Raw genomic sequence first — 50,806 nt, 5'->3', positions numbered from 1 at the left:
AGGGGCAGATCTTCGTGAAGGGCGAGGTCATCAAGACGGTGCCCGAGTCGCAGATCGTCGAGACGCTGATCGAGGAAGCCATGAAGATCGCCGAGCAGATGGAGAAGGACGGCATCGGCTCGGGCGAGCCCCAGGTCTCCATCAGCTGAACCACCACCCGCACCACCCGCGCCCCGCCGGACGGACACCGCCCGCCGGGGCGCGGTCGTGAGCGACCTCACGATGTCCCGCCGAGGCCGATCCCGGGCAGGGGCGGCGCCACTCAGGCTCTTTGGGTACAGTGCGGAAATCAGTAGACCGCATGGTGAGGCCCCCTCGTGTTGACGCACACCACCACCCGGGTCCTCGAACCCAGCGACCTCGGCGCCGCTCTCGCCATCCTGGAGAGCGACCCCGTCGCCAACGCCTTCGTGACGGCCCGGGTCCGGATCGCGGGTCTCGATCCCTGGCGCCTGGGCGGCGAGATGTGGGGCTGGTACGCCGACGGACGGCTGCGCTCACTGTGTTACTCGGGCGCCAATCTCGTACCGATCTGCGCCACCCCCGAGGCCGTCAGGGCCTTCGCCGAACGGGCCCGCCGGGCCGGCCGCCGCTGCTCCTCGATCGTCGGCCCCGCGGAACCCACCGCCCGGTTGTGGCAGCTCCTGGAACCGGGCTGGGGCCCGGCCCGCGAGGTCCGGCCCCATCAGCCGCTCATGGTCACCGAGAGGCCGTCCGCCGACATCACCCCCGACCCCCTGGTCCGCCGGATCCGCAAGGACGAGATGGACGTCGTGATGCCGGCCTGCGTCGCGATGTTCACCGAGGAGGTCGGCATCTCCCCGCTCGCCGGCGACGGCGGACTCCTGTACCAGGCACGCGTCGCCGAACTCGTCGGCTCCGGACGTTCCTTCGCCCGGATCGAGGACGGCCGGGTCGTCTTCAAGGCGGAGATCGGCGCCGCCACCCCGCAGGCCTGCCAGATCCAGGGCGTCTGGGTCGCCCCCGAGCACCGCGGCCGAGGACTCTCCGAAACCGGCATGGCGGCGGTCCTGCGCTACGCACTCGCCGATGTCGCCCCCGTCGTCAGCCTGTACGTGAACGACTACAACACCCCTGCGCGCAGGGCCTACGCCAGGGTCGGCTTCCGCGAGACCGGCGCGTTCATGAGCGTGCTGTTCTGACCGCCGGCCGGCCGGCGGCACCGACCCGTACCACCCACCCCACCCGGGCCAGTAGGGTCGGCCCATGGCAGCAGATTCCGGGGACGGCCCGCACACACCCAGCGTCCGGATCGGACCGGTCGATCTCTCCGCACGCGTGGACGAGGCCCTTGCCGTGCAGGCCGTCGCCTTCGGCCTGAGCCCGGAAGAGATCGAGGTGAGGCGTCACATCGTGCTCAGACACCTCGACCACCCCAGTGCCCGTGCGCTGGGCGCCACCACCCCGGGAGGCCGGCTGGTCGGCTTCGTCTACGGCATGCCGAACGACCGCGCGCAGTGGTGGTCCACCGTCGTCGAGCCCTACCTCCGCGCCACCGGCTCCGCGCACTGGCTCGACGACTCGTTCGTCATCACCGAGCTCCACGTCCTGCCGACGTTCCAGAACCGAGGCATCGGCCGCACCCTGATCACCACCGTCACCGACGCCGTCGACGAGCCGCGGTCCATCCTCTCCGCGATCGACACGGACAGCCCGGCACGCGGTCTGTACCGCAGCCTCGGCTATCAGGACCTGGCCCGGCAGGTGATCTTTCCCAGCGCACCCAAGCCGTACGCCGTGATGGGAGCCCCGCTTCCGCTGCGCCGCCCGGGCTGAGGTCCTCTGCCGGAACCGGGCCGGGCCGGGACCGCGCGCCCCGGCACCCCTGCCCCGCCGCGCCGGCGGCGGTCGTCGGCGCTCCGCGCGGGCCTCTTGCCCCGCCCCTGCTCCGCGCCGCGAAGCCGGGCACCGGAACCCGCCCACCGGCCCGGCCCGAGCCGGACGGAAGACCCCGGGCACAGAACAACGGATTTCCGCCCACCCCTACCACCCGGCTAACCTCCTGCACATCACCCTTCCGAGCAGGAGTTCATCATGGTCCAGGTCCAGCGCATGTCCCGATTGATGATCAAGACACTGCGTGACGACCCGGCGGACGCCGAGACGCTCAACCACAAGCTGCTCGTCCGGGCCGGATACGTACGTCGCACGGCGGCCGGCATCTGGACCTGGCTGCCGCTCGGCAAGAAGGTCCTGGAGAACATCACCCGCGTCGTGCGGGAGGAGATGGACGCCATCGGCGGCCAGGAAGTACTGCTGCCGGCCCTGCTCCCCAAGGAGTCGTACGCGGCCAGCGGGCGCTACGACGAGTACGGCGATCTGCTCTTCAAGCTCAAGGACCGCAAGGGTGCCGAATACCTCCTCGGCCCCACCCACGAAGAGATCTTCACCCAGGTCGTCAAGGATCAGATCACGTCCTACAAGGACCTGCCCGTGATCCTGTACCAGATCCAGACCAAGTACCGGGACGAGGCCCGCCCCCGCGCCGGTGTGCTGCGCGGACGCGAGTTCCAGATGAAGGACTCGTACTCCTTCGACACCACGGACGAGGGACTGGCCGAGGCGTACGCGCTGCACCGCGCCGCCTACATCCGGATCTTCGAGCGGCTCGGCCTCGACTACCGCATCGTCTTCGCGGTCTCCGGCGCCATGGGCGGCTCCGCGTCCGAGGAGTTCCTGGCCCCCGCCGCGGCCGGTGAGGACACCTTCGCCGACTGCCCCCACTGCGACTACGCCGCCAACACCGAGGCCGTGACCTACCGGGCCGCCCCCGCGGACGGCTCGGCGCACGGCCCCGTCGAGGAGCTGGACACCCCCGACACCCCGACCATCGAGACGCTCGCCGCGCACCTGGGCGTCCCGGCCTCCGCGACCCTGAAGAACCTGCTGGTCAAGATCGACGGCGAGATCGTCGCCGTGGGCGTGCCCGGCGACCGCGAGGTCGACCTCGGCAAGCTCGGCGAGCACCTGGCCCCCGCCGTCGTCGAACTGGTCACCGCGGAGGACTTCGAGGGCCGCGCCGATCTGGTACGCGGCTACGTGGGCCCGCAGGGCCTGGAGAAGGTCCGCTACATCGCCGACCCGCGCGTTGCCCCCGGCACCGCCTGGATCACCGGCGCGAACAAGCCCGGTACCCACGCGAAGAACGTCGTCGCCGGCCGTGACTTCGAGGTCGACGACTACCTCGACGTCGCCGTCGTCGAGGACGGCGACCCCTGCCCCGCCTGCGGCACCGGCCTCAAGCTGGACCGCGCCATCGAGATCGGCCACATCTTCCAGCTGGGCCGCAAGTACGCGGACACCTTCCAGCTCGATGTGCTCGGCCAGAACGGCAAGCCGGTCCGGGTCACCATGGGCTCCTACGGCATCGGCGTCTCCCGCGCCGTCGCCGCGCTCGCCGAGCAGACCGCCGACGAGCACGGGCTGTGCTGGCCCGCCGAGATCGCCCCGGCCGACGTCCACGTCGTCGCGGCGGGCAAGGCGCTCCAGACGGAGCTGGCCCTCGACGTCGCCGAGAAGCTCGCCGCCGTCGGCGTGCGGGTCATGGTCGACGACCGCGCGGGCGTCTCGCCCGGTGTGAAGTTCACCGACGCCGAGCTGATCGGCGTTCCGAAGATCCTGGTGGCGGGCCGCCGCTCGGCCGAAGGCGTCCTGGAACTCAAGGACCGCCGTACGGGCGAGCGCGAGGAGCTCACCGTCGACGAGGCGATCGCCCGCCTGACCGTTCAGGGCTGACACCCACCGCACAGCTGTGGGCCCCGCACCGCGCGGGGCCCACAGTCGCGCGATTTCTCACAGCCAGCTCGCGAACTCCAGCGTCAGCTCGCCCTCCTGGCGGCGGCCGACCGCCAGCGCCCGGGTGCCCGACTCCACCGCGCGGAACAGCGTCCAGCCGTGCAGCCGCTCCCGGTCCACATCCAGCGAATCCGCGAGCTTCTTGATCCGTCGGCGGGCCGTCACCGGACCGCCGGAGGAGGCGATCAGGTCCTCGACGCGGTCCCGCACCAGGCGCGCCAGGTCGTAGGCCCGCTCTCCGACCAGCGGCTCCGGTCCCACCGTCAGCCAGGGCACGCGCTCACCGGCGAGCACCTTGCTCTGGCGGAAGTTGCCGTGCAGCAGCAGGAGTTCGGGGGAGTGGGCGACAAGCTCCTCGCGCGCCGCGAGCGCCGAGGACACCAGCGGCTCCAGGCCCGGGTCGGCCGCCGCGCTCGCGCGCATCGGCTCCGTACGGCGCCCGGTCCGCTCGGCGACCGTCTCGAACCCGTGGCCGGCCGGCGGTTCGACCCAGAGGCGGCGCACCGTCCCCGCGGCCTCCAGCAGCGCCTTCGCCTCCGGCAGCGAGCGCAGCGACACCTCGGGGTGCAGCCGTTCCAGCAGCAGCGCGCCCGGGCCGTCGCCGAGGAGCCGTACCGCACCCCAGCCGTTCCAGTGCGCCAGCGCCGCCCGCTCCCGTTCCGGCATGGCCGCGGACGGAGCGATCTTCAGCGCGGCCGGGGTACCGTCCGCGCACGTCACCAGCAGGACCAGACTGCTGCGGCCCCCAGGGGCGGCAACCCGTTCCACGGTCACCGTCCGCCCGGTCGAGGACAGTGCTTCCTCGGTCAGTGCGGGCAGCCGCGCCAGCCAGTCGGCGGCGGCGTCCCCGGACGACTCGCCGAGCGCTCGCACCAGACGCTGCGGCGGTTCGAAACCCATACGTGCTGTGTTCCCTTTCAGAGCTCGTTCAGTGCGTCGCGCCGGTCCCGTTCCCCCTGCCGGTCCCGTGGATCGCGCCGGATCCGGCCTTCGCCCCGGACCTCGCCGCCGTGCCGGTAGCGTCGGCGGCCCGCTCGGCGAGCCCGGGAAAGGCTACGCCGCTGCCCCGCCAGCGGGCCGCGCGCACCGCGGCCTCGCGCAGCGCATCCGCGGCCTCCCGCCTGAGCGGACCTGCGGCGGCCCGTACGAGATCGGAGTACACGTCCGCGACCCGGTCCTCCAGCAGGGCGGCCAGCCGCACCGCCGCGGCAGGGTCCGGCACCGCGAACGGCAGAGCGTACGCGGCCTGAGCGGCCACCGGTTCACCGCCCAGGTCACGCACCGTCCGTGCCAGCGCGTCGCGCCGGGCCCGGTGCGCGTGGTAGGCGGCCGTGGCGTCGGCCCGGCGGTCGTCGGCGACCCGGCCGCCGACCACTCCGTATCCGTAGACCGCCGCGTGCTCGGCGGCGAGGGCCGCCTGCGCCGCCTTCCGTGTCCCGGCACTCATGACGAGGTCTCCTTGGCCAGTTCGGTCAGCAGATAGGCCTGGGCCGCACCCGCCGCCGCGATCGACGCCAGCAGCCGGGCCAGCTCCGGCGGGGCCTTCAGCAGCGCCGCCGTGTGGGCGTCCGTGGTGCGGCGCGCCACCTCGGCCAGTTCCTTGACGGCGCCCGCGGCGTCGGTCGCACGTGTCCGTGAGAACACGAGGGTCCTGCGGTCGTCGGGTGCCAGTGCCTCGACGTGGGCCCGTACGGCGTCCCGCAGTGGCGAGAGCCCGGCGGCGGTCGCGGGGTACGTCCTGACCACGTGTTCGTATCGGGCGAGCAGATCCCTGCTGGTACGGGCGGCACTTGCCCGGAGCGTCCGCTCCGTCCGCGCGGCCGACGCCTGCTCGGCCGCTGTCGCAGTGCCGGTACGGGCGGAGTCCTCGCCCCCTCCGGAACCGTCACCGCAGCCGGCCAGCACCGCCCCGATGGCGAGCGCCCCCGTCGCGGTGAACGCACTTCTGCGCGTCGTCCCCGTGCGCCGCACTTGTTCTCCTTCGGGCTTGGACCTGTCTTGACTGGATCTGTCCTGAAGTGATCACCGCAGGCGAGCGTACCCGCGCCTGCGGGGCAGGCGGACGGCAACACCCCTCGGGACCGGATACCCTTTGACCTGACACGCGAGATCCCCATAACAGCACACGCGGCCGAGGAGTCACCCGGATGAGCACCACCCAGAGCGAGAGGCTGCGCGGACTGCTCGAACCGCTCGTCAGCGCCGAGCAGCTGGATCTCGAAGAGATCGAGGTGTCCCGGGCGGGCCGCCGCCGGGTGTTGCGGATCATCGTCGACTCCGACGAGGGCGTGGAGCTGGACGCCTGCGCCGAGCTGAGCCGCGCGATCTCGCAGAAGCTCGACGAGACCGACGCGATGGGCGAGGACGAGTACGTCCTCGAAGTCAGTTCCCCCGGTGCCGACCGTCCGCTGACGGAGCACCGCCACTACGTACGTGCCACGGGCCGCCTGGCCAAGCTGCACCTGCGCGAGGGCGGCGAGCTGGTGGCGCGCATCCTCGCCGTGGACGAAGAGGGTCTCGACCTCGAAGTGCCGGGCGTCAAGGGCCGCAGGCCCACGTCCCGCCGGGTCGCCTTCGACGAGATCGCCAAGGCGCGCGTGGAGATCGAATTCAGCCGCAAGGACAAGAAGGAAGAGGAGGCGTAGCCGTGGACATCGATGTGAAGCTCTTGAAGGGCTTGGCACAGGACAAGGAGATCCCCTTCGACGTGCTCGTCGAGGCGATCGAGTCGGCCCTCCTCATCGCCTACCACCGCACGGACGGAAGCCACCGCCGCGCGCGCGTGCAGCTCGACGAGCGCGGCCATGTGACGGTGTGGGCGAAGGAGGACCCGGCCGACCTCGAACCCGGGCAGGAGCCCAAGGAGTTCGACGACACCCCGTCCGGTTTCGGCCGGATCGCCGCGACCACCGCCAAGCAGGTCATCCTCCAGCGACTGCGCGACGCGGAGGACGACAGGACGTTCGGTGAGTACGCGGGCCACGAGGGCGATGTCGTCACCGGCGTCGTCCAGCAGGGCAAGGACCCGAAGAACGTCCTGGTCGACATCGGCAAGCTGGAAGCGATCCTGCCGGTGCAGGAGCAGGTGCCGGGCGAGGAGTACACCCACGGCCTGCGTCTGCGTACGTATGTCGTGCGGGTCGCCAAGGGCGTGCGCGGTCCGTCCGTGACGCTCTCACGGACCCACCCCAACCTGGTGAAGAAGCTCTTCGCGCTGGAGGTCCCGGAGATCGCGGACGGTTCCGTCGAGATCTGCGCGATCGCCCGCGAGGCCGGTCACCGCACCAAGATCGCGGTCCGTTCGACCCGCTCCGGGCTGAACGCCAAGGGCGCCTGCATCGGCCCGATGGGCGGCCGGGTGCGCAATGTCATGGCCGAGCTGCACGGCGAGAAGATCGACATCGTCGACTGGTCGGACGACCCGGCCGAGATGGTCGCCAACGCCCTGTCGCCCGCGCGGGTGAGCGAGGTCGAGGTCGTCGACCTCGGCGCACGGTCCGCCCGGGTCACCGTTCCGGACTACCAGCTGTCGCTCGCGATCGGCAAGGAGGGGCAGAACGCCCGCCTCGCCGCCCGCCTCACCGGCTGGCGCATCGACATCCGTCCGGACACCGAGACCGACGCGGAGCGCGATGCCGCCGACCGCGAGCGGGCCGAGCGTGCCCGCGAGCGATCCCAGCGCGGCTGACCGGACGACCCCCAGTGCGGCCGATCCGGTCCCGTCCCGGGCGCTGCCCGGGGAACGGACCCGGACTCGGCCGCGCGGGCAGCAGGGAATACATCGCAGCGGCAGGCCGCTGAAAAATGACGACGTCCGTTCGATTTTTGCCCCAAAGGGGTGAGGTCGGTGCGGGGAGGTAGACTTAGACGTGTCTGGCCGGACGCACGCCCGCGCTTGCCCTGAGCGAACCTGTGTGGGATGCCGGGAGCGGGCGGCCAAGAACGAGCTGCTGCGCATCGTCGCGGAAGGGGACGCCTGCGTCCCTGATCCTCGGGGTACGCTGCCCGGCCGGGGTGCGTACGTACACCCCGTCTCTGTCTGTCTGGACCTGGCGGTTCGCCGCCGGGCATTCCCCCGGGCCTTCAAGGCCAAGGGGCCGTTCGACTCCGCAGCTGTGCAGCGGTTCGTCGAGCGGGTGACACCGTAAGAAGTGAACGGCACGGAATCCCGTGCGGTCAGGTACCTCGCGAGTCGGAAGTAGGTCGAGATTGCGATGAGCACTCGATGAGTACGCGATGAGTACGCCCATGAAGTAGCGACGGTCCGGCGGTAACCCGGACCTAAAAGGAGCGAAGTGGCTAAGGTCCGGGTATACGAACTCGCCAAGGAGTTCGGCGTCGAGAGCAAGGTCGTCATGGCCAAGCTCCAAGAACTCGGTGAATTCGTCCGTTCGGCGTCCTCGACGATCGAGGCGCCGGTTGTACGCAAGTTGACTGACGCACTGCAGGGGCCCGGCGGCAACGCCGGCAAGTCCGCTGCGAAGCCTGGCGCGCCCCGCAAGGCGACGCCCGCCAAGCCCGCAGCGCCGTCCCCGGCCGCTGCGGCACGTCCCGCTGCCCCGAAGCCCGGCGCCCCGGCCCCCAAGCCGGCCCCCGCCGCACCGGTGAGCAGCTCCCCCGCGGCGCCTACCGAGCCGTCCCAGGGTCCGCGTCCGGGCCCGAAGCCCGCGCCGCGGCCCGCTCCGGTGACTCCGGTCCCCGCTGCCGAGTTCTCGGCTCCGGCTCCGGCTCAGCCGGCTGCCCCGCAGCAGGCCCCGCGTCCCGCGGGCGCCACCCCCGGCCCGCGTCCGAGCCGTCCGGCCCCGGCCGGTGGCCAGCGCGACGGAGGTCGGGACGGAGGCCGCGGCGGCGACCGTCCGGCTCGTCCCGCAGGCCAGGGCGCCCCGCGCCCCGGCGCACGTCCGGCGGGCCCCCGCCCGGGCAACAACCCCTTCACCTCCGGTGGCTCGACGGGCATGGCCCGTCCGCAGGCACCCCGTCCCGGCGGCGCCCCGCGTCCCGGCGGCGGCCAGGACCGTCAGGGCGCCCCGCGTCCGCAGGGCGGCCCCGGTGGCGCTCCGCGTCCCCAGGGACAGGGCGGTGCCCGTCCCACTCCGGGCGGCATGCCCCGTCCGCAGGCTCCCCGTCCGGGCGGTGCCCCGGGTGGTAACCGTCCGAACCCGGGCATGATGCCGCAGCGTCCCGCTGCCGGCCCGCGTCCCGGTGGTGGCCCCGGCGGCCGTGGTCCCGGCGGCGGCGGCGGTCGTCCCGGTGGCGGTGGCGGTGCCGGTCGTCCCGGTGGCGGCGGCTTCGCCGGCCGTCCGGCCGGTCCCGGCGGCGGTGGCGGCGGTTTCGCCGGCCGTCCCGGTGGCGGTGGCGGCGGTGGCGGTGCGGGTCGTCCCGGTGGCGGTGGCGGCGGCTTCGGCGGTCGTCCCGGCTTCGGTGGCCGTCCCGGCGGCCCCGGTGGCCGTGGTGGCACGCAGGGTGCGTTCGGCCGTCCCGGCGGTCCCGCGCGTCGTGGCCGCAAGTCGAAGCGGCAGAGGCGCCAGGAGTACGAGGCCATGCAGGCCCCGTCGGTGGGCGGCGTCATGCTGCCTCGCGGCAACGGACAGTCCGTCCGTCTGTCGCGCGGTGCCTCCCTCACCGACTTCGCGGAGAAGATCAACGCCAACCCGGCGTCGCTCGTCGCCGTGATGATGAACCTCGGCGAGATGGTCACGGCCACGCAGTCGGTCTCCGACGACACGCTGAAGCTGCTCGCGGACGAGATGAACTACGTCCTGGAGATCGTCAGCCCGGAGGAGGAGGACCGCGAGCTGCTCGAGTCCTTCGACATCGAGTTCGGCGAGGACGAGGGCGGCGAAGAGGCGCTCATCCCGCGTCCGCCGGTCGTGACCGTCATGGGTCACGTCGACCACGGCAAGACCCGACTGCTGGACGCGATCCGCAAGACGAACGTCGTCGCGGGCGAGGCCGGCGGCATCACGCAGCACATCGGTGCGTACCAGGTCTCCTCCGAGGTCAACGGCGAGGACCGCAGGATCACCTTCATCGACACCCCGGGTCACGAGGCGTTCACCGCCATGCGTGCCCGTGGTGCGAAGTCCACCGACATCGCGATCCTCGTGGTGGCGGCGAACGACGGTGTGATGCCCCAGACGATCGAGGCGCTGAACCACGCCAAGGCGGCCGACGTGCCGATCGTGGTCGCGGTCAACAAGATCGACGTCGAGGGTGCGGACCCGACCAAGGTGCGCGGTCAGCTCACCGAGTTCGGTCTGGTGGCCGAGGAGTACGGCGGCGACACGATGTTCGTCGACATCTCCGCCAAGCAGGGCCTCAACATCGAGGCTCTTCTGGAGGCCGTCGTCCTCACCGCCGACGCCTCGCTCGACCTGCGGGCCAACCCCGAGCAGGACGCGCAGGGCATCGCGATCGAGTCCCACCTCGACCGCGGCCGCGGTGCCGTCGCGACCGTCCTGGTCCAGCGAGGCACCCTGCGGGTCGGCGACACCATGGTGGTCGGCGACGCGTACGGCCGTGTCCGCGCGATGCTCGACGACAAGGGCGAGAACGTCGAGGAAGCGGGTCCGTCGACCCCCGTCCTCGTCCTCGGTCTCACCAACGTCCCGGGTGCCGGTGACAACTTCCTGGTGGTCGACGAGGACCGTACGGCCCGTCAGATCGCCGAGAAGCGTGCCGCTCGTGAGCGCAACGCCAACTTCGCCCGCAAGGGTGTCCGGTTCTCCCTGGAGAACCTGGACGAGGCGCTCAAGGCCGGTCTGGTCCAGGAACTCAACCTCATCATCAAGGGCGACGCGTCCGGTTCGGTGGAGGCTCTTGAGTCCTCGCTGCTCCAGCTCGACGTCGGCGACGAGGTCGACATCCGGGTCCTGCACCGCGGTGTGGGTGCGGTCACCGAGTCGGACATCGACCTGGCGACCGGCTCCGACGCCATCGTGATCGGCTTCAACGTGCGCGCCGCAGGGCGTGCGCAGCAGATGGCCGAGCGCGAAGGCGTGGACGTCCGGTACTACTCGGTCATCTACCAGGCGATCGAGGAGATCGAGGCGGCCCTCAAGGGCATGCTCAAGCCGGAGTACGAAGAGGTCGAGCTCGGTACGGCGGAGATCCGCGAGATCTTCCGCTCGTCCAAGCTGGGCAACATCGCCGGTGTGCTGGTCCGGTCCGGCGAGGTCAAGCGCAACACCAAGGCGCGCCTGCTGCGCGATGGCAAGGTCATCGCGGAGAACCTCAACATCTCCGGTCTGCGCCGCTTCAAGGACGATGTCACCGAGATCCGCGAAGGCTTCGAGGGCGGTATCAACCTCGGAAACTTCAACGACATCAAGATCGACGACGTCATCGCGACGTACGAGATGCGCGAGAAGCCGCGAGGCTGATCCGTACCTCAGCAGTCGGGGCCGGTCGACGGGTCGAATATCCGTCGATCGGCCCCGGCCGTTCCGTGTACGGTTCTTGTGTCCCTGCCAAAAGCGCAGGGCGCGAACCCGAACCGGCGGGACATCCGGACACACATGTATGTGGGGACACTGTCCTTCGACCTGCTTCTCGGCGACGTACGGTCGTTGAAGGAGAAGCGCTCCGTCGTCCGCCCCATCGTCGCCGAACTCCAGCGCAAGTACGCGGTGAGCGTGGCGGAGGTGGGCGGTCAGGATCTCCATCGCAGGGCCGAGATCGGCCTCGCCGTGGTCTCCGGGGACACCGGACACCTCACAGACGTACTCGACCGGTGCGAGCGGCTGATCGCCGGCCGGCCCGAGGTGGAGCTGTTGTCCGTACGACGACGGCTGCACAGCGACGAAGACGATTGAGCAAGGCAAAGAAGGAGACGGACCAGTGGCCGACAACGCGCGGGCGAAGAAGCTGGCGGACCTCATCCAGGAGGTGGTCGCCGAGAAACTGCAGCGCGGAATCAAGGACCCGCGTCTGGGTACGCACGTGACCATCACGGACACCCGGGTCACCGGTGACCTGCGGGAGGCCACGGTCTTCTACACGGTCTACGGCGACGAGGAGGAGCGCGCGAGCGCGGCGGCCGGCCTGGAGAGCGCCAAGGGCATCCTGCGTTCGGCGGTCGGAGCGGCGGCGGGGACGAAGTTCACCCCCACCCTGGCCTTCGTGGCCGACGCCCTTCCGGAGAACGCCAAGGCGATCGAGGACCTTCTCGACCGGGCGCGGGCCTCGGACGCGCGGGTGCGCGAGGCGTCCTCGGGCGCCACGTACGCCGGTGGCGCGGACCCGTACCGCAAGGCGGATGACGAGAACGACGAGGACACCGCCTCCGAATGACATCGCAGAACTCGACACGCGGTCAGCGGCGCGGAAGCGCGGCGGCCTCGGACAAGGGGGGCGGCGCGGGGCCGGAGAGCGGTCTTGTCATCGTCGACAAGCCGTCCGGCTTCACCTCGCACGACGTCGTCGCCAAGATGCGCGGCATCGCCCGGACCCGCCGCGTCGGCCATGCCGGCACGCTGGATCCGATGGCGACGGGCGTCCTCGTGCTCGGTGTCGAGAAGGCCACCAAGCTGCTCGGCCATCTCGCACTGACCGAGAAGGAGTATCTCGGCACGATCAGGCTCGGCCAGAACACGATCACGGACGACGCGGAGGGTGAGATCACCTCCTCCACCGACGCGTCCGGTGTGACCCGTGAGGGCATCGACGCCGGGGTCGCGGCCCTGACCGGACCGATCATGCAGGTGCCGTCGAAGGTCAGCGCCATCAAGATCGACGGCAAGCGGTCCTACGCGCGGGTGCGCGGCGGCGAGGAGTTCGAGATCCCGGCCCGGCCGGTCACGATCTCGTCCTTCCGCGTCTACGACGTCCGCGAGGCGGTCGCCGAGGACGGGACGCCGGTCGTCGACCTGGTCGTCTCCGTCGTCTGCTCCTCGGGGACGTACATCCGCGCGATCGCCCGCGACCTCGGTGCCGGGCTCGGCGTCGGGGGGCATCTGACCGCGCTGCGGCGCACCAGGGTCGGGCCGTACGGTCTCGACGTGGCGCGGACGCTCGACCAGCACCAGCAGGAGCTGACCGTCATGCCGGTGGCCGAGGCCGCGGCGTCGGCCTTCCCCCGCTGGGACGTGGACGAGAAGCGCGCCAGGCTGCTGCTGAACGGGGTACGGCTGGACATGCCGGCCCTGCCGCCCGGGCCGGTCGGGGTCTTCGGACCCGACGGGCGGTTCCTGGCCCTGGTCGAGGAGCAGAAGGGCCGGGCCAAGAGCCTCGCCGTCTTCGCCTGACCGGGTGTCCCGCTACCTCGTCACCTCGTCGTGGAGCGGGCGGAGCCCCCTTCGCCCGCTCCACGGTCCCCCTCCGGGTTCTGTCCATCGGACGTCATGAATTCACCCCAATGAGCAGGCGCTTGGAGTGAACCAGGGGTGCATTCGGGGGCGCGTTTACTCCGAGTGGTGTTCGTGCCGATCACTGCGGACCTAACGTCGGATCATGGGAAGCGGGCACCGGGCAGCGCTGGTACGTATCTGCGATCCGGCCGGTCGGCCACGGGGAACCGGGTTCGTCGCCGACGACCAGGGCACTGTGGTGACCAGCCACGAAGCGGTCGGCGGACTCACCCGGCTCGTCCTGCACGGCACGGACGGCCGCAGATGCTCCGTCGAGGCCGCCGATGTCATCGAGCTGCCCGAACTGGACCTCGCCCTGCTCTGTACGGGAGGGCTCCGCGCGCTCGATGTGGAGCCGGCGCCGATCACGTCGCGGTGCATCGACGCCGGTACGTATGTGACGATCGCCGCCCACGGCTGGCGCGAGGCGCGGGTGCTCGGCGCCGCCCCGGTGACGTACACCGTGAACGGCCGCTCGCACCGGATCGGCGCGGCGATGGAACTGGCACTCGGCACCGACGGCGCGGACGCGCTGCGGACCGGCGGCGCGGCCACCGGCGGGCCCGTCCTCGATCCGGAGAGCGGCGCGGTCATCGCCGTGCTGGGTACCGCGTTGCGTGCGGGGCATCCCGCCGCCGGGTTCGCGGTGCCGCTCGGGAGCGTGGGCACCGGCGGTCCGCTGGAGGCGCTGCGGCGGCGCAACGGCACGAGCGTCCCCGGATACGGACGTGACCTGAATCTCGCGGGCGCCCTGCACCTCACCGCGACCTCGCTCGGCTCGGCGGGCGGGCCGGCCGACTGTCCGGACCCGGTCGAACGACCGGACGTCATCGCGGAGTTCGCCGCCTTCACGGAGCCCGGCCGCACCACCTCGGGACCGCACGCCTCCGCCGTGGTCCTCGGCCTCGTCGGAGCGCCGGGCACCGGCCGCACCACCGAACTGGCCGCACTCGCCGCCCGTCGCGCCCGCGGCTCCGTACCCGCCCCCACCCTCTGGCTGCGCGGCGCCGACCTGCTGGCCGACGACGGCTCCGTCGCCGACGCGATCGCCCGCACGCTCCGGCGGGCCGGACGGATCGTCACCGCCGCCGGTGCGAAGGGCGACATGGCGAGCGCCGTCCCGGAGCGGGTGGCCGGGCTGGCCGACGCGTCGGGGAGTCCGCTGCTCGTCCTGCTGGACGGACCGGAGGAAATGCCTCCGCTGCTCGCCCACGAGCTGGCCGACTGGACCGCGGGCACGGTCGACTGGCTGCGGCGGCACGGGGCGCGCCTCGTGGTCGCGTGCACGCCGGAGCACTGGGAGACGGCCGGTGCGCTCTGCCCGCCCGGCACTCTGCACCGCCCCGCCCGACCGGCCGGACGGCTGCCCTCCGCAGTCCCTCTCGGCGACCTCACCGCGAGCCAGGCCGCACAGGCCCGGGAACGGTACGCGATCGGTCCCGGCGCACTCGCCGCCGGCCACGACCGGCACCCGCTCACCCTGCGCCTTCTCGCGGAGGTACGCGAGGCATTGCCCGAGGACGTCGCCGGGCAGCCGGACGCGGAGGACGTCTTCGGCGCCCACCTGGACCTGATGTGCCTGCGCGTCGCGGTCCGCATCGCGGCCGTCGCGGGCCCGCTGCCCCGCGGCACCGCGGTCCGCCGGCTGGCAGCGCGGGTGGCGGGCCAGGTCCACGAGGCCGCCCGGCGCTGTCTGGGCCCGGGGCAGGGGGAGCTGGACCGGACGGCTTTCGAGGAGGTGTTCCCCTGGCGCACCGGCTGGGCGTCGGCGGTCCTCACCGAAGGGCTCCTCGTACCGGCGGGAGCGGGCTACCGCTTCGCCCACGAGGAACTGGCGGACTGGGTGCAGGGCGCCCACCTGGACCTGGACGCCGCGCTGCACGCTCTGGTCCACCGGTGGCCCGCGCAGGACGGGTCCGCGGTGGCGGCGCAGCCCCGGGTACCGCAGCCGAGGAGGCCGCGCGGCGGAAGCGGGCCGGTGCCGGAGGGCGGGGCGACGGACCCGGGACCGGGCCTCCGGAACGCGCCCGCACGGGAGGCCGGGGGCATGGCCGGGCCGCGCACCCTGCCCGTACCGCGCCATCGGATCGGCCCGGTGATCCAGGCCCTGCTGCTCCTCGGCCGCCGTCAGGGTCCTGCCGCGCTGGCGCACCGGCTGGCCGATCTGATCGAGGCCCTGGACCGGCTGCCCGCGGGGGAGAGGGCGGCGTTGGGTCCTGCCGGGACGGGGGAGGGGACGGTGCCGGGTCCTGGCGGGACGGGGGAGAGGGCGGCGCGGGGTCCTGCCGGGACGGGGGAGAGGGCGGCGCCGGGTCCTGCCGGGACGGGGGAGAGAGCGGCGCGGGGTCCTGCCGGGACGGGGGAGGGGACGGTGCCGGGTCCTGGCGGGACGGGCGCCGTAGTGGTCCGGGCCGTACCCGGACGCGAGCCGACGCACGACGCTCCCCGCCATGACGCCCGCTGGTGGGCGGTCCATCTGCTCACCGAGACACTGCTCCGAGTGCCCGACGCCCGGCCCCACCTCGGGGTGCTGCGGCTGCTCGCGAGCCGCGTCGTCCGGCGGGCCGCCGCGGGCGGGCCCGGGAGCACCGGGGGGCACGCCGAGTTCGGGCCGTGGTTCTGGCGGCGGCTGAAACTGCCCGAGGCGGACCGGATCGATCTGCTCCGGCGGCTCGTGCCCGCCGACGCCCCGCGCCATGGCGGTCCCCGTGCGGACGGCGACCGCGACCGCGCCCCGTACCCCGGCGGTGACGACAACGGCGAGCGGTTCCTGGACGCCGTCGCGCGGCGGCTCGTCGCACGGCCCAGGACCGTGCAGCCGCTGCTCTGCGACTGGTTCACCGACGAGCGCCCGCTCGCGGCCGAGGAGGGCGTCGCGATGCGGCCGACCGTGGCCGCCGCCGCTCAGGCGCTCCTCTACGCCCGCCGGGACCTGGCCGTCGACGATCTGACCGACGCACTCGTCCGGGCCGCCCACCCCCGAGCCGAGGAACTGCTCGCCGCGCTCGCCGAGGACGAGCCCTCCGCGCTCTGCCGGGCCGTGGACCGCTGGGCGCGTGACGAGGAGCGGCGGGGCCGCCGGACCGCCGCCGCCTCGTACGCCCTGGTCACCGCGGAGCACGTCACCCTCGACAGCGACCGCGAGTTGCTGCGTGGGGCCGCCCTCGCCCTGCTGGCCCACCCGTCCGACGCCTCCCTGCACGGGGCCGCGCTCACCCTCCTCGTGCAGGATCCGCAGACCAGGGACCGCTACCTGCCGCAGGCTCTGCGGGGCTTCGTCGCGGGGAAGCCGGAGCTGTCCGCCGCGGCGCTGGCCGTTGCCCTGCCCTCGCACACGGACCAGGTGCTCGGCGCGTACCGGGAGCGGGTCGTGCGGCCCGACACGGGAGCGGGAGAGGCGCTGTGCGCGCTCGCCGGGAGCGACGCCCCCGCGCTGGCGCTGCACGCCGCCGGGCTCGTGCGGGCGTACATCGACAGCCATCCGGACGACACCGTGCACGCCGCCGCGTACATCGACCGGAGGCTGGAGCACGGGCCCGCGGCCCGTGCCCTGCTGCTGCCCCTGGTGACCGGACTGCTACGGGACCGTCCCGTGCCGGCGGCGGTGCGCGGCGCGCTCGCGGGGGTGTTCGCCGCGCCCGGCAGCTCCGACTCGGGGCAGTTGAGGGGCGAGCTGCTGGAGGTCCTGCTGGACTTCGAGCAGGAAGCCCACCGCGATCCCGTCGTGCTCGACGCCCTGCTGCGGGCTGCCGCGACCGGCTCCGCCCGGCGCCCGCAGGCCCGTACCCGCGCCCTGGTCCACCGCACCGGGATGCTGCTGGTCCGTACCCCCGAGGGCGCCGTCCGCTTCGACCGCCAACTCGTCGGGCTCGCACGTGATGTGCCCGGATTCGCGGCGCTGGTGACCGGGTGGCTGGCCGACGCCCCGCAGGAGTGGGCGGTGCTCGTCGGCCCGAGCGCGCGGCGGACGGTGGAGGCGCTGGGAAGCGCGAAGACGATGCCGATGCAGGCCGCGGGGTGTGAGCATGGCAGTCTTAGACCTGCGTAGTAGTGCGTAGTACCAGCAATTTCACGTACACAGGTTCGGGCGAGGAGCGGTCACAGTGCAGCGCTGGCGTGGCTTGGAGGACATCCCCCAGGACTGGGGACGCAGCGTCGTCACCATCGGCTCCTACGACGGGGTGCACCGCGGACACCAGCTGATCATCGGGCGGGCCGTGGAGCGGGCACACGAGCTGGGCGTGCCGTCGGTCGTGGTGACCTTCGATCCGCATCCCAGCGAGGTCGTACGGCCCGGCAGCCATCCGCCGCTGCTCGCTCCGCACCACCGGCGGGCCGAGCTGATGGCGGAGCTGGGCGTGGACGCGGTGCTGATCCTGCCGTTCACCACCGAGTTCTCCAGGCTGGCGCCCGCCGACTTCATCGTGAAGGTGCTCGTCGACAAGCTGCACGCGCAACTGGTCATCGAGGGCCCGAACTTCCGCTTCGGCCACAAGGCCGCCGGGAACGTGCAGTTGCTCACCGAATGCGGCGAGACCTACGACTACGGTGTCGAGGTCGTCGACCTGTATGTGAGCGGTGAGGCCGGCGGCGGCGAGCCGTTCTCCTCCACCCTGACCCGGCGGCTGGTCGCCGAGGGGGACGTGGCGGGCGCCGCCGAGATCCTGGGCCGGCCGCACCGGGTGGAGGGCATCGTGGTCCGCGGCGCACGGCGCGGCCGTGAGCTCGGCTTTCCCACGGCCAATGTGGAGACGCTGCCGCACACCGCGATCCCGGCCGACGGCGTCTACGCGGGCTGGCTCGACGTGAACGGCGAGGCGATGCCCGCCGCGATCTCGGTCGGCACGAACCCGCAGTTCGACGGCACGGAGCGGACGGTGGAGGCGTACGCGATCGACCGCGTCGGCCTCGACCTGTACGGGCTCCACGTCGCGGTGGACTTCCTCGCGTACGTACGCGGGATGCTGAAGTTCGACTCGATCGACGACCTGCTCGTGGCGATGGCCGCCGATGTGAAGCGGTGCCGCGAGCTGATCTCCGGGTACGAGCGCGGCTGACTCCGCCCTGCGCGGCCTGGCCCGTCCCGCGCCGGGGCCCGTCCGGCGGTGACATCCGCCGGACGGGCCCCGGACGGCTCGCTACGCCCGTGCCTTCGCGGCGGCGGTCGCCCAGTGGCACGCCACCTGGGTGCGTCCGCCTCCCGAGAGCACCGGCAGGTCCTCCGTGCGGCAGGCGTCCGCGACACCCGCCCGCTCCGCCTCGCCCGAGGACAGCACCTGGCAGCGGGCGTGGAACCGGCACCCGGACGGCACCTTGGACGGATCCGGCGGCTCACCGGTGAGGATCACCGGATCGGTCTCGGCCTCCGGCAGCACCGACAGCAGCGCCTGGGTGTACGGGTGCTGCGGAGCCGTCAGGATCTGCTCCACGTCGCCCGTCTCCACGATCCGGCCGAGGTACATCACCGCCACCCGGTCGGCGATGTTCCACGCCAGGCCGAGGTCGTGCGTGACCACCAGTGCGGACAGGCCCAGTTCGTCCCGCAGCCTCAGCAGCAGGGCCAGGATCTCGCCGCGCACCGAAGCGTCCAGCGAGGCCACCGGTTCGTCGGCGACGATGAGTTCCGGTTCCAGCACCAGCGCACCCGCGATCACGACGCGCTGGCGCTGACCGCCCGACAGCTCGTGCGGATAGCGCAGGAAGAACCGCTCCGGGGGCCGCAGCCCCGCCCGGGACAGCGCCTGGGCCACCGCCTCCCGCTCGTCCCCCGCGTACCCGTGGATCCGCAGGCCCTCGGCGACGGCGTCGTACACCGTGTGCCGCGGGTTGAGTGAACCGCTGGGGTCCTGGAGCACCAGCTGGACCCGCTTGCGGTACGCCTTCAGCGCCCGGCTCCCGTAGTCGAGCGGCTGCCCGCCGAAGGTGACCCGGCCGGACGTCGGCGGGACCAGGCCCAGCAGCGAACGCGCCAGCGTCGTCTTGCCGCAGCCCGACTCGCCGACCAGCGCGACGATCTCGCCGGGCCGGATGTCCAGGTCGACGCTGTCCACGGCACGCGCCGGGGCAGCTCCGCGCCGGCCCGGGAAGGTGACCTTCAGCCCCTCCGCGCTGAGCAGGGGAGTGGTGGTGGTCATGGTGTGCTCCTTGCTTCCTCGGCACCCGGCAGGACCGGGACCGCGACCGCCCCCGGCTCCACCAGCACACAGGCGGCCCGCCGCCCCGCCCCCGCGTCCCGCAGCTCCTGGTCCTGCGTCGTGCAGGACTCCAGGGCCACCGCGCAGCGCGGATGGAAGGTGCAGCCTCCGGGCAGCGCCGACGGGTCCGGCGGATCGCCGGGCAGCCCGCGGGGCGCGAACCGGGAGGCCGGGTCGCCGATGCGCGGAAAGGCGCCGGACAGGGCCTTGCCGTACGGGTGGTGCGCGTTCTCGTAGACCTCGGACGCCGGGCCCTCCTCCACGACGCGGCCCGCGTACATCACCGCGAGCCGGTCGCAGGTGTCCGAGAGCACCGCGAGGTCATGGCTGATCATGATCAGGCCGAGGTCCTGTTCGGAGACCAACTGCTCGATCAGCCGCAGGATCTGGGCCTGGATCATCACATCGAGGGCCGTGGTCGGCTCGTCGGCGATGATCAGCCCCGGATCGCAGGCGAGCGCCATCGCGATCATCACGCGCTGCCGCTGCCCGCCCGAGAGCTCGTGGGGATAGGCGCTCGCGCGGGCGGCCGGCAGCCCCACCTGCTCCAGGAGTTCGCCGGCCTTCTTCGCCGCCCCCGCCTGCGTCGCCTTTCCGTGCAGCAGGATCGGCTCGGCGATCTGGTCCCCGATGCGGTGCACCGCGTTGAGCGAGTGCATCGCGCCCTGGAACACGATCGAGGCCCCGGCCCAGCGCACCGCCCTGACCTGGCCCCACTTCATGGTGAGGACGTCCTCACCGTTCAGCAGGATCTCACCGGAGACCTTCGTGCCGACGGGCAGCAGCCGCAGCAGCGCGAGCGCCAGCGTCGACTTCCCGCAGCCCGACTCACCGGCGATACCGAGCTTCTGCCCCGCGTCGACGGTGAGGTTCACCCCGCGGACGGCCTGCGCTCCGCCGGCGTACGTCACCGTGAGGTCCCGTACGTCGAGAAGCGGCGTCTTGCGGATGTTCGCCGTACTCAACGGGCCACCCCCAGCTTCGGATTGAGGACGGACTCGATGGCACGGCCGCACAGCGTGAACGCCAGGGCCACCAGGGCGATGGCGATTCCGGGCGGTGCCAGGTACCACCAGTCGCCCGCGCTCACCGCGCCGGCCTCGCGGGCGTCCTGGAGCATGCCGCCCCAGGAGGTGGTGGTCGGATCGCTCAGGCCGAGGAAGGCCAGTGTGGCCTCGGTGAGGATCGCACTGGAGATCACCAGCGTGGTCTGTGCGAGCACCAGCGGCATCACGTTCGGCAGGACGTGCCGGGCCATGATGTGCCCGTGGCCGCCGCCCAGGGCGCGGGCCCGCTCGATGTACGGGCGGGACTCCACGGCCAGGGTCTGGGCACGGACCAGCCGGGCCGTGGTCGGCCAGGTCGTGACGCCGATCGCGATGATGACCGTCCACATCGAACGGTCCATCACGGTGGCGAGCGCGATCGCGAGCACCAGGGTCGGCATCACCAGGAACCAGTCGGTGATCCGCATCAGGACCGTCGAGTACCAGCCGTGGAAGTGTCCCGCGACGATGCCGACGACCGTGCCGATGGCGACGCACAGGAACGCCGCGAGCAGGCCCACCGTCAACGAGACACGGGTGCCCCACACCAGCAGGGCCAGCACGCTGCGCCCGAACTGGTCCGTGCCGAGCGGGAATTCACCGCTCGGCGACTCCAGCGCCCCTCCGGGCGCGTTGGTGACGCTCTGCGAGTCGGCGCCGACGAGGGTCGGCGCGAACAGGGCGATCAGCGCGATCAGGACGAGCGCGGTCAGACCCCACAGCCCGCCCCTGTGACTGCGGTACTCCCGCCAGAAACGGGCCATGGACCGCCGCTTGCGCGCTCGGGCCAGAGCCCGTGCGTTGTCGGACGCCCCGGCCTTCGTGGGCGTGGGCATGGATTCGGTCGTCATCGGCCCACCCGGGGATCGAGCAGCGGATAGAGCACATCGGCAAGGGTGTTCGCCAGGATCACCGCGGTGGCGAAGACGAAGAACAGCGCTTGCACAAGGGGAAGATCGGGCACGCTGAGGGCCTGGTAGAAGAGACCGCCGAGGCCCGGCCAGGAGAACACCGTCTCGACCAGGATCTGCCCGGCGACCACTTGCCCGAGGTTCACGAACATCAGCGTGAACGTCGGCAGCATCGCGTTCGGCACGGCGTGCTTGCGGCGCACGGCGTCGTCCCGCAGCCCCTTCGCGCGGGCCGTCGTCAGGTAGTCGCTGCCCATCTCGTCCAGCAGCGAGGAACGCATCACCAGCAGCGTCTGCGCGTACCCGACCGCGACGAGGGTGATGACCGGGAGGACCAGATGGTGCGCCACGTCGAGGAGGTACGCGACACCGCTCTCGGTGCCCGACTCCATGCCGCCCGTCGGGAACATCCCCGGGATCGGACCGATGCCCACCGAGAAGACGATGATCAGCAGCAGGCCCAGCCAGAACGACGGCACCGAGTAGAGCGTGAGCGCGAACGCGGTGTGGAAGCGGTCGCTCACCGAGCCGTTGCGCCACGCGGTACGGGTACCGAGCCAGATGCCGAGCGCGGTGTACAGGACGTACGACGTGCCGGTGAGGAGCAGGGTCGCGGGAAGCGCCTCCGTGATCTTGTCGATGACGGGGGCGTGGAACTGGAACGAGGTGCCGAAGTCGCCCGTCAGGGCGTCGCCGACGTAGCTGGTGAACTGCCGCCACATCGGCTGGTCGAGACCGAACTGGTGCCGCAGCGACTGGAGCTGTTCGGCGGAGACGGGCCGGCCGCCCGTCATCTGCTTCACCGGGTCGCTGGGAATGAGCCGGAACAGGAAGAAGCTGGTGACCAGGACCGCGAACAGGGAGACGGCCGCTCCCACGATCTTGGCCGCGACGTACTGGAGATAGGCCTTGAGGTTGCGCGCCCGTGGGCCGCGGGCGGCCACCGGTCCGGCCGGAGCCGGACCTTCGGTGTCCGCGTCCGCGATCTGCACGAGCGCCGGAGTGCTTTCAGCTGTCATGGGGAACTCTCGTTACTCGTGCTGCGCTTGGAGGAACCGGCCGGGGCGGCTTCGCACCGCCCCGGCCGGCCCCACTCAGCCCGTCCGCGTGATTACTCGCGGTCGTCCGCAGTGGTGCGGCGGCGCTTCGCGATGAACAACCCGCCACCGGCGAGCACCACGACCACCACGATGACGCCGATGACGACACCGGTGGAGCCGGACCCGCCGGAGCTGTCCGAAGCGCTGCTGTCCGCCGGAACGGCCGACCACCAGCTCCAGTACCCGTCCTGGCCGTAGATGTTGCCTGCCGCCTCGGGCATGGTCGTGATCGACTTGATCTGGTCGGTGCGGTAGGCCTCGACCGCGTTCGGGTACGCGATGACGCTCATGTACCCGGAGTCGTACATCCACGACTGCATCTGCTTGACGAGGTCCGCGCGCTTGGCCGGGTCGTACTCGGCGAGCTGCTTCTTGTAGAGGTCGTCGTACGTCTTGTCGCAGATGAAGTTGTCGGTGGCCGCGCTGTCCTTGGCCTTGATCGGCAGGGCGGCGCAGGTGTGGATGCCGAGGACGAAGTCCGGGTCCGGGTTGACCGACCAGCCGTCGAAGGCGAGGTCGTACTCACCGGCGTACCACGGCACCGAGACGTCGTCGAGGCAGTCGACCTTGAGCCCGATGCCGAGCTCGCCCCACCACTCCTTGAGGTATTTCCCTATCGCCTTGTCGTTCGGGTCCGTGGCGTGGCACAGGATGCGCAGGTCGAGCGGCTTGCCGTCCTTGCCGACGCGCTGGGTGCCCTTGAGCTCGTAGCCCGCCTCGTCGAGGAGCTTGGCCGCCTTGGCCGGGTCGTAGGCGAGGCTCTGGTCGGCTGACGGCTGCCAGAAGTAGTCCGAGAAGCGCGGCGGGATGTAGCCCTGGCCCTCGACGGCGTGGCCCTGGAAGACCTTGTCGATGAGGGTCTTGCGGTCGATCGACAGGAAGAGGGCCTGGCGCACCTTCTGGTCGAGCAGGGCCTTGTTGCCGTCGCCGAACTTCTTGCCGTCCTTGGTCTGCGCGCCCGGGTTGGCGGCCAGCGCGAAGAAGCGGCGGCCGGGGCCCTCGTTGACCTTGATGTTCTCGTCGCCCTTGAGGGACGCGGCCTGAGCGGGCGTCAGCGCGGGCGATCCGGCGACGAAGGAGACCTCGCCCTTGCGCAGGGCGGCGACCGCGGCGTCCTGGTCCTTGTACGTCTTGAAGACCACCTCGTCGAACTTCGGCGCACCGCGCCAGAAGTCCTTGTTGGCCTTGAGCTTCACGTACTGGTCGACCTTGTAGTCCGTCAGGATGAACGGTCCGTTGCCGACGATCGGGAACTTCGTGTCGTTGTTGAACTTGGAGAAGTCACCGACCGTCTCCCAGACGTGCTTCGGGACGATCGGCACGTCGAGCGCGGCCATCGTGGCCTGCGGCTCCTTGAGCTCGATGACCAGCTGCGTCGGGCTCGGCGCCGTCACCTTCTTGAAGTTCGCGACGAAGTTGCCGTTGGCCTGCGCGGCACCCTCGTCGGTCATCATCTTGTTGAACGTCCACGCCGCGTCCTCGGCGGTGGCCTGCCGGCCGTCCGACCACTTCGAGTCGGAGCGGATGGTGTACGTCCAGGTCAGCTTGTCCGCGGACGGCTCCCACTTGGTGGCGAGGCCGGGGATCGCGTGGTTGTCCTTGGCGTCATAGTTCGTCAGGAAGTCGTACATGAGCCGGCTGATGCTCGTGCTCATCAGCCGCTGAGCGAGGAACGGGCTCAGGGAGTCGACGCTCTGCGCGACGGCGACGGTCAGCGTCGACTTGCCGCTGTCGGCGGCCTGCGCCTGCTGCGGCGCGGCACCCAGGGGCACACCCGGCACGATGGATGCGGCGGCCAGCGCCAGGGCGGCGGCACCGGAGGCCAGGAGGACACGCAGACGCGAGCGTGGCTGGGCGGGTGGAACTCTTTCGACCATGGTCAAGGACCTCGTGTCATGACTTGCACGGAGACGGCGGTTCGATCTCTGGTTCGCCAGCTGGTGAAGCGAAGGTTTATCAGCGCTGGTCGAGCCGCGTCAACGGTCACCGAAACGGCGTGTGGTCTGCGGGAATGCACAACGGGCCCGCACCGTGGAGACGGTGCGGGCCCTCATTGGTTCAGACCTCTGATGCCTTACTGCTGAGGCGCTGGCGGCGGCTGCTGCTGCCAACCGGCCGGCGGAACGGGTCCGTTCAGCTCGGGCGGTACCGGCTGGCCCGGCTGCTGCGGGTGGGGCGGTGGCGGCCCGGCCGGACTCGCCGGGGACTGGGCCTGCGAGGGCAGCGACTGCTGCCAGCCGTTCTGCTGCACACCCGGGCCGGAATACGGCGGATACGGCTGCGGGGGCTGCTGCCCGCCGTACGGGGGCTGTTGCTGCTGCGGATAGGGCTGCTGTGCGCCGTACTGCTGGTGGCCGGGCATCGGCGGGGCGGACTGCGGGGGCGGGTTGACGCCGCTCGACGTCCAGAGCCCCTGCTGCTGCTGGGCGCGCGCGAAGTCCTCGGCGACCATCGCCGAGAGGTTGAAGTACGCCTCGCGGGTCTTGGGACGCATCATGTCGAGGTCGACCTCCGCACCGGCCGACAGATGCTCGTCGAACGGTACGACGACGACGCCGCGGCAGCGCGTCTCGAAGTGCTGCACGATGTCATCGACCTTGATCATCTTGCCCGTCTCGCGGACACCCGAGATGACGGTGATGGAACGCTGCACCAGCTCCGCGTACCCGTGCGCCGACAGCCAGTCCAGCGTGGTCGACGCGCTGGACGCACCGTCGACCGACGGCGTCGAGATGATGATCAACTGGTCGGCGAGGTCCAGCACTCCACGCATCGCGCTGTAGAGCAGACCGGTGCCCGAGTCGGTCAGGATGATCGGGTACTGCTTGCCCAGTACGTCGATCGCGCGCCGGTAGTCCTCGTCGTTGAACGTCGTGGAGACCGCCGGGTCCACGTCGTTGGCGATGATCTCCAGGCCGGAGGGCGCCTGAGAGGTGAAACGGCGGATGTCCATGTACGAGTTGAGGTACGGGATCGCCTGGACCAGGTCGCGGATGGTGGCCCCGGTCTCCCGCCGCACCCGGCGCCCGAGCGTGCCCGCGTCCGGGTTGGCGTCGATGGCGAGGATCTTGTCCTGCCGCTCGGTGGCCAGGGTCGAGCCCAGGGCGGTGGTCGTCGTGGTCTTGCCGACGCCGCCCTTGAGGCTGATGACCGCGATCCGGTAGCAGGACAGCACGGGCGTACGGATCAGGTTGAGCTTGCGCAGCCGCTCGGCCTCCTCCTTCTTGCCGCCGAGCTTGAAACGGGCCGCGCTGGACGGCGTACGGCTGCTCTTCGCCTTCTGCTTGTTCCGGAGCAACCGGTCGGAGGAGAGCTCGACCGCCGCCGTGTAGCCGAGCGGGGCGCCGGGCACGGAACGCTCGCGCTGGTCGTGGGTGACCGGGGTCGGCCAGGCGGCCCCGGTGCGCGGGTCGACGGGCTGCCCCTGCGGCTGTTGCTGCTGAGGCTGCTGCAGGTGGGCAGGCTGCTGTACAGGCGGCTGCGGGGTGACCTGCGCCGGCAGATGAGGTGTGCCCTGGACCTGCTGTTGTGGCGCCTGGGGGAGCTGTGGCGGCAGGGGCGCGCTCTGCTGCGCGGGCCACTGGGGTGCTTGGGGTGCCTGGGGTGCCTGCGGTGCTTGGGGTGCCTGCGGTGCCTGGGGGAAGCCGTAACCGCCCTGCACCGGTGGCTGGTTCGCTTGGGGGAACCCGTAACCGCCCTGCGGTGCGGGGGGAGCGGTCTGCTGCGGGAATCCGTAACCGCTCTGCGGCGGCTGAGGTGCGGCGGCGTGCGGGAAGCCGTAACCGTCGGGCCCCGGATCGGCCGGAGCCGTGGGCTGGGGCCGGCTCTGAGCAGGCCACTGCGGCGCAGGCTGAGGCGCGGAGGGCTGCGGCGTGGCGGGCTGGAAGGCGGGGGGGAGCGGCGGCAGGCCGCCCTGCGGCAGGCCCGGTGTCCACGGGGCCGGCGCGGCGGGTGCGGGGGCGACCTGCGGTGCGTCGGCGGGCGGCGCGTCCTGCGGCGTCGCGTCCGTGACCGCCTCCGAGGGAACGGAGTTCTCCGGTCCGGCGGACGCGCCGTCAGCGACGACGCCCGGCGCCTCGGACGGCACCGCCACGTCAGGGGCGGAATCGGCGGCGACAGCGCCGTCGGGAACGTCGCCGGTGCCGCCCGCCCGAGCGGAACCGGAACCGAAGGCTTGACCCTCGCCGGCAGCCGTACCGTCGGCACCCGAGCCCGAGCCGTCCCCGCGCGCGCTCTGTGCGGCCTCCTCGCGCTCCGCGATCTCCCGCTTCAGCGTGGCCGGCGAGAAACGCATGGTCGCGCCGCTCTCCACATCGCCGCCCCCGAACGGATCCGTCATCCCGTCGGAGGTGAGCAGCGCGTCCGGAGAGGCGGGAGGCGTCGCGGCGTCCCCCGCAACGGGCTGCACAGGCACAGGCGCAGGCGCAGGCGCAGGCGCAGGATCCGGAGCCGGGGCGGGCGGCGCCGGTGCGGGCGGTGCCGGGGCGGGCGGTGCCGGAGCCCAGTTCGGGTCGAATCCGCCTGCGGCGGGAGGCGCGGGCACGGACAGCGGCACCCCTTGCGGAGGCGGAGGCGGTGCCAGGTGTGTTCCGGCACCGCTCGACGAGTCCCCCGGTGCGTTCTGCGTGTACCAGGCGGGCGGGGTGTAGTCGATGGTGAACTCACCCGTCATCTCGGCGGGATCCGCGTCGGACGACTCGTCGACGGGCTTGTTCCAGCCCCCGCGGATCTCGTCCCGATCGCCGTTCACTTTGCCTCCTGGTGTGGTCGAGCACCCTTGTGCCGTGGTGGGTGGGAGCGACCGTTTCCGTCTGCCTGACCGCCCGGCTCTTCCCCCGGGACACGCATCGCCTGCCCGCAGGTTCTTCTGCCGCGCCCGCACCCACCCTAATCGCCATGGGGCCCCCTACGGCAGGCCGTCGGGCACCGCAAGAGCTGTCCCGTACATCACGTACCGCCCCCGAGCGAACCGAGAACAGCACAACGCGAAGCGCGAACCGGTCAAACCTGAACAACACCGTACGGAACGCTGAACACTCCGTACGGGCCCGGTGAGCCCGTTCCCGTCAGTCCATCCGGCGCGCGCCGCCGAGCAGCCCGGTCTCGGCATCGGTCGCCTGGGTCATCACGAACTCCCGGTCGCGCTCCGAGCACCAGAGGGTGACCCCGTCCGACAGCGTGGACAACGCCTGTGTCTCGGCGGCCGGAAGATGCAGTACGCGGCCGATCTGCGCTGCCTCGTCGGGAGACACCCGCTGAAGGCCGACCAGCGTCGACTTCGCGATCAGCCTCGTTGCCACCGGACTCAGATACGGCAGCAACGTCACCACCGACTGCCACGGCCCGGACACCACACGCCCGCGCGGCGGCCGCATGCCGCAGTCCCGCACCACGACCACCGGCGAACCCGCCGAGGGCCCCTGCGGCGGCACCCGTCCCACATCGTGCAGCGTGATGCACGGCTGACCGCCGCCCGCCGCGTGAGCGAGTCCCGTCCACGCATGGGCCCGCCCGGTCTCCACAACGATCCGCGCACCGGTCGCGGCCGCCCGCAGCGCGAGCACCTGGGCCGTCCACAGTCCGCCGATCAGCGTCACGTCGTACGGAGTCGGGCGGTTGATCCCGAGCACGGCGGGACGGCCGTGCGCGTCCACACCGATGACCATGCCGTCGTCCCCGACCGGCAGGGCCAGCGACGCCAACTGGTCGAGTGTGACCGACTGCCGCTCGCGGCGCGGGCCGATCAGTCCGAAGCCGAGCCGGGCGCGTGCGCGTGTGGGTGCGGACATCAGCGGGTACCCCCGAGCGGCAGCGTGGCGAGCACACCGGGCAACTGCTCGCGGTCGAGCCGCACCAAAGAGGTCTTGACCCCGCGTGCGGTGCGCTCCAACTCGTGCCGCGCGCCCACCAGTTCCTCGTCGCTGCGCCCGGTGATCCGGATGTGTCCCGTGATCGAGACAGCCTGCCGCTCGCCGTGGCCCAGCGTGAGACTGAAGGTCGTGGCGAGCGTCGGCATCGAGGTGAGGAGGGCGACGAGCTGCGGCATCGCCGCCCCGCCGCTCCCGAACTGCGGCCAGCGCGCCACCCAGTACGTGGTGTGCCAGCGGTCGTCGCAGCGCCAGGTCCGCGAGGTCTCCCCGGTGCGGCGCACCGGCGTCCCGCTCCGGCCGGCCTGGGCCATGGCCGACGCGCTGGCGCACACCGAGGTCGCGATCGCGGACGTCAACTCCTGCTCGGTCAGCACCGTCGCGCGGAAACCGGCCCCGGTCAGCCTGCTGGACAGCTGGTCGGCCGCGCGCACCACGCACTTCTGCGCGCCCGTGAGACCACCGCCGCGCGCCTGCACGGCCTCCGGGCAGAGTTCCGGATCCAGCTTCAGCGCGATCCAGGTGATCCGGAGCGCGGGCGAACCCGTCTGGGCCTGCAGCGGTGCGTAGTTGCGTGCGGCGACGGACTGGTGGGGCAGATGCGGGGCGGGCGCGGGCTGGGTGTGCTGCACGATCTGCGCCGACTCCAGCCGGATGCCGTCGACGTCCAGCACGTCCCGTACGAGCTCCAGGGGCAGTGGCCGCGCGGAGCGGTCCGGCCTGAGCGCCGAGGCGTCCGACTCCACCTGGAGGACGGCCGTGACGAACGTACCGTCACCGATCATGCCGACCGGCCGCCGGTCGCGGTCGCTGAAGGAGTACGTACGCAATGCCGGATCGCACTCGACGACGGGCGCGATGCCCGGCTCGGTCCCCGCCGGCAGCTCCAGCGAACCGGCCCTGCGGGAACGCGCGCGCAGCGAGAGGACGGTCCCCAGCCACTCCGGCAGCGAACGGCGGTGCCGGCGGACGACGGCCAGCAGTATCAGGAGCACGGCGATCACGACGGCGGGGGCCAGCAGCAGGGGTTCGACGACCCAGGCCACGAGCAGCAGCGCGGCCGCGATCTGCACCAGGACGAGCTGTTGCAATCGGAACGAACCGAGCTGTCCCGGGCGTGCGGCCGGCCGCGCGGGGGCGGGCCCTCGGACACCGCGCGAAGAGCCGCGGGAGGCCGGTGGGCCAGCGGCCGGGGGAGCCGATGGGACCGTTGTGTTCCCGACTGGACGCGTCCGTGTCGCGGAAGCCGTCATTCCGGCATTCCCCCCGTTCATCGGTCCCCAACTCCACCCGTATTCCGCTTGTCCCGTACGGGGCTTCGGCGGCTGGATCACCCTACCCGCCCCACCGCCGCCGACGGTCAGCAGGCATAGTAGGGGGCCGGTCCGGCACCCTGGTCCGGCAGCGCGGGCCCGGTGACGGGGACCGGCGATGCGACCGCCCCCGGTGCCGCGCGGGGAGACACGGGAGAATAGCGACTCATGGCATCACGGCGGGATGAGCTCAACGCCTACACCTTCGCGAAGAAACGCATGGTGGCGGCATTCCTCCAACCCTCGCCCGCCGGCTCCGAGGAGGGCGCTCCGCGCCCCCTGCGAGCGGTCCTGCCGAGCGTGGTCGTCGGGGCGCTGATCCTCGCGGGCTTCGGGGCCCTGGGCATGTTCAAACCCACCGCGCCCAAGGACTGGGATCAGCCCGGCGCCAAGGTGATCGTCGGCAAGAAGTCCACCACCCGCTACGTCGTGCTCACCACCGGCAAGGGCAAGCAGAAGAAGACCCTGCTGCACCCCGTGCTCAACCTGGCCTCCGCCAGGCTGCTCCTCAACCCGCAGAACTACGACGTCATCCAGGTCGCCGACGAGGTCCTGGACGCGGGCGAACCGCCGCGCGGACCGATCCTGGGCATTCCGTACGCCCCCGACCGGCTGCCCGAGGCGAAGGACGCCGGGACGGCCAAACGGTGGGCCGTCTGCATACAGCCCGGCGGCAAGGGCAACACCGTGCAGAAGGCCGCCTTCGTCTTCGGCGAACGCGACAACAAACTGACCGAGGGGAAGAACCGGCTCAGCGGCGGACAGGTGCTCTACGTGCGGGGCCAGGACGGCTCCCGCTATCTCGTCGACGCGGGCGGCACCAAGTACCGCATCAACGAGACCGCCGCCGACAACGGACATCTGACCAACGCCCTGGTCGGCAGCAGGCAGCCGCAGTCCGTCACCGACGACTGGCTGGCCACGCTGCACGACGGCAGCCCGGTCGTCTTCCCGCGGATCCCCGGAACCGTCGGGGCACCGGCCCACGTCGAAGGACAGCTCTCCGCCGAGGAGAACAGGGTCGGCATGGTCCTCAGGACCGAGACCGGCGAAGGCACCAGTCACTACATCGTGCTCGACGGAAAGGTCCAGCCCGTATCCGAGTTCACCGCCTGGCTGCTGATCAACTCACCGCAGACGGCCGGTCTGAACCTGGACAGCGAGGCACGCGCCGTCGGTCTTCAGGACTTCGTCCCCGACACCACGACCTTCGCCGGCCAGGCCGCGCACTGGCCGGCCGGCAAGACCGGCCAGGTGAACTCCGCCGAGGGCGGCAGCGGCAGCCGGGACACCATCTGCAGCGTGCTGCGCAAGGTCGACGAATCGGGCCACGAGACCCTGAGCACCTGGGCGGGCACCGCGTATCCCGCCGCCATCAGCGCCGGCGGTACCAGCACCTATGTGACCCCCGGCAGCGGCCTGCTCTACACCCAGGTCCAAGGCCGGCAGACCCGTCCCGACGGATCGCTCTTCCTGGTGACCGACACCGGACTGCGCTACGCGGTCCAGGCGAACGGCGACAGCGACGCCCAGCGCTCCGACATCGGCACCGGTGACGAGGAGAAGCAGTCGGACGGCCGCCCCCAACCCAGCCAGGCGCAGAGCAGGCTCGGCTACGAGAAGGTGACGCCCGCTCTCGTACCCATCGCCTGGTCGGAGTTCCTGTCCAAGGGCCCCCGGCTCGACACCAACGGCGCCCGCCAGCCCCAGGGTTCATGACGTTCCGGGGAACTGCGCGCATCGCGGGATCCGGCGGAGAGGAACAGATGTCGTACCGCAGGACGGCCCGGACGGCGGCGACAGCCGTGACGCTGGCCGCGCTGGCGGCGCCCTGCGCGGCGTACGCCGCCGATGGCGTCCCGGGCCCCGGAGGCGTGGGCACGGAAGTGGGCATAGACGGCAGCGGTGAGTGCACCTTCCCGATGAAGGAGCAGTACGAGGGCCGGCCCTGGTCGCTGCAGCGGGTCCTGCTGGACGAACTGTGGCAGGACACCAAGGGCAAAGGCGTCCGCGTCGCGGTCATCGACACCGGCGTGGACGACGTCAACCCGCAGCTCAAGACGGCCGTCGACACCTCGGCGGGCGCCGACTTCCTCAAGGGCGGCAAGAGCGACGGGACCGTCGACGAGGTCGGCCACGGCACCAAGGTCGCCGGGATCATCGCCGCCCGCCCCCGCAAGGGCACCGGATTCGTCGGACTGGCCCCCGAGGCCACGATCATCCCGATCCGCCAGAACGACGAGAAGAACAGCGGCAAGGACACCACGATGGCCACCGCCATCGACCACGCGATCGCCCGGGGCGCCGACGTCATCAACATCTCCCAGGACACCACGAAACCCCTGGCGGAGACGTCCGCGCTGGGCAGGGCGGTGGCCAGGGCCCTCGCCAAGGACATCGTCGTGGTCGCCTCCGCGGGCAACGACGGCATGGACGGCAAGCTGAAGCGCACCTACCCCGCGGCCTTCGACGGCGTCCTCGCCGTCGCCTCGTCCGACCGCAACAACGAGCGCGCCGCCTTCTCCCAGGCCGGTGAGTTCGTCGGTGTGGCCGCACCGGGCGTCGACATCGTCTCCACCGTCCCGGGCAACGGCCAGTGCACCGACAACGGCACCAGCTTCTCCGCACCGTACGTCGCCGGGGTCGCCGCCCTGATGCGCGCCAAGTACCCCAAGTGGACGGCGGCCCAGATCGTCGCCCGGATCGAGCAGACCGCCGAACGCTCCGTCACCGGGCACGACGCCTTCGTCGGCTGGGGCGTCGTCGACCCGGTCCGGGCCCTGTCCGGCGACGACACCCCGCAGAACGCACCGCACCCCGACCAGGCACCGCCCGCGGCACCGGCTCCCGAGCCCGCGCACCTCTCGCTGTCGGAGACCTCGCAGGAACGCAGCGAGCGGTACGCCACCTACGCGCTGGCCGTGGCGGCCGTACTGGTCAGTGTGATCGCCGGAACGGCGACGGTCGTCCGCGACATACGACGACGACGCCGCCGTGCGCCGCGATGACACCACCCGGCGCGTGCGGCGAGCCTCTCCCACGAAGGCAGTTGGGGAGAGCTGCCGAAGTGACTAGGGTGGTAGCGGACTTCACGTGTGTGACGGGGGAACGAGAAGTGGCCGAGTCCGATTTCGGAGCGCGGGAATGCCGACGACGCGCTCCTTGGTCCCGCGCTTTCCCCACTCCTTTGCCGGAGCACACGGGGGACAGGAAGAGACCTGGCCGCACCACGCGGACAGGCCCGGGAACTGAGAGATAGGACCTCCGGATGACCAATCCCGCAGGCGGCTTCGGACTTGCCGATGATCCGATCGTCCAGGCGAAGAACAAGATCATTGAGACGGCCCAAGCGGTGTCCCGTCAGTCCAGGGAACTGGCCGACATCCTCGCCACGGTCAGCGCCGGATGGACGGGTGTCGGTGCCTCCGGATTCACGTCCGCGCAGATACTGATCAACGAGGACCACGACGAGATCCGCCGGCTTCTCGACGTCCTGCTCAACGCCGTGGCCAGCACGAAGAACCTCAGCAACGCCAACGACGAGGAGGTCCGTGCGGCCTTCAACGCGGTCAAGGAGTCGGCGTCGTCGGGCAACACCTCCGGGCTCAACGGCGTCTGAGCCGCGCCGCACCCCCTTCCGCACACGCTGAGCACCGAGGAGAAGACACATGGGGCAGGACCCGAACACCAAGGTCAATTACCACAGCGTCCAGGAGATGGCGAACCGTATCCGTACGGTGTCGCGGAACATCTGCCAGGACCTGGAGGAGATGGACGCCGCTCTCAAGGTCGTCACCGACACCTGGGACGGTGAGGCCCACGGCGAGTACGTGAGCCTGCAGAAGAAGTACAAGGGCAAGGCGGACCACATGAAGAACCGCCTGGAGCAGGTCGCGAAGATCGTCGAGTCCGGCAAGGACAGCTACCGCGCCACGGACCACAAGGCGTCCCGCGCGTTCACCGAGGCGTTCTGACCGCCCGCACCCGCACCCGCACCGGAAGAGGGGCACGCTCGTCGGAGCGTGCCCCTCCTCCTCTTCGCCGCACCGGCTACTTCAGGTCGAACTCGCCGTCCCGCGCGCCCAGTACGAAGGCCCGCCACTCGGCGTCGGTGTACCGCAGCACGGTGTCGGGGTCCAGCGAGGACCGCATCGCCACGGCGCCACCCGGCAGATGCGCGATCTCGACACGCTCCTCGGCCTCCTCCGTGCCGGGCGCACTCAGCCACTCGACCCCCGAGATGTCGAGTGCGTACAGCTCGTCCTTCTCCGCTTGCGTGCCCATCAGATGCCTTTCCTCTCCTGCGGCGGAACGTGTTCGTCGCCCGCGAGCAGACTATCCCCGCCACCGCACCACCACAGGCGGGAATGGACAGCTTCCGCACCGCGGTGATAGCCGCGCGTCGTGCCACAGGTCATGGGGCCGACCCACGGTCTCCAGCCGTCATGAGACGTCCGGGCACACTGCTGCTCGACGGCGGTGGCGCGCTCCGCCGCCGGCGGCGCAGGCACCCGAGTCGGTGACCACGGGCTCGCCCGGCGCACCGGCCCCCGTCCGCTCAGCTCTGCTCCGGCAGCCGCCCGATCTGCACCAGGGGATTCCCCCGGCGCCGGGAGGCGAAGTAGCCGCGCCCCGGCGGCATCGCGTGTCCGCGCACCGAACCGATCAGATCGCCCTCGGACGGGTCGCCGGACAGCACCACACCCTGCGCCCCCAGCTCCTTGATGCGCTGCATGAACGCCTCGTACATCGACCGTGAGGCCCCCGCCGAGTTGCGCGCGATGATGAAGCGGACCCCGGTGTCCCGGGCGAACGGCAGATACTCCGCCAGCGGCGCCAGCGGGTTGCCCGCGTTCGTCGCCACCAGGTCGTAGTCGTCGACGATGATGAAGATCTGCGGACCGGTCCACCAACTGCGGTCGCGCAACTGCTGCGGCGTGACATCCGTCGGCGGCTGCCGTCGCGCGAACACCCCCGCCAGCGCCTCCATGTGCATCTGCATCGAGCTCGCCATCGGCGCGTACTCCAGCAGATGACTTTCCGGAAGCGCACCCAGCAGCCCCCGCCGGTAGTCGCCGACGACGAGCTTCGCCTCGTCGGCGGAGTAGCGCTCCGCGATCTGCTGGGCGATCAGCCGCAGCAGGTTGGTCTTCCCCGACTCGCTCTCGCCGAAGACCAGGAAGAACGGATCGGTCTCGAAGTCGACGAACACCGGCTCCAGTTCGGTCTCGTCGATGCCGATCGCGATACCCCGCTGCGGGAACTCGAAGCCCTTCGGCAGGTGATCGGCCGGCAGCTTGCGCGGCAGCAGCCGTACGGCCGGTGCCACGGAACCCGCCCAGTTCGCCTTCGCCGTCTTGACGAACGCTGCCGTGCCGTCGGAGAGATCCGCGGCGCTGCTGGTGGAGTCGATGCGCGGCAACGCCCCCATGAAGTGCAGCTTCTGCGGCACCTGGCCCCGGCCCGGGACACCCGCGGGCACATTGGCCGCGACCTTCCGGTCGAACTCGGAGTCCATGACATCGCCGAGCCGCAGCTCCAGCCGCCCGAGGATCTGGTCCTTCAGCGCCGCCCGCACCTCCATGTAGCGGGCGGCCGTGATGACGACATGGATGCCGTAGCCGAGCCCGCGCGCGGCGATGTCGGTGACGACCTGCTCCAGCATCTCGTACTCGGACCGGAAGCCGCCCCAGCCGTCCACCACCAGGAAGACGTCGCCCCACGCCTCGCCGGGCAGTTCACCCCGGGCGCGCCTGCGACGGTAGGTGGCGATGGAGTCGATGGCGTGGGCGCGGAAGAACTCCTCACGCCGGTTCAGCACGCCGGCGACCTCGGCGACCGTACGCCGCACCCGCTCCGGGTCCAGCCGGGAGGCCATCCCGCCGACATGCGGCAGCTCCGCCAGCGAGACCAGACCGCCACCGCCGAAGTCCAGCCCGTAGAACTGCACTTCGTGCGGGGTGTGGGTGAGAGCGAACGACGAGATGAGCGTCCGCGCCAGCGTCGACTTCCCGGACTGCGGCCCGCCGACGACCATCATGTGGCCGGCCGCCCCCGAGAAGTCCAGGTACAGCACCTCGCGCCGCTGCTCGAAAGGCTTGTCGATCAGCCCGAGCGGCACCGTCAGCCCGCCCTGACGGGTGTACTCCGTCGCCGTGAACCCGCGATCGGCGGTCGGCGCGAGCCCCGGCAGCAGTTGGTCCAGCGTCGGCGCACGGTCCAGCGGCGGCAGCCACACCTGATGGGCCGGCACCCCCTGCCCCTCCAGCCGGCGCACGATCACATCGAGCACCGTGTCGGCGAGCGCGTCGTCCTCCGCGACCGCCCGGGCGGCCACCAGATGCGCCGGATCGGGCGCCGCGTACACCACCGGCACCGGAAGCGCGCTGAACACCGCGGCGCGCCGCTCGATCGGCAGCGCCCCCACCGACAGATCGGGACCACCCGTGCGGTACGTCCCCGACACGTACGCCGCCTTGAACCGCGTCATCTCGTCCGTACCGAACTTCAGATAGCCGGAACCGGGCACCGACGGCAGGTGGTACGCGTCGGGCACACCCAGCGCCGTACGCGATTCGGCGGCGGAGAAGGTGCGCAGACCGATCCGGTACGAGAGATAGGTGTCGAGCCCGCGCAGCTTGCCCTCCTCCAGACGCTGCGAGGCCAGCAGCAGGTGCACACCCAGCGAACGCCCGATCCGGCCGATCTGGATGAACATGTCGATGAAGTCGGGCTTGGCGGTGAGAAGTTCGGAGAACTCGTCGATGACCAGGACGAGCGAGGCCAGCGGCTCCAGCGCCGCACCCGCCGCCCGCGCCTTCTCGTAGTCGTGGATGTTGGCGTAGTTGCCCGCCGACCGCAGCAGCTCCTGCCGCCGCTGCAGCTCACCGCGGATCGCGTCCCCCATGCGGTCGACCAGCGTCAGATCGTCCGCGAGGTTGGTGATCACGGCCGCCACATGCGGCATCTGCGACATCCCCGCGAACGTCGCGCCCCCCTTGAAGTCCGCGAGGACGAAGTTCAGCGTCTCCGAGGAGTGCGTGACCGCGAGTCCCAGCACCAGCGTCCGCAGCAGCTCCGACTTGCCCGAACCCGTGGCGCCCACACACAGGCCGTGCGGGCCCATGCCGTCCTGCGCGGCCTCCTTCAGGTCCAGCATCACCGGCCGGCCGTCCTCGCCGAGCCCGATCGGCACCCGCAGGCGCTCGGAGACCGACCGGGGCCGCCAGGTCCGTGCCACATCCACCGAACCCGCGTCGCCCAGATTCAGCAGATCCGTGAAGTCCAGGTTGGCCAGCAGCGGTTCGTCGTCGTCGCCCCCGCCCATCCGGAGCGGCGCCAGCTGCCGGGCCAGCGCCTCGGCCGCAGGCAGCGACATCCCGTCCGGCGCACCCTCGTACGCCAGCCCCGCACCGGACTCCAGGCGCAGCAGCCCCGGCCGCACCACCACGGAAAGACCGCCGCGCGGCTCGTCGAGCTCGCCCGGCACCACCTCGACGATCGTCACACCCTGCAAACCCTCGGCAGCCGCGAACAGCGAGTCCGGCGGCACCATCCCGCCGTCCAGCACGACCACGATGTGCGGCTGGTCCAGCACCGGCTGACTCTCCCGGCCGAACCGCGGACGCCCGTCGAGCCGGTTCGCCAGCAGCTGCTCCAGCTCACCCAGGTCATCACTGAACAGTCGCTTCGTACCCACCCCGTCGACCTGTCCCGGCACCTGCAGATGAGGAAGCCACTTCGTCCAGTCCCAGCGCGGCAGCGCACCCCGCGCCGCCACGACGGCGACCATCAGATCCTCGGGGGAGTGCAGCGTCACCAACTGCGCGACCAGCGCCCGCGCCGCCGACTGCGCGGCCTCCGGCTGACCGGAGACCGTCACGTGGTAGAACGCCCGCATCGACACGGCCATCGGCAGTCCGTCCAACGACCCGTGCACCGCGAGGAACCGCTGCATCGCACCCGCGCACATCGGTTCCAGCTCATCCACCGGAGCGGTGTCGGGTGCGATCAGAGGGGTGGCCAGCTGCTGCGCCCCGAGGCCGATCCGCACCTGTCCGAAGTCGTTGTCACCGACCCGTCGTTCCCACACCCGACCGCCCTCGGCGACCACTGTCCACAACTGCTCGGGAGCAGGCTGCAGATACAGCTGGGCGTCCCGCTGCCGACGTGCGGTCCGGCGCACCGTACGACGCGTCTGCGCCAGATATTTGAGGTAGTCGCGCCGGACATCTGCCATTTGCCCCTGCGTACCGCGCCGATAGCGGACCAGCTGGGCCGCCACCATTCCGACGGTCGAGACCAGCATCAGCACGCCCATGATCCGCATGAACGGAGGGGCCTGGGGCGAGAAGAAGAAGACCACCGACGAAGCCATGCCGAGCACCGGCAGGATCTGCATCAGCATGCCCTCCTGCTGCCCGCGGGGCAGCTCGGGAGGGGACTCCAACGTCAATTCGTCAACGGGGACTTCCGGCGGCAGTGCTCGCGGAGGTCGCTTCACGACGATCTGGCTCACCGAAACATCAATCCCTCGGTACGGATGGGCGGATGGCCGGCCGAATGTGCACCGAAGCCCCCGTGGCTGCCTTTGCGTGCGGACGGTCCCTCCGCGCGGTCGCGATCCTACTTGCAGATGACCTGCCCCCCTCCCGGTAGGGTGGCGCGCGCACCGTGCGCAACCGCGAATCAGCGCGAATCAGGGGGACCAGACACGTGAGTTCGACTGCAGCGACGGGCTTCTGCCGCGTCACCGTCGTGGCGCCCGACAGCCGGATCGATGTGGCTCTGCCGGAGGACATTGCCGTCGCCGACGTCTACCCGGAGATCCTCCGCCTCACCGGCCAGACCCAGGCGGCCGGAGCTCCCACCGGATACCACCTCGTACGCCGCGACGGCACGGTCCTCGACGGCGCGCGCACCCTGGCCGCCCAGCAGGTCCTCGACGGTGAACTCCTCAGCCTGCGCCCCTTCGCCCAGTCACTGCCGCCCGCCGTCTTCGACGACGTCTCGGACGCCGTCGCCTCCGCCGTCACCCGCGACCGCCATCTGTGGAGCGACGAACTGCTGCGCGGCGCGGGCCTGGTCGGCGGCGTACTGCTGCTCATCCTGATGGGCTTCGTGCTCTGGTTCGCCGACCCGGTACGGCACGACATGCACAGCCTGCCCGGCATCGTCGCCGGCTCCGCCGGACTCCTGCTGACCGCGTTCGCGGGGGTACGGGCCCGGGTCTACGCGGACCGGGCCACCGCCGTCGCCCTCGGCCTCGGCGCACTGCCCCTCGTACTCATCGCGGGCTCCGGCATCATCGGCCCGGACGCCGGCCAGGGCCCCGGACGGCTCCAGTTCCTGCTCGGCTGCGTCGCCGTGCTGGTCGCCTCGGTCGCGCTGGTCGCCCTCACCCCGAGCGGCGACGCCCCGTTCGTCGCGGCGACGTTCCTCGCCACCGTCGGCACCCTGGCGACCTTCGTCGCGATCCTCACCGAGGCATCCGCCACCGAGACCGCCGCGGTCTGCGCACCGGCCGCCCTCGGCCTCGTCGCCTTCCTGCCCGGCCTCTCCGCCCGCTTCGCCCGGCTGCCCATCGGCTACGCCTCGCCGCACACCGCCCCCTCCGGATACGACGACAACTTCGCCGACCCGAACGCGGAGCCCCGCGCCCAGGGCACGCACGTCGACGCCGACCGCATCGCGGCCCAGGCCCGCCGCGGCCACGAGCTGCTGCTCGGCCTCGTCGGGGGCTGCGCGGCGGTCGTCGTGGGCTGCGCGGCCGTCCTCGGGTTCTCGGACAACATCTGGGGCCAGTTCCTGGCGCTGGCCACCGGACTCGCGATGCTGCTGCGCGCCCGTCTCTTCCGCTACACCTCGCAGGTCGCCTGCGTACTGGTGGCGGGCATCGGTGCGGTGGCCCTGCTGGTCCTCGGCCTCTCCCTGAACCCGCCGACGGACCTGCTGTTCGATCTGGTCCGGTACGGCGACCGCAGCTCCCTGGACATCCGTACGATCTGGCTCTCCGCGGCCGTCGCCGCCGGGGCCGCCCTGCTCACCGCGATCGGCCTGGTCATCCCCCGCAAGGGCCTCTCCCCGTTCTGGGGCCGCCTCCTCGACCTGACCGAGAGCACCGTCCTCCTCTCCCTGGTTCCGCTCTGCCTGGCCGTACTGGACGTCTTCGCCAGGGCCAGGGCCCTCACCAGCTGACGGCCGCCGCATCGTCACCAACTGACGGCCGCCGCATCGGCCGACAGTGCACGCACCGGCAGGACAAGGGCGGCCACGACGGCAGGACAGGGACGGCCGCGACGGCAGGACAGGCTGTGCGTGCCCGCCGGGACGGCCGACCCGGCCCGGCCGGGAGCCGCCCGGCGACCGGGGACGAGGCGCCCGGAGCGTGTCCCGGCCGCCGTCGCCCGCCCCGTGCGGCCCGCCCCACAGGGACTGGTACGCTGTGTGACGGCCGTTTGTGTACGCGCTCCCGGATCATCCTGAGAGCTGCGCTCATCGGACCCTCGCCTCCGAGTAACGGAAGACCCCCTGAGATCAAGACCAGGGGCGCTCGTGGGCGCATCGAACACCACAGAGGAGTACCGCGTGTCGCTCGACGCCGCTACGAAGAAGCAGATCATGGCCGAGTTCGCCACCAAGGAGGGTGACACCGGTTCCCCCGAGGTCCAGGTGGCCATGCTCTCCCGCCGCATCTCGGACCTGACGGAGCACCTCAAGACGCACAAGCACGACCACCACTCCCGTCGTGGTCTGCTGATCCTGGTCGGCCAGCGCCGGCGCCTTCTGCAGTACCTGGCCAAGAAGGACATCCAGCGCTTCCGCGCCCTGGTCGACCGCCTCGGCATCCGCCGCGGTGCGGCCGGCGGCGCCAAGTAACACGCCGTGAAGGGAGCGGTTCCCCCGTCTGAGGGGACCGCTCCCTTTGCTGTACGTACGATCGTTCGTACGTATGTATGTGCGGGGTGCGACGGGTCCGCCCGCACGGCCGGAATGCCAAGCTGAGCCGAATCTCAGTAATCTGGTCGTAGAACACCCCACAGACGAGCGAGAAGAAGACTCCCCGCCGCCGGTCCTCGGTAGTGGCCCCCGGACTCATCGACCCGGGTGCTTCGATCGAAGACCGGCCCGCCGATGGAGAGCTTCTCCGCAACCGTCCCCCGCCACACGGGCGTGGGGGCGAGAAGACGATATGTATCGGAGAAAACGCTAGTGGAGAACGAGACCCACTACGCCGAGGCCGTTATCGACAACGGAACCTTCGGCACCCGCACCATCCGCTTCGAGACGGGCCGTCTGGCCAAGCAGGCCGCCGGATCCGCCGTCGCGTACCTCGACGACGACACCATGGTGCTGTCCGCCACCACGGCCTCCAAGAAGCCCAAGGACCAGCTCGACTTCTTCCCCCTGACGGTGGACGTCGAGGAGCGGCAGTACGCCGCGGGCAAGATCCCCGGCTCCTTCTTCCGCCGGGAGGGCCGCCCCTCCGAGGACGCGATCCTCACCTGCCGCCTGATCGACCGCCCGCTGCGCCCCTCCTTCAAGAAGGGCCTGCGCAACGAGATCCAGATCGTCGAGACGATCATGGCGCTCAACCCCGACCACCTGTACGACGTGGTCGCGATCAACGCCGCCTCCTGCTCCACGCAGCTGGCCGGCCTGCCCTTCTCCGGCCCGGTCGGCGGCACCCGTGTCGCCCTGATCAAGGGCCAGTGGGTCGCCTTCCCGACGCACACCGAGCTTGAGGACGCCGTCTTCGACATGGTCGTCGCCGGTCGTGTCCTGGAGGACGGCGACGTCGCGATCATGATGGTCGAGGCCGAGGCCACCGACCGGACCATCCAGCTCGTCAAGGACGGCGCCGAGGCCCCGACCGAAGAGGTCGTCGCCGCCGGTCTCGAAGCCGCGAAGCCCTTCATCAAGGCGCTCTGCAAGGCCCAGTCGGACCTCGCCGCCAAGGCCGCCAAGCCCACCGGCGACTTCCCGGTCTTCCTGGACTTCCAGGACGACGTCCTGGAGGCCCTCTCCGCCGCCGTCACCTCCGAGCTGGCCCAGGCGCTCACCATCGCGGGCAAGCAGGACCGCGAGGCCGAGCTGGACCGCGTCAAGGAGATCGCAGCCGAGAAGCTCCTCCCGGCCTTCGAGGGCCGCGAGAAGGAGATCTCCGCCGCATACCGTGCGCTGACCAAGAAGCTGGTCCGCGAGCGCGTCATCAAGGACAAGGTCCGCATCGACGGCCGCGGCGTCACGGACATCCGTACGCTCGCCGCCGAGGTCGAGGCCATCCCGCGGGTGCACGGCTCGGCGCTGTTCGAGCGCGGCGAGACCCAGATCCTGGGCGTCACCACCCTCAACATGCTCCGCATGGAGCAGCAGCTGGACACCCTCTCCCCGGTGACCCGCAAGCGCTACATGCACAACTACAACTTCCCGCCGTACTCCGTCGGTGAGACCGGCCGCGTGGGCTCGCCCAAGCGCCGCGAGATCGGCCACGGCGCGCTCGCCGAGCGCGCCATCGTGCCGGTGCTGCCGTCGCGCGAGGAGTTCCCCTACGCGATCCGCCAGGTCTCCGAGGCGCTGGGCTCCAACGGCTCGACGTCCATGGGCTCGGTCTGCGCCTCCACCATGTCGCTGCTGAACGCCGGTGTGCCGCTCAAGGCCGCGGTCGCCGGTATCGCCATGGGCCTGATCTCCCAGGAGATCGACGGCAAGACCCACTACGTCGCCCTCACCGACATCCTCGGTGCGGAGGACGCCTTCGGCGACATGGACTTCAAGGTCGCCGGTACGAAGCAGTTCGTCACCGCGCTCCAGCTCGACACCAAGCTCGACGGCATCCCCGCCTCGGTCCTGGCCGCCGCGCTGAAGCAGGCCCGCGACGCCCGCCTCCACATCCTCGACGTGATGAACGAGGCCATCGACGTCCCGGACGAGATGTCCCCGAACGCCCCGCGGATCATCACCGTCAAGATCCCGGTGGACAAGATCGGTGAGGTCATCGGCCCCAAGGGCAAGATGATCAACCAGATCCAGGAGGACACCGGCGCCGACATCACGATCGAGGACGACGGCACCATCTACATCGGTGCCGCCGACGGACCGGCCGCCGAGGCCGCCCGCGCCACGATCAACTCGATCGCCAACCCGACCATGCCGGAGGTCGGCGAGCGCTACCTGGGTACGGTCGTCAAGACCACCACCTTCGGCGCGTTCGTGTCCCTCATGCCGGGCAAGGACGGCCTGCTGCACATCTCGCAGATCCGCAAGCTCGCCGGTGGCAAGCGTGTGGAGAACGTCGAGGACGTGCTCGGCGTCGGTGCCAAGGTCCAGGTCGAGATCGCCGAGATCGACTCCCGCGGCAAGCTCTCCCTGGTCCCCGTCATCGAGGGCGAAGAGGACGAGAAGAAGGACGACGCCGCCAAGTGACGTCCCGTAGTTCCGTGACGACGGCCCGCGCCTCCTCGAAGGCGCGGGCCGTCGCCCGTACCCAAACGCTTCTCAAGGGCACCAACGGCACCGGCACGGTCCGCCGCACCGTCCTTCCCGGCGGTCTCCGGGTCGTCACCGAGACGCTGCCCTCCGTCCGCTCCGCCACCTTCGGGATCTGGGTCAACGTCGGATCACGCGACGAGACCCCCACCCTGAACGGCGCGACGCACTACCTCGAACACCTCCTCTTCAAGGGCACGGCCAAGCGCAGCGCCCTCGACATCTCCGCCGCCCTCGACGCGGTCGGCGGCGAGATGAACGCCTTCACGGCGAAGGAGTACACCTGCTACTACGCGCGGGTCCTCGACACCGACCTGCCGCTGGCCATCGACGTCGTCTGCGACATGCTGACCGGCTCCCTGATCACCGCCGAGGACGTCGACGCCGAGCGCGGCGTCATCCTCGAAGAGATCGCGATGACCGAGGACGACCCCGGCGACTGCGTGCACGACCTGTTCGCGCACACGATGCTCGGCGACACCCCGCTCGGCCGCCCGGTCCTCGGCACCGTCGACACCATCAACGCGCTCGACCGCGGCCGGATCGCCCGCTTCTACAAGAAGCACTACGACCCCACGCACCTGGTCGTCGCCGCCGCCGGCAACATCGACCACGCCACGGTCGTACGCCAGGTCCGCAGGGCCTTCGAGCGCGCGGGCGCCCTGTCCCGCACCGACGCCGTGCCGGTCGCCCCGCGCACGGGCTCCCGCACCCTGCGCACCGCGGGGCGCGTCGAGCTGCTGAACCGCAGGACCGAGCAGGCCCACGTGGTCCTCGGCATGCCCGGCCTGGCCCGCACCGACGACCGCCGCTGGGCGCTCGGGGTCCTCAGCACCGCCCTCGGCGGCGGCATGAGCTCGCGCCTCTTCCAGGAGGTACGGGAGAAGCGGGGCCTCGCCTACAGCGTCTACTCGTACACCTCGGGCTTCGCCGACTGCGGGCTCTTCGGCGTGTACGCGGGCTGCCGGCCCAGCCAGGTCCATGACGTCCTCAAGATCTGCCGGGACGAGATCGACCGGGTGGCGTCCGAAGGACTGAGCGACGAGGAGATCGGGCGCGCCATAGGGCAGCTGTCCGGCTCCACGGTCCTCGGTCTGGAGGACACCGGCGCGCTGATGAACCGCATCGGCAAGAGCGAACTGTGCTGGGGCGATCAGATGTCGGTCGACGACATGCTGGCCCGGATGGCACAGGTCACCCCCGACGACGTCCGCGCGGTGGCGAGCGAGATCCTCGGACATCGCCCCTCGCTCTCCGTCATCGGCCCGCTCAAGGACAAGCAGGCCGACCGCCTCGACGAAGCGGTCTCCTAACTCCTCGTAAGGAAGCAGAGCAATGAGCAAGCTGCGCGTGGCCGTTCTCGGTGCAAAGGGCCGGATCGGAGCCGAGGCGGTACGAGCCGTCGAGGCCGCCGACGACATGGAGCTGGTCGCCGCACTGGGACGCGGTGACAAGCTGGAGACCCTCGCGGAATCCGGCGCCCAGGTCGTCGTCGAACTCACCACCCCCGCATCGGTGATGGGCAACCTGGACTTCTGTGTCCGGCACGGCATCCACGCCGTCGTGGGCACGACGGGCTGGACCGACGAACGGCTCGCGCAGCTGAACACCTGGCTCACCGGCTCTCCGGAGACCGGTGTGCTCATCGCGCCGAACTTCTCCATCGGCGCCGTCCTCACGATGAAGTTCGCGGAACAGGCCGCCCGCTACTTCGAATCCGTCGAGGTCGTCGAGCTGCACCACCCCAACAAGGCCGACGCCCCCTCGGGCACCGCCACCCGCACCGCCCAGCTGATCGCAGAGGCCCGCAGGAAGGCCGGCTGCGCCCCGCAGCCGGACGCCACTGTCACGGCCCTGGACGGCGCCCGCGGCGCGGACGTCGACGGAGTCCCGGTCCACGCGATCCGGCTCCGCGGCCTCCTCGCCCACCAGGAAGTGCTGCTCGGCGGCGAGGGCGAGACCCTCACCATCCGCCATGACTCCCTGCACCACAGCAGCTTCATGCCGGGCATCCTGCTCGGCACGCGCCGCGTGGTGACCACTCCCGGTCTCACGTTCGGCCTGGAACACTTCCTCGACCTGAACTGACTGAGTCCCGCCATGCGCGCAAAGATCACTTACTTCGTCACCGCTGCCGTCCTCGTCTTCTACTTCGCCCTGGTCGGCAGCCGCGGCATCCTGCTCATCCGGCACGGCACACTGCTGACGGTCACCTTCGGGGTCGCGGTGCTGATCCTGCCGGTGATCGGGGTCTGGTTCCTCTGGAAGAACACCCAGTTCGTGGCGCGGGCCAACGCGCTGGCCGCGGAACTGGACGCGGAGGGCGGCCTGCCGGTCGACGAACTGGTGCGCACCACGTCGGGCCGCATCGACCGCGCGTCAGCCGACGCCGTCTTCGCACGGCGCCGCGAGGAGACCGAGGACGCCCCGGACGACTGGCGCTGCTGGTTCCGCCTGGCGGTCGCCTACCAGGACGCCAGGGACACCCCGCGTGCCCGGAAGGCCATGCAGCACGCCATCGCCCTGCACACGAAGACCGTCCCGGGACGGGCCACGCCGGCCGGATCAAGCCCGACCGGCGACTGAGGACCGTCCCTCGGTTCCTCCGGAGCCCGAGGCCACCGTGGTTGCCGGACGGTCCCGGCAACCACGGGCTTCAGTCCCGCCGGTACTCGTCCGCCCAGGCCTCGATCGTGTCGGCCGCACGGTCGAACGCCTCGGGCCGCGCCAGGAAGTCCGCGTTGTTGTCGGTGAGCAGGGGCTCGACCGGCCCGCCGCCCCGGCGTACGACGAGCAGGGCCTGTCCCTGCACCGTGCGCGGAAACCCGAGCCACCTCACCGGCTGCTGCACCGTACGGACGGCCACGACCCGGTTCCACGGCACGGTCGTCGTCGTGAAGAAGCCGACCCGGCGCAGACCGTGCCGGCTCACCCAGGCCCCGACGCGCAGCAGTCTCAGGGCACAGCCGATGACGACGACGGCGAGCCCCAGACACGCGGCGGCACCCTGCACCGCCCCGGCGAACGCGATGACCATCCCTGCGAGCATGATGAACGACGCGAGCAGCAGCAGTGAGGCCGCAGCCGCGACCCGCCAAGGTCCCGGGCGGTACGGACGTCGCCAGCTGTCGTGGTCGTCGAACGACGGCGCGATGTCCTCAGCGCCCGCGTCAAACGCGCGGTCGGCCGTCAGGAAGGGCAGGGGCACGACTGATCCTCACTCACAAGCACGCTCGATTGCTGTGCCCGGTGAGGCTACCGAGGAGGCCGGTGACCGGACCACCCCAGGGGGGCCGTAGGAGTCAGTGCCGGTGAGCGGCCTCGGTCTGCTGGGTGTGCGCAGGACCCTGGGCGGGGCTCAGGGCGGGCATGCCGAGGACCAGGGCCCCTGCGAGACCGGCGACGACCGTCAGCCCGACCAGCCAACGCCCGGCCAGCTGGGAGACGCTGGTGCGCTCCCGCGGGGGCGGGGCGACGTTACTGCGGAATCGGTCGGCCTCGGCTATGAACGAGAACGGGACGGATTCACGCCGGCGGAACATGAGGAAGCTCTCCTTGAACTCTGTTACGGATGCTGCTACTGAGTCAGACGCGCGACAGCCTCGTTCGGTGCCCGAAACGCCGAATTCGTCGAAGAAATCCCCGCACGACCCTTCCCGCCCTCGTTGTCAGTGGCGGCCCGTAGAGTGGGCGCCGCCCGAGCGACGCAATTGGAAGGACCCCGCCGGTGACCGAGACCCCCGAGCCCGCAAAGCCCAGCTTCCGCAGTGATGTCACCGTTGACCTGGTGAAACACGCCGCGGGCGACTCCGACGTCCTGTTCGCGGCCCGTGTCTCCACGGCCGGTGAGCAGTCCCTGGAGGAGGTCACCAAGGACCCTGAGCGCTCCAAGGGGCTCATCAACTTCCTGATGCGCGACCGGCACGGCAGCCCGTTCGAGCACAACTCGATGACCTTCTTCATCAGCGCCCCGATCTTCGTGTTCCGCGAGTTCATGCGCCACCGGGTCGGCTGGTCCTACAACGAGGAGTCGGGCCGCTACCGGGAGCTGCAGCCGGTCTTCTACGTTCCCGGGGAGTCCCGCAAGCTCGTCCAGCAGGGCCGCCCCGGCAAGTACGAATTCGTCGAGGGCACCCTGGCCCAGCAGGAGCTCACCGGTCGCATCATGGAGGACTCCTACCGCCAGGCGTACGAGGCGTACCAGGAGATGCTCGCCGCAGGAGTGGCCCGCGAGGTCGCCCGCGCGGTCCTCCCCGTCGGCCTGTTCTCTTCCATGTATGCCACATGCAACGCCCGCTCGCTGATGCACTTCCTCGGCCTGCGCACCCAGCACGAGCTGGCGAAGGTGCCGTCCTTCCCGCAGCGCGAAATCGAAATGGTCGGCCAGCAGATGGAGGAGCACTGGGCCCGGCTCATGCCGCTCACCCACGCAGCCTTCAACAAGAACGGACGCGTAGCTCCGTAAGCGGTGTCCGTATTGCGGCGTTTCATGAAGTTCATCTAGGCTGATCAAACGGACCCGGCACTGCTTGAACCCCCGAGCAGGCAGTGCCGGGCTCCTACTGCGTGTCCCCCCGAGGGGGCATTGGGCGCTGAGCAACGAGTAGCGTGTTACCCATGGCTCCGATCTCCACTCCGCAGACCCCCTTCGGGCGGGTCCTCACCGCTATGGTCACGCCCTTCACGGCGGACGGCGCACTCGACCTCGACGGTGCGCAGCGGCTCGCCGCCCATCTGGTGGACGCAGGCAATGACGGCCTGGTCGTCAACGGCACCACCGGTGAGTCTCCGACCACCAGCGACGCGGAGAAAGAGCAGCTCGTACGGGCCGTACTGGAAGCAGTGGGGGACAGGGCCCACGTCGTCGCCGGCATCGGCACCAACGACACCCGCCACAGCGTCGAGCTGGCCCGCACGGCCGAGCGCTCCGGCGCCCACGGCCTCCTCGCGGTGACGCCCTACTACAACAAGCCGCCGCAGGAGGGCCTCCTCCGGCACTTCACGGCCGTCGCCGACGCCACCGGTCTACCGGTGATGCTCTACGACATTCCCGGCCGCAGCGGTGTGCCGATCGACACAGAGACGCTGGTCCGGCTGGCCGAGCACCCGCGCATCGTCGCCAACAAGGACGCCAAGGGCGACCTCGGCCGCGCCAGCTGGGCCATCGCCCGGTCGGGCCTCGCCTGGTACTCCGGCGACGACATGCTGAACCTGCCGCTCCTCTCGGTCGGTGCCATCGGGTTCGTCTCCGTCGTCGGCCATGTCGTCACCCCCGACCTGCGTGCCCTCATCGACGCGTACCTCGGCGGCGACGTCCAGAAGGCCACGGAGATCCACCAGAAGCTCCTGCCGGTCTTCACCGGCATGTTCCGTACCCAGGGTGTGATCACCACCAAGGCCGCGCTGGCCCTCCAGGGCCTCCCCGCGGGCCCGCTGCGCCTCCCTCTGGTGGAACTCACCGCACAGGAAACGGCGCAGCTCAAGATCGATCTCGCCGCCGGTGGGGTAGAGCTGTAGTCACAGACTTCACAACTGAATAAGCGAAGAACATTCGCAACAGCGAGAACACAGACAACAGCAAGTGCACGAATGACATGCGCGCCACGTGCCCAAGCGGTACGTGGCGCGCGTGGTAAGGAGAGTCTTTTGAGCCATCCGCATCCCGAACTCGGCACACCGCCGAAGCTCCCGAAGGGTGCCCTCCGGGTCACCCCGCTGGGCGGCCTCGGTGAGATCGGCCGCAACATGACGGTCTTCGAGTACGGCGGCCGCCTGCTCGTCGTCGACTGCGGCGTTCTCTTCCCGGAGGAGGAACAGCCGGGGATCGATCTGATCCTGCCGGACTTCACGACGATCCGGGACCGTCTCGACGACATCGAGGGCATCGTCCTCACGCACGGGCACGAGGACCACATCGGTGGTGTCCCGTACCTGCTGCGACTGAAGCCGGACATCCCTCTCATCGGCTCCAAGCTGACCCTCGCGCTGATCGAGGCGAAGCTCCAGGAGCACCGCATCCGTCCGTACACCCTCGAAGTCGCCGAGGGTCAGCGCGAGCGCATCGGGGTCTTCGACTGCGAGTTCGTCGCGGTCAACCACTCCATTCCGGACGCTCTCGCGGTCGCCATCCGCACACCCGCGGGCATGGCTGTCGCGACCGGTGACTTCAAGATGGACCAGCTTCCGCTGGACGGCCGGCTCACCGACCTGCACGCGTTCGCCCGGCTGAGCGAGGAGGGCATCGACCTTCTCCTCGCCGACTCGACGAACGCGGAGGTTCCCGGCTTCGTACCGCCCGAGCGGGACATCTCCAACGTCCTGCGCACGGTTTTCGCCAATGCCCCGAAGCGCATCATCGTGGCGAGCTTCGCCAGCCACGTCCACCGCATCCAGCAGATCCTCGACGCGGCGCACGAGTACGGCCGCCGGGTCGCCTTCGTCGGGCGTTCGATGGTGCGCAACATGGGCATCGCCCGTGATCTCGGTTATCTGAAGATCCCCGCGGGCCTGGTGGTCGACGTCAAGACCCTCGACGACCTGCCGGACGACGAGGTCGTGCTGGTCTGCACGGGATCCCAGGGCGAGCCGATGGCCGCACTGTCCCGCATGGCCAACCGCGACCACCAGATCCGCATCGTCCAGGGCGACACCGTGATCCTGGCGTCGTCCCTGATCCCGGGCAACGAGAACGCGGTCTACCGCGTGATCAACGGCCTGACCCGATGGGGCGCCAACGTCGTCCACAAGGGCAACGCCAAGGTCCATGTCTCGGGCCACGCCTCGGCCGGCGAACTGCTGTACTTCTACAACATCTGCAGGCCGAAGAACCTGATGCCGGTTCACGGCGAATGGCGCCACCTCAGGGCCAATGCCGAACTGGGCGCCCTCACGGGTGTACCCAAGGACCACATCGTCATTGCCGAAGACGGCGTCGTCGTCGACCTCATCGACGGCAGGGCCAAGATCGTCGGCAAGGTCCAGGCGGGTTACGTCTACGTCGACGGCCTCTCCGTCGGCGATGTCACCGAGACCTCCCTGAAGGACCGCCGCATCCTCGGTGAGGAGGGCATCATCTCCGTGTTCATCGTGGTCGACAGTTCCTCCGGCAAGATCACCGGCGGCCCGGACATCCACGCCCGGGGCTCCGGCATCGACGACTCGGCATTCCACGCCGTCGTGCCGAAGATCGAGGAAGCGATCAACAGGTCCGCCCAGGACGGCGTGCTGGAGCCTCACCAGCTCCAGCAATTGGTCCGTCGCACGGTGGGCAAGTGGGTCTCCGACACCTACCGCCGGCGCCCGATGATCCTTCCTGTCGTCGTCGAGGTCTGACCCCGACAGGCACGAACTCCGGAGCGGGGCCCCCGATTTGCATCGGGGAGCCCCGCTCCAGTACGTTTACGGCTCCGCCTGACAGGGAAGCGCCGCGCACACTCATGCGCGGAGGGGACGCTGTAGGGGTGGAAAATTCCGACTCAAAACTTCTGTTAAAGTCGGATCCGCCGAAAGGCAAAGGCCCTTCCAACGGCCACCGGAATTCGAATCCCCACCCGGAAACGGGGACGGAAAAGGGTCTGGTAAGGTTGGAGCCGCCGGAAAGGGAAACGCGAAAGCGGAGAACCGGAAGGTGGAAATTGCGAGGCCCGCTTCGACCGGGAATCGGACGCGAAAGAGTCTGATAGAGTCGGAAACGCAAGACCGAAGGGAAAAGCCCGGAGGAAAGC

Annotated in this window: 40 protein-coding genes and 1 pseudogene; 26 read left to right on the top strand and 15 right to left on the bottom strand. The window is 70.8% G+C overall.

All coding sequences use genetic code 11. The features are described from left to right. From ACFVUT_RS35195 to ACFVUT_RS35180, 4 genes and pseudogenes are all read left to right on the top strand, one after another. Positions 1–149 (top strand): annotated as a pseudogene (locus tag ACFVUT_RS35195) (4-hydroxy-3-methylbut-2-en-1-yl diphosphate synthase); the annotation flags it as partial. 168 nt (positions 150–317) lie between these two features. Continuing rightward, positions 318–1,163, top strand: a complete 846-nt coding sequence (locus ACFVUT_RS35190; protein ID WP_389659776.1) for a GNAT family N-acetyltransferase — start codon at positions 318–320, stop codon at positions 1,161–1,163. 64 nt (positions 1,164–1,227) lie between these two features. After that, positions 1,228–1,797, top strand: coding sequence for a GNAT family N-acetyltransferase (locus ACFVUT_RS35185; RefSeq protein WP_389659779.1), 570 nt, complete (start codon positions 1,228–1,230; stop codon positions 1,795–1,797). A 258-nt stretch (positions 1,798–2,055) separates the two neighbouring features. Beyond that, a complete protein-coding gene (locus tag ACFVUT_RS35180) occupies positions 2,056–3,756 on the top strand; it encodes a proline--tRNA ligase (protein ID WP_389659782.1) in 1,701 nt (566 codons plus the stop codon). Positions 3,757–3,813: 57 nt separating this feature from the next. Here the strand turns inward: ACFVUT_RS35180 and ACFVUT_RS35175 are convergent, their stop codons facing one another. The 3 genes from ACFVUT_RS35175 to ACFVUT_RS35165 are packed head-to-tail and all read right to left on the bottom strand — an operon-like array spanning position 3,814 to position 5,787. Further along, complete coding sequence (locus tag ACFVUT_RS35175) at positions 3,814–4,716, bottom strand: aminoglycoside phosphotransferase family protein (protein ID WP_389659785.1); 903 nt, start codon at positions 4,714–4,716, stop codon at positions 3,814–3,816. 28 nt (positions 4,717–4,744) lie between these two features. Then, positions 4,745–5,263: a ferritin-like domain-containing protein gene (locus ACFVUT_RS35170; protein WP_389659788.1), complete on the bottom strand. Its 519-nt coding sequence runs from the start codon at positions 5,261–5,263 to the stop codon at positions 4,745–4,747. After that, the gene (locus tag ACFVUT_RS35165) at positions 5,260–5,787 is read right to left on the bottom strand and encodes a hypothetical protein (RefSeq protein WP_389659791.1); all 528 of its coding nucleotides are present in this window, start codon (positions 5,785–5,787) and stop codon (positions 5,260–5,262) included. Before ACFVUT_RS35165 ends, ACFVUT_RS35170 begins: the two co-directional genes overlap by 4 nt. Positions 5,788–5,963: 176 nt before the next feature. Between ACFVUT_RS35165 and rimP the strand changes: the two genes are divergently transcribed. The 9 genes from rimP to ACFVUT_RS35120 all read left to right on the top strand — a co-directional run bounded on the left by rimP (position 5,964) and on the right by ACFVUT_RS35120 (position 18,220). Beyond that, positions 5,964–6,461, top strand: coding sequence for a ribosome maturation factor RimP (rimP, locus tag ACFVUT_RS35160; RefSeq protein WP_389659794.1), 498 nt, complete (start codon positions 5,964–5,966; stop codon positions 6,459–6,461). A 2-nt stretch (positions 6,462–6,463) separates the two neighbouring features. Continuing rightward, on the top strand, positions 6,464–7,504 hold the full coding sequence (gene nusA, locus ACFVUT_RS35155) for a transcription termination factor NusA (RefSeq protein ID WP_389659797.1): 1,041 nt from the start codon (positions 6,464–6,466) through the stop codon (positions 7,502–7,504). Between the two features lie 181 nt (positions 7,505–7,685). Continuing rightward, entirely contained in the window at positions 7,686–7,964 is a 279-nt protein-coding gene (locus tag ACFVUT_RS35150; RefSeq protein ID WP_389659800.1) for a YlxR family protein, read from the top strand. Positions 7,965–8,111: 147 nt separating this feature from the next. Continuing rightward, complete coding sequence (infB, locus tag ACFVUT_RS35145; RefSeq protein ID WP_389659802.1) at positions 8,112–11,198, top strand: translation initiation factor IF-2; 3,087 nt, start codon at positions 8,112–8,114, stop codon at positions 11,196–11,198. 135 nt (positions 11,199–11,333) lie between these two features. Beyond that, a complete protein-coding gene (locus tag ACFVUT_RS35140) occupies positions 11,334–11,630 on the top strand; it encodes a DUF503 domain-containing protein (RefSeq protein WP_351200953.1) in 297 nt (98 codons plus the stop codon). 25 nt (positions 11,631–11,655) lie between these two features. Next, positions 11,656–12,108, top strand: coding sequence for a 30S ribosome-binding factor RbfA (gene rbfA, locus ACFVUT_RS35135; RefSeq protein ID WP_389659805.1), 453 nt, complete (start codon positions 11,656–11,658; stop codon positions 12,106–12,108). Next, positions 12,105–13,061, top strand: coding sequence for a tRNA pseudouridine(55) synthase TruB (gene truB / locus ACFVUT_RS35130; RefSeq protein WP_389659808.1), 957 nt, complete (start codon positions 12,105–12,107; stop codon positions 13,059–13,061). Before rbfA ends, truB begins: the two co-directional genes overlap by 4 nt. 205 nt (positions 13,062–13,266) lie before the next feature. Continuing rightward, positions 13,267–17,211, top strand: coding sequence for a trypsin-like peptidase domain-containing protein (locus ACFVUT_RS35125; protein ID WP_389659811.1), 3,945 nt, complete (start codon positions 13,267–13,269; stop codon positions 17,209–17,211). Between the two features lie 55 nt (positions 17,212–17,266). Then, a complete protein-coding gene (locus ACFVUT_RS35120) occupies positions 17,267–18,220 on the top strand; it encodes a bifunctional riboflavin kinase/FAD synthetase (protein WP_389659814.1) in 954 nt (317 codons plus the stop codon). Positions 18,221–18,301: 81 nt separating this feature from the next. Here the strand turns inward: ACFVUT_RS35120 and ACFVUT_RS35115 are convergent, their stop codons facing one another. The 8 genes from ACFVUT_RS35115 to eccE all read right to left on the bottom strand — a co-directional run bounded on the left by ACFVUT_RS35115 (position 18,302) and on the right by eccE (position 29,534). Then, a complete protein-coding gene (locus tag ACFVUT_RS35115) occupies positions 18,302–19,297 on the bottom strand; it encodes an oligopeptide/dipeptide ABC transporter ATP-binding protein (protein WP_389659817.1) in 996 nt (331 codons plus the stop codon). Next, positions 19,294–20,322 carry an ABC transporter ATP-binding protein gene (locus ACFVUT_RS35110; protein ID WP_389659820.1) on the bottom strand — a complete coding sequence of 343 codons (1,029 nt, stop codon included), beginning with the start codon at positions 20,320–20,322 and terminating at the stop codon, positions 19,294–19,296. The genes ACFVUT_RS35115 and ACFVUT_RS35110 overlap by 4 nt, the downstream gene beginning before the upstream one ends. Further along, positions 20,319–21,254 (bottom strand): ABC transporter permease, encoded by a 936-nt coding sequence (locus tag ACFVUT_RS35105; protein ID WP_389659823.1) that lies wholly within the window; start codon positions 21,252–21,254, stop codon positions 20,319–20,321. The genes ACFVUT_RS35110 and ACFVUT_RS35105 overlap by 4 nt, the downstream gene beginning before the upstream one ends. Continuing rightward, entirely contained in the window at positions 21,251–22,333 is a 1,083-nt protein-coding gene (locus ACFVUT_RS35100; protein WP_389659826.1) for an ABC transporter permease, read from the bottom strand. The genes ACFVUT_RS35105 and ACFVUT_RS35100 overlap by 4 nt, the downstream gene beginning before the upstream one ends. Positions 22,334–22,425: 92 nt before the next feature. Beyond that, the gene (locus ACFVUT_RS35095) at positions 22,426–24,291 is read right to left on the bottom strand and encodes an ABC transporter substrate-binding protein (protein ID WP_389659829.1); all 1,866 of its coding nucleotides are present in this window, start codon (positions 24,289–24,291) and stop codon (positions 22,426–22,428) included. 197 nt (positions 24,292–24,488) lie between these two features. Next, complete coding sequence (locus tag ACFVUT_RS35090) at positions 24,489–27,164, bottom strand: SCO5717 family growth-regulating ATPase (RefSeq protein ID WP_389659832.1); 2,676 nt, start codon at positions 27,162–27,164, stop codon at positions 24,489–24,491. A 316-nt stretch (positions 27,165–27,480) separates the two neighbouring features. Next, complete coding sequence (locus ACFVUT_RS35085) at positions 27,481–28,203, bottom strand: hypothetical protein (protein WP_389659835.1); 723 nt, start codon at positions 28,201–28,203, stop codon at positions 27,481–27,483. Further along, entirely contained in the window at positions 28,203–29,534 is a 1,332-nt protein-coding gene (eccE, locus tag ACFVUT_RS35080) for a type VII secretion protein EccE (protein ID WP_389659838.1), read from the bottom strand. The genes ACFVUT_RS35085 and eccE overlap by 1 nt, the downstream gene beginning before the upstream one ends. 228 nt (positions 29,535–29,762) lie before the next feature. Here eccE and eccB point away from each other — a divergent pair, with 228 nt between their 5' ends. The 4 genes from eccB to ACFVUT_RS35060 all read left to right on the top strand — a co-directional run bounded on the left by eccB (position 29,763) and on the right by ACFVUT_RS35060 (position 33,568). After that, positions 29,763–31,313, top strand: coding sequence for a type VII secretion protein EccB (eccB, locus tag ACFVUT_RS35075; RefSeq protein WP_389659841.1), 1,551 nt, complete (start codon positions 29,763–29,765; stop codon positions 31,311–31,313). Between the two features lie 47 nt (positions 31,314–31,360). Continuing rightward, complete coding sequence (gene mycP / locus ACFVUT_RS35070; protein ID WP_389659843.1) at positions 31,361–32,602, top strand: type VII secretion-associated serine protease mycosin; 1,242 nt, start codon at positions 31,361–31,363, stop codon at positions 32,600–32,602. Positions 32,603–32,862: 260 nt separating this feature from the next. Beyond that, entirely contained in the window at positions 32,863–33,213 is a 351-nt protein-coding gene (locus ACFVUT_RS35065; protein WP_389659846.1) for a WXG100 family type VII secretion target, read from the top strand. Between the two features lie 49 nt (positions 33,214–33,262). Further along, positions 33,263–33,568, top strand: coding sequence for a WXG100 family type VII secretion target (locus ACFVUT_RS35060; protein WP_389659849.1), 306 nt, complete (start codon positions 33,263–33,265; stop codon positions 33,566–33,568). 76 nt (positions 33,569–33,644) lie between these two features. Here ACFVUT_RS35060 and ACFVUT_RS35055 read toward each other — a convergent pair whose 3' ends face one another. Both ACFVUT_RS35055 and eccCa read right to left on the bottom strand, forming a co-directional pair. Beyond that, the gene (locus ACFVUT_RS35055; protein WP_389659852.1) at positions 33,645–33,878 is read right to left on the bottom strand and encodes a DUF397 domain-containing protein; all 234 of its coding nucleotides are present in this window, start codon (positions 33,876–33,878) and stop codon (positions 33,645–33,647) included. 274 nt (positions 33,879–34,152) lie between these two features. Beyond that, positions 34,153–38,112: a type VII secretion protein EccCa gene (gene eccCa / locus ACFVUT_RS35050; RefSeq protein WP_389659855.1), complete on the bottom strand. Its 3,960-nt coding sequence runs from the start codon at positions 38,110–38,112 to the stop codon at positions 34,153–34,155. A 197-nt stretch (positions 38,113–38,309) separates the two neighbouring features. On the opposite strand from eccCa, the gene eccD reads away from it, so the two are divergent. The 6 genes from eccD to ACFVUT_RS35020 all read left to right on the top strand — a co-directional run bounded on the left by eccD (position 38,310) and on the right by ACFVUT_RS35020 (position 45,668). After that, a complete protein-coding gene (eccD, locus tag ACFVUT_RS35045; RefSeq protein WP_389659857.1) occupies positions 38,310–39,791 on the top strand; it encodes a type VII secretion integral membrane protein EccD in 1,482 nt (493 codons plus the stop codon). Positions 39,792–40,181: 390 nt separating this feature from the next. Continuing rightward, complete coding sequence (gene rpsO / locus ACFVUT_RS35040; RefSeq protein ID WP_189546018.1) at positions 40,182–40,472, top strand: 30S ribosomal protein S15; 291 nt, start codon at positions 40,182–40,184, stop codon at positions 40,470–40,472. A 333-nt stretch (positions 40,473–40,805) separates the two neighbouring features. Further along, a complete protein-coding gene (locus ACFVUT_RS35035) occupies positions 40,806–43,019 on the top strand; it encodes a polyribonucleotide nucleotidyltransferase (RefSeq protein WP_389659859.1) in 2,214 nt (737 codons plus the stop codon). After that, on the top strand, positions 43,016–44,395 hold the full coding sequence (locus tag ACFVUT_RS35030) for a M16 family metallopeptidase (RefSeq protein ID WP_389659861.1): 1,380 nt from the start codon (positions 43,016–43,018) through the stop codon (positions 44,393–44,395). The genes ACFVUT_RS35035 and ACFVUT_RS35030 overlap by 4 nt, the downstream gene beginning before the upstream one ends. A 22-nt stretch (positions 44,396–44,417) precedes the next feature. After that, positions 44,418–45,170 carry a 4-hydroxy-tetrahydrodipicolinate reductase gene (gene dapB / locus ACFVUT_RS35025; protein WP_389659864.1) on the top strand — a complete coding sequence of 251 codons (753 nt, stop codon included), beginning with the start codon at positions 44,418–44,420 and terminating at the stop codon, positions 45,168–45,170. A 12-nt stretch (positions 45,171–45,182) separates the two neighbouring features. Next, on the top strand, positions 45,183–45,668 hold the full coding sequence (locus tag ACFVUT_RS35020) for a hypothetical protein (RefSeq protein ID WP_389659867.1): 486 nt from the start codon (positions 45,183–45,185) through the stop codon (positions 45,666–45,668). A 70-nt stretch (positions 45,669–45,738) separates the two neighbouring features. On the opposite strand, the gene ACFVUT_RS35015 is transcribed toward ACFVUT_RS35020, so the two are convergent. Beyond that, positions 45,739–46,290 (bottom strand): hypothetical protein, encoded by a 552-nt coding sequence (locus ACFVUT_RS35015; protein ID WP_389659870.1) that lies wholly within the window; start codon positions 46,288–46,290, stop codon positions 45,739–45,741. Positions 46,291–46,384: 94 nt separating this feature from the next. Continuing rightward, positions 46,385–46,624, bottom strand: a complete 240-nt coding sequence (locus tag ACFVUT_RS35010; RefSeq protein ID WP_389659873.1) for a hypothetical protein — start codon at positions 46,622–46,624, stop codon at positions 46,385–46,387. Positions 46,625–46,809: 185 nt separating this feature from the next. Between ACFVUT_RS35010 and thyX the strand changes: the two genes are divergently transcribed. The 3 genes from thyX to ACFVUT_RS34995 all read left to right on the top strand — a co-directional run bounded on the left by thyX (position 46,810) and on the right by ACFVUT_RS34995 (position 50,414). Continuing rightward, a complete protein-coding gene (thyX, locus tag ACFVUT_RS35005) occupies positions 46,810–47,547 on the top strand; it encodes an FAD-dependent thymidylate synthase (RefSeq protein ID WP_389659876.1) in 738 nt (245 codons plus the stop codon). A gap of 152 nt (positions 47,548–47,699) precedes the next feature. Continuing rightward, positions 47,700–48,599, top strand: coding sequence for a 4-hydroxy-tetrahydrodipicolinate synthase (gene dapA, locus ACFVUT_RS35000; RefSeq protein WP_389659879.1), 900 nt, complete (start codon positions 47,700–47,702; stop codon positions 48,597–48,599). A gap of 129 nt (positions 48,600–48,728) precedes the next feature. Continuing rightward, on the top strand, positions 48,729–50,414 hold the full coding sequence (locus ACFVUT_RS34995; protein ID WP_389659882.1) for a ribonuclease J: 1,686 nt from the start codon (positions 48,729–48,731) through the stop codon (positions 50,412–50,414). The last annotated feature ends 392 nt before the right edge of the window (positions 50,415–50,806 follow it).

This window comes from Streptomyces sp. NPDC058051, assembly GCF_042885475.1.
In the GTDB taxonomy this organism is placed as follows: Bacteria; Actinomycetota; Actinomycetes; order Streptomycetales; family Streptomycetaceae; genus Streptomyces.
Note: the sequence above shows the minus strand (reverse complement) of the source record. Positions and strands in the feature narration are given on the sequence as shown.

Excerpts from the sequence above, each read along its gene's own strand:
- ACFVUT_RS35010 (WP_389659873.1), bottom strand. The coding sequence starts at position 46,624 with ATGTTCCGCCGGCGTGAATCCGTCCCGTTCTCGTTCATAGCCGAGGCC.
- ACFVUT_RS35060 (WP_389659849.1), top strand. The coding sequence starts at position 33,263 with ATGGGGCAGGACCCGAACACCAAGGTCAATTACCACAGCGTCCAGGAG.
- ACFVUT_RS35175 (WP_389659785.1), bottom strand. The coding sequence starts at position 4,716 with ATGGGTTTCGAACCGCCGCAGCGTCTGGTGCGAGCGCTCGGCGAGTCG.
- rimP (WP_389659794.1), top strand. The coding sequence starts at position 5,964 with ATGAGCACCACCCAGAGCGAGAGGCTGCGCGGACTGCTCGAACCGCTC.
- dapB (WP_389659864.1), top strand. The coding sequence starts at position 44,418 with ATGAGCAAGCTGCGCGTGGCCGTTCTCGGTGCAAAGGGCCGGATCGGA.
- dapA (WP_389659879.1), top strand. The coding sequence starts at position 47,700 with ATGGCTCCGATCTCCACTCCGCAGACCCCCTTCGGGCGGGTCCTCACC.
- ACFVUT_RS35115 (WP_389659817.1), bottom strand. The coding sequence starts at position 19,297 with ATGACCACCACCACTCCCCTGCTCAGCGCGGAGGGGCTGAAGGTCACC.
- ACFVUT_RS35065 (WP_389659846.1), top strand. The coding sequence starts at position 32,863 with ATGACCAATCCCGCAGGCGGCTTCGGACTTGCCGATGATCCGATCGTC.
- ACFVUT_RS35170 (WP_389659788.1), bottom strand. The coding sequence starts at position 5,263 with ATGAGTGCCGGGACACGGAAGGCGGCGCAGGCGGCCCTCGCCGCCGAG.
- eccE (WP_389659838.1), bottom strand. The coding sequence starts at position 29,534 with ATGACGGCTTCCGCGACACGGACGCGTCCAGTCGGGAACACAACGGTC.
- ACFVUT_RS35180 (WP_389659782.1), top strand. The coding sequence starts at position 2,056 with ATGGTCCAGGTCCAGCGCATGTCCCGATTGATGATCAAGACACTGCGT.
- truB (WP_389659808.1), top strand. The coding sequence starts at position 12,105 with ATGACATCGCAGAACTCGACACGCGGTCAGCGGCGCGGAAGCGCGGCG.
- ACFVUT_RS35105 (WP_389659823.1), bottom strand. The coding sequence starts at position 21,254 with ATGACGACCGAATCCATGCCCACGCCCACGAAGGCCGGGGCGTCCGAC.
- ACFVUT_RS35095 (WP_389659829.1), bottom strand. The coding sequence starts at position 24,291 with ATGGTCGAAAGAGTTCCACCCGCCCAGCCACGCTCGCGTCTGCGTGTC.
- ACFVUT_RS35185 (WP_389659779.1), top strand. The coding sequence starts at position 1,228 with ATGGCAGCAGATTCCGGGGACGGCCCGCACACACCCAGCGTCCGGATC.
- ACFVUT_RS35020 (WP_389659867.1), top strand. The coding sequence starts at position 45,183 with ATGCGCGCAAAGATCACTTACTTCGTCACCGCTGCCGTCCTCGTCTTC.
- eccB (WP_389659841.1), top strand. The coding sequence starts at position 29,763 with ATGGCATCACGGCGGGATGAGCTCAACGCCTACACCTTCGCGAAGAAA.
- ACFVUT_RS35055 (WP_389659852.1), bottom strand. The coding sequence starts at position 33,878 with ATGGGCACGCAAGCGGAGAAGGACGAGCTGTACGCACTCGACATCTCG.
- ACFVUT_RS35140 (WP_351200953.1), top strand. The coding sequence starts at position 11,334 with ATGTATGTGGGGACACTGTCCTTCGACCTGCTTCTCGGCGACGTACGG.
- ACFVUT_RS35100 (WP_389659826.1), bottom strand. The coding sequence starts at position 22,333 with ATGACAGCTGAAAGCACTCCGGCGCTCGTGCAGATCGCGGACGCGGAC.
- mycP (WP_389659843.1), top strand. The coding sequence starts at position 31,361 with ATGTCGTACCGCAGGACGGCCCGGACGGCGGCGACAGCCGTGACGCTG.
- ACFVUT_RS35125 (WP_389659811.1), top strand. The coding sequence starts at position 13,267 with ATGGGAAGCGGGCACCGGGCAGCGCTGGTACGTATCTGCGATCCGGCC.
- ACFVUT_RS35085 (WP_389659835.1), bottom strand. The coding sequence starts at position 28,203 with ATGTCCGCACCCACACGCGCACGCGCCCGGCTCGGCTTCGGACTGATC.